Here is a 40401-nt window from a genome sequence, read left to right on the forward strand (position 1 = left end):
GCCGGCGATCTCGGCGAGCGCGGCCGTGACGTCGTGCAGTCCCGGGCCGCCGGCGGCGGCGAGGAGGTGCGCGTCGCACACGTCGTTGACGGTGAAGCCGGAGTCCGGCGGCGACTGCACGTTGTCGCCGCCGGCGAAGAGGCCGGTGCCGGTCTGGGTGGCCCGGAGGGCACGCAGGTGGGTGAGCGCGGCGGCGACGGCCGCGCCGCTGCCGTGCAGGGCCGAGTCCGGGGAGCGGTAGGCCGCGATCAGGGTCTTCGCCCGCCGTGCCAGACCACGGTGCGGCACACCGGCGGGTTCCTCGTCGGGGCGGGCCGTCAGCGGGACGGCCTGCCGGTCGGCGGCGCGGGCCGCCGACCGGACGAACTCGTGGTCGGACTCGGCGTCGAGCGGGCTGGGCACGGTCAGTCCTTCAGTCCGGCGTTGATGTCGGCGTTCATGACGTACTTCTGGAACACCAGGAAGATGACGATCAGCGGGACCATGGAGATGACCGAACCGCCGAGCAGCACCGACCAGTTGATGTTCTGTGCCCCGACCAGGCTCTGGATGCCGATCTGCACGGTGAACTTCTCGGGGTCGTTGAGCATCAGCAGCGGCCAGATGTAGTCGTTCCACCGCCACTGGAACGACAGGATGGCGAGCGTCAGCGCGATGGGCCGGGAGAGCGGCACCATGATCCTCAGGAAGATCGACAGTTCCTTCGCGCCGTCGATCCGGGCGGCCTCGATGAGTTCGTCGGGGACCGTCAGGAAGAACTGGCGGAACATGAAGCACCCGGTCGCGGTGAGCAGAGCCGGGAGGATGATGCCGGCGAGCGAGTTGTAGAAACCGAGGTCGCGGACGACCAGGAACAGCGGGGCGAGCATGACCTCGGCCGGCAGCATCGTGGTGGCCAGGATGCAGAGGAAGAAGGCCTTGAGCCATCGGTTGTCGTACTTGGCCAGCGCGTAGCCGGTGCAGCAGCTGACTCCCACGGTGAGGATCGTCGCGATCAGACACACAAGGGTGGTGTTGATGAAGTACTGGGCGAAGTTGGCGCTTGCCCACGCCGCCTTGTAGCCGGACACGGTGGGGTGTTCCGGGAACACCGTCAGCGGAAGGGAGAACAGGTCTCCCGCCGGCTTGAAGGAGCTGAGGACGAACCACAGCACCGGAATCCCGTAGAGGCCTGCCAGGAACCACAGCAGAGTCGTCGGGGCGATCGCGCGCCGAAGCCCGCCGGTCGCCGATCCACGGCGCCGCTTCTTGGGGACGGCCCGTACGGAGTCGGCGTCGGTCTTGCGCGGCATGTCTGTGGTTGTCATCGGTTCTCCACCCGCCGGTTGACCATCATCTGGATGATCGCGACGCCCATCAGGATGAGCATGAGCACGAACGACGCGGCGCTCGCGTAGCCGATCTGGCCCGATTTGAAGCCGGTCTGGTAGATGTACTGGACGAGCAGGTTGTTCGACGTTCCGGGTCCGCCGTTGTTGAGGGAGGCGAACACCGCGTATTCCTTCATCGCGTGGATCGTGTTGAGCAGGATGACGATGAAGGAGGTCGGCGCGATGCTCGGCAGGGTGATGCTGATGAACTGCCGCCACGGACCGGCGCCGTCGAGCGAGGCCGCCTCGTAGTACGACGTCGGTACGTTCTTGATCGCCGCGATGAACAGCAGCATCGAGAAGCCCGTCCAGGCCCAGGACGCCGCCACCACGACCACCAGCAGCGACAGGTCCTCGTTCGACTGCCACGGAACGGCGCTGCCGCCGAGCTTCTCGATGAAGTAGTTGACCAGTCCGAAGTTCTCACCGAACAGCCAGCGCCACAGGACACCCACGATGATGGGCGACAGCAGCCACGGGATGAAGAAGAAGAGGCGGGCGACCGACGCGCCCTTGGCGTGCTTGCTCACCAGCACGTTGGCGATGACCAGCGACAGCACGAAGTTCAGCGGGACGAAGAGCACGGTGTACAGCAGCGTGCGGGTCGTCGCGTCGTAGAAGGTCGAGTCCCCGAGCAGTTTCTGGTAGTTGTCCAGTCCGACGAACTGGAACGACCCGATCCCCGTGTAGTTCGTGAAGGAGTAGACGAGCCCGATCACCGCCGGCCAGATGAAGAACAGCGCGAAGAGCACGACATTGGCCGCGATCAGGACGAGCGGCGCGAGGGTGTACTTACTGCGGCTCTTGCTGCGGCTCTTGGGCGGGCTCACGGACACGTCCGAGGCTCGTTTTGTCATCTTACTGACTCCGTGCTGGGGATTGGGTTGCGGTGGGCTCACGCCATGAGCCCGGCGTCATACGGGCGTCCAGGTGCGGGCGGCGGCGTGGTCGAGACCGCCGCCCGCACCTGAGCCTGAGGTCAGCCGCCGACCTGCTGGTTGTAACCGTCCACGATCTTCTGCAGGGCCTCGTCGGCCGTCTGCTCGCCGTTGACCGCCTTGCCGATCTCAGCCTTGGTCGGGTCGTCGGTGAGGCTCTTGCCCTTCAGCACCCAGCCCGTCTGCGCGGAGTTGAAGTAGCCGGAGATCGGGGCGTAGAGCGGGATCGACTCGTTGTAGAGCTTGAACGCCGCCTGCGCCGCCTCGGACTTGAAGGGGTACGTCGGGTTCAGGCCGCTCTCGACCGGCAGGAAGCCGGACGCCTCGCACAGCGCCTTGTAGTTGGCCGGCTCGTACAGCCAGGACAGGAAGTCCTTCGCTGCCTTGGCCGCGTCGGCGTTGTTGTTGAAGCCCACCGTCATGCCACCGCTGTTGACGTCGCTGGCCTGCACCGGCTCGGCGGGGGTCGGGACGCTCGCCCAGTCGAACTTCGTGATGCTCTCCGCGAAGGCGGGCACCTGCCACACGCCGGACCAGTAGGCGACGACGTCACCGCTCTGGAACATGGCCGACGGGTCGGCGCCGCTGGTCCACACCGACTTCGGGATGGTCTTGTCGTCGTTCCAGCCGACGAAGGTGTTCACGGCCTTCTTGGTCGCCGCGTCCACCGAGAACTTGCCGGAGGAGTCCGCGTGGACGCCCTCCCCGCCGAACTCGTAGATCATGGCGCGCAGCCGGGACGCCGACTGGTCGAACGTCAGGGAGTACTTGGCCTTGGTCTTCTCGCGGACCTCGTCCGCCGCCTTGATGAAGTCGGTCCAGGTCCAGGTCTTCGAGGGGTCGGTCGGGTAGGAGACGCCGGCCTTGTCGAAGAGCGACTTGTTGATGAACATGCCGGACGCGGTGACGTCCGAGGGGATGGACAGCACCTTCCCGGACGAGTCCTTCGCGACGAAGTTGGCGTTGATCTTGTTGGTCGCGTTGTCGGCGATCGACTTGAGGTCGATCAGCTTGCTCGACCAGATCGGGTCCAGCGCCGGCACGGCCGCCACGTCGGGCAGCGAGTTCGCCTGCGCGGAGTTGCGCAGCTTCGTCGTGTAGCCGTCGTAGGGGATGTTGACGAGCTTGACCTTGACGCCGGTTTCCTTCTCGTACGCCGCCACCGACTTCTTCCAGCCCGCGTCCTGACCCGGGACCGTGGAGATCCAGAACGTCAGCGACTTGGACGTACCGCCCGAGTCGGAGCCCCCGCCACAGGCGGAGAGCAGCATGGCGCCTGCCGACGCGGCGGCAGCGAGGGGAACCAGGCGGCGCATACCGCCGCGGCCGAGTCGGCTGGAGTGCCGCACACCCACAGTGGTCATCTTCGATCCCTTTTTTTCGGTAGGGGGCAGAGCACGGCGCCGACCGAGGCGGCACGGGTGCAGTTTGCAGGAAGGTCGCTCTCCGGGGGGCGCAGCCTCGCCCGGCCGCGTCGTCCACGCGGGGCGGGATCCCCGGCCTGCTGGCCGTCACCGCACGGGCACGCCCTCGTGCGGTTGCCGTACGTCGAAGTAACGGCGGGAGGCTCACCCCAAGTCGGCGTCCCGGCCGACTTAGAAAGCGCTTGTCCGGACATTGGCAGACCGAGTCCGAAACCGTCAATCCTTCGTCCGGGCCGTACGGGTCACGGTTTGGACTCCTCTCGCGACGGCGAGCCGTGCGGCCCCCACCACGGTGCCGAGATCACCGACCTGGCTGCTGACCACCTCGGTGGGCCAGCTCAGCCGCTCCAGCTCGGCCCGCACACCCGGCAGGAGCTGCGGAAACGCGCCGGTGCTGCCGCCCAGGACGAGCAGTCCGGGGTCCAGTACGGCGGTCACGGCGGCGGCCAGCCGGCCCACGTCCACGGCGTGCCGGTCGACGATCGCGCGAGCCGTCTCACTGCCCTGGCCGGCGAGCGAAAACAGCCGTTCGGCGGTACGAGGGCATGAAACGTCGGATTCCGGCCAGACTTCGGCGGCCCGGCGCAGCAGGGAGCGGGCGCCGATGTACTCCTCCAGGGCCTCGTGGCGGGGCTCCAGGTCGTCGTCCCAGGGATAGGGCAGCCGGGCCAGCTCTCCGGCCGCTCCGTTGGCTCCGGCGAGCACCTGGCCGCCCACGACGATGCCGAGACCGATACCGACGCCGATCCGCAGATAGCCGAAGGTGTGCCTGCCGCGCGCCGCACCCTCGTGCAGTTCGGCGAGCGCGGCGCAGTTGACGTTGTTCTCCAGGTGGACGGGCACGCCTGGCGGCAGCGCGACGGCCACCGCGTCGTAGACGGGTCCTGCCTTGGCGGTCGCCGGGCGTTCGGTGCCCTCCTCGGCGCGCGCGGTGACATCGCCGACGGCCACCACGATCGCGCGCAGCGGAGCGTCGGCGGGCAGCGCGCACAGTGCCTCGCGCACCACGTCGGCGGCCTCCTCGCGGGCGCCGGTGGCCTCGGCGAGCAGGGTGCCGTCCAGGGCGCAGCCACGCACCCTGGTCAGGGCGGGGCCGAGGTCGACGGCGAGTACGGAGCCCGCCGCGGGGCCAAGTGCGTACACGGCGGCGGAGCGGCCGGTGCCGCCGGAGGCGATGCCCGAGTGGGCGGCGAGTCCGGCGCCCTCCAGCTCCGCCACGGCGGAGGACACGGTCGGCTTCGACAGGCGTGCCAGACTCGCGAGCTGCGGCCGGGTGGCCGTGCCCGCCCCGGCCAGTACGGCGAACACCGCGCTCGCGCTCTCGGTCAGGCGGGGGGCCTTCGCCACATCGTGTTCCACAGTCTCCCCAAGGTCGAGGGCCGCGCTCCCCCGGCGGCTCGATGTCGTGACCTCGATGTCGTGGGATGCGGCGACGGGACGCCCTGGTACCGCGGTTTCCCGCCGCGTTCCGGCCCGGTGGGGACGCCGTCGCGGTCGAGTGCGCGCTACCTCTTGACACGCACTGTACTTCGTTAGTTAACTTCCTAACGAATGTCACGGTACTCGCCTGCCGTGTCCGTCCAGAGGCCCGTCCCGGGGCTTCCATAGTTCTTCTGCACATCAGGTTTTCCCTGTTCCAGGCACGGTTCGCCCACCGTCGCAGCCACAAGCGCGACGACGAAAGAGGATCCGTGCAGGACTCTCCCTTCCCGCGCCCACTCGTCGTGGGCATCGACGTGGGCGGTACCAAGACCCAGCTCCGCGCCGACACGGGGAGCGCCACCGTCGTCGATCATGTGCGTTCGAGCAGTGGCTGGCGGCCACACGACCCCGTGGCCGCCGTCGACTGGCTGTGCGCCCTGATCGACGAGGCGCTGCCCGCGGGCACCCTTCCCTCCTCCGTGGCCGTGGGCGGTCATGCCTGCGAGACGCCCCGGCAGTGCGAGGGGATCCGCTCCGTGCTCCAGGAACGTCTGGGTGTGCCGTGCCTGGTGGTCGGCGACGCCGAACTCCTGGTCCCGGCGGCGGGACTGGACAAGGGGGTCGGCCTGGTCGCCGGCACCGGCTCGGTCGCCGTCGGGCGGCGTCCGGACGGCACGCTCGTCCAGGTCGGCGGCTGGGGTGCCGCGCTCGGCGACGAGGGCGGCGCCGCCGGTCTCGTGCGCGAGGCGGCACGCGCCGTCTGGGCCGCCCACGACCGGGGCGAGGCACCCGACGCACTCGCCGAGGGTCTCGTCTCCGCTTTCGGTGTCGCCGAAGTGCCCGCGCTGGGCGCGGCGTTGGAGAGCGCCACGGACGTCTCGGCCGAGTGGGGCCGGCACGCTCCGGTGCTGTTCGAGGCCGCCGCGAAGGGCTCCCTGATCGCCGACGAGGTGATCGCCGAGGGCGGCAGGTCACTGGCCTCGCTCGTGGTGCTGCTCGCCGGACGCGGGGTCCCGGTGGACGACGTGGTGGTGTCGGGCGGTACTGTGCTCGCCCAACCCGCCCTGCACGACGCGTTGTTGGCTTCCCTTGCCATACTCCTCCCCGGCGCCCGGCTGCGGCCGTTGCGGGTGGCGCCGGTGACGGGTGCCGTGACGCTGGCCCGTTCACTCGTATGACACGCTCCGGTCACTGAGCCAACCCCGGCCGGACATCGCTCGACCGTAGATCTTCACCCGTACGACTCACCCTCATCACAGGCCACTTGGGGCCGGCACGTCCGACGTGCTCGCCCCGGGTTCCCGTCGAGGTCCGGTCGTCGCCGCACCACCCTCCCTCCTGGCCGTACGGCCGAAGCACTCCAGAGAGGCACGCGCATGCCGTCCACAGACGGACTCCACTCCACCGCGTCGTCGGGCCGGTCCGCCCTGAACCGGCGGAGCGTCCTCAAGACCTCCCTGGCCGCCTCGGCCGGTCTGGTCGTCGCCCCGACCGTACTCACCTGGGCGAGCGTCGAAGAGGCGAGCGCCGCGACCGGCAGCGCCTCCGTCGAGGCGAGGTCCGCGACGACCGCCGTCGCGTTCGTCGACTCCTACACGACCAACATCGTCGCGAACCAGACGCCCGAGACCAACGCGGTGCTCCGGATCCTCGGCGGCTTCGCCAAGGTGTGGAAGACCGGCGCCGCCTGGAACACCGGCACGCCGCTGCAGGCCGACGTGCTGCGCGCCAACGTGCGCTACTGCATCCGCATCACCCACGCCCGCACCGAGGCGCAGGCCAGGGAGGCCTTCGTCTACGACCGTCAGCACCAGAGCTACGCGATCATCGCCGCGCTCGGCCCGCTGGCCGACCTGTACAAGGCGGGCGCCAAGGCGGTCACCTCGATCACGGCGGCGCCGGACACCACGCCCGCGACCACGATCAGCGACGCCGTCCCGGCCGGCGCCCCGGCCGGCTCCGCGATCGGCGCGGGCTCGTACACCTCGGACCTCGGTCAGGTGGCGAAGCTGGTCGACACCGTGCGCGGCCCGTTCGCCTCCGGCAACCCGGCCAAGTTCGCCTTCCAGTACCCGCGCCCGTGGCGCATGAACGAGCGCAGCGAGGTCGTCCCCACCGGCGCGACCGACGCGCTCGGCTTCCCGGTGTACGAGTCCGACGTGGTCGTCGTCACCCAGCTGCTGCGGCAGCGCGGCACCAACCCGGCGGAGGACGGCGGCTTCCCCAGCGGCCACACCAACGCCTTCCACCTGGCGGCGCTGGCGTTCGCGTACGCGGTCCCGGAGCGCTTCCAGGAGATCGTCACCCGCGCCTTCGAGCTGAGCCACACCCGGATCATGTCGGGCATGCACTCCCCCGTGGACGTCCTGGGCGGCCGGATCATGGCCACCGCCCTGGCCGCCGCCGCCCTCGCCGACCCGGCGAACGCCACCCTCAAGGCCGCGGCGCGCGCCCAGGCCCTCGCCTACTTCCAGGCGCAGACCGGCACCACGGCGGACACCCTGAACGCGTACGCCCACTCGGGCACCGACGCGTACTCCGACCGGGACGCCAACGCGTGCACGATCGAGCCGAAGCTGACGTACATACTCAACCGCAAGGGCCGCGACCAGGCGCTGACCGTGCCCAAGGGCGCGGAGGTGCTGCTGGAGACGCGTCAGCCGTACCTGGACGCGGAGCAGCGGCGCGCGGTGCTGCGCTCGACCGCGCTGCCCGCCGGGTACGTCCTGCTGGACGGCGACGAGCAGTGGGGCCGGCTCAACCTGTTCGCCGCGGCGGACGGTTACGGCTCCTTCGAGTCCGACGTGACCGTGTCGCTGGACGCGGCGGCGGGCGGTTTCGGTGCGGCCGACACCTGGCGCCACGACATCGACGGCCGGGGCGGGCTGACCAAGAAGGGCACCGGCACGCTCACCCTGACCGGGCACAACAGCTACACGGGCGGCACCGTCCTCAAGGAGGGCACGCTGGTCTCCTCCTCCGCCCACGGCCTCGGCCACGGCGACGTCCAGGTCCAGGGCGGCACGCTGCGGGTGACCGAGCCGGTCCAGCTGCACGGCACGTACTCCCAGAAGTCGGCGACGCTCGCGGTGACCCTGCGCGCGGGCCGCCGCAAGGAGGTCGTGACGGTGACGCGCCGGGTGAACCTGGAGAAGGGCAGCGTCCTGTCGCTGACCCTCGACTCCGAGAAGCAGCCGGCCGTCGGCAGCGTCGTCTCGGTGATCGAAGCCCCGGTGGTGCGCGGGCAGTTCGACCGTATCGAGGTCGACTCGGACAAGGTCCGCGCGGTGCCGGTCTACACGTCCGAGGGTCTGTCGGTACGACTCCTGAAGCGGTAATGCACGCCGCGGGGCGGGAGCTGGTGCGAGAGTAGGGCCATGGCCCGGCTCCGGATCACTCCCGCCACCGCGCGGTCGGCGTCGCCGCGGTGCGGACGATGACGCGCGACCGGCACACGCTTCTCGCCCCCGGGACTCCCCCGGCGGAGGTGCTCCCGGGTGCCGCTCCCGCCCCGCCCGCGGCGCCGACTCGCCGCGCCCTGCTCCTCGCCCGGCTGAGACGCCACCGGCGCGTCCTGGTCCCGCTCGCCGTGGCCGTCCTGCTCCTCCAGCTGGCCGTCGCGATGATCACCACGGCGGTCGAGCAGACGCCCACCATCGACGAGCCCGTGTACGTCGGCACGGCGGCCGTCTACCTCCACGAGCACAGCCTGCGCCTCAACCCCGAACACCCGCCGCTGGGCAAACTGATCGTCGCCACCGGGGTGTTCGCGGCCGACCCGCACTTCGACCGGCACTACACCGGCAACCAGGGCCAGGTGGGCCGCCATCTGCTCTACGAGTCCGGCAACGACCCCTGGCGCCTGATGCTGTGGGCGCGGCTCCCGGTGATCGTGCTGACGCTGCTGTTCGGCCTGGTGGTGTTCGCCTTCGGCACCGAACTCGCCGGTGCGCGGGGCGGGTTGGGGGCACTCGCCCTGTACGCCTTCTCCCCGGACGTGATCGCGCACGGCTCGCTGGCCACGCTCGACGTCCCGGCGGCCGGGTTCGTCCTGACGTCGGTGTGGCTGCTGTGGCGGGCCCGGCGACGGCCCCGCCTGTACCTCCCGCTCGCCGGGGTCGCGCTCGGGGCGGCCGTGGCGACGAAGATGAACACCCTGGCCGCGCTCCCGGTACTGCTCCTGCTGGCGGGCCTGTCGGTGTGGCACGCCCGGCGGACCCCTGCTCCGGAGGCCCGCCGCAAACTGCTCCTGCGGGCTGTCGCGGGCGCGGCTGCGGTGGCGCTGGTCGCGGTGGCCGTCGTATGGGCGTCGTACCTCGTCGTCGACCCCCGGCTGCGCTGGGCGCCGACGGCCGGCCAGGTCCCGGCGGTGCACGGACTGCGCGGACATCTGATCGGTCTGCTGCCCTTCCCCGAGGCCTACCGCGACGGTCTGCGCATGCAGTTCGGCCTGGAGAACGCGCACTGGGAGGGCTTCCTCTTCGGGCGGCACTACGAGGGTTCACTCTGGTACTACCTGCCGGCCGCGCTCCTGGTGAAGACACCGCTGGGCATGCTCGCGCTGTGGGCGGCGGGCACGGTCGCATTCGTGACGGTCCATCAACTCCGTCCGGTGGCACCCTACTTGCTGCTTCCCACGGCCGTACTGCTGGCCGCCGCGATGGAGGGCGAGCGGAACTTCGGGGTGCGGTACGCCGTCTTCGTGCCGATGTTCGGGGCGCTGGCGGCGATCGGTGTGCTCGCGCTGCGGCGGCGGTGGGTGCCGTTCGTCGCGGCGGGGCTGTTGGCGTTCGTGATGGTCAGTTCGCTGCGGACCTTCCCCTTCTATCTGCCGTACAGCAACGAGGCGTTCGGCGGTACGGCGAGGACGCACGAGCGGCTGCACGACTCCAACGTCGACTGGGGCCAGGACCTCGGCAGGCTCGCGGACCGGCTGCGGGACCGGTACGCGGGACAGCGGGTCTGGCTCGTCTACAAGGGCAGCGGGGTGCCGTCGTACTACGGGATCCGCTCCGCCGATCCGCGCCGGCAGCCCGAACGGAGGGTGCACGGACTGCTGGTGGTGTCGGACTCCTCGATCGCGAAGGCGAAGGGCGAGCTGGCTCGGCTGATCCACAGCAGCCACGAGGTCGACGAGGTCGGGCACTCGATCACGATCTTCCGCAGGTGAACGGTGAGCTATGTTGACTCGCTGTGGGAGACGAACGAGGCACATCGGTGCCATCGCCGCAGCAGGCACGCGCCCAGGCGTCCGCGATCACCTCGGGGAAGACCGCCCCCGAGGCCGAGGCGGCGCCGGCCTCCCGGCTGCGGGAACTGTTCGACGGACCCCGGCTCTCCCCCGGGCAGCGGCGCATCGCGCAGTACCTGATCGAGCACATCACCGAGGCCGCGTTCCTGTCGATCACCGACCTCGCGGACCGGGTCGGCGTGAGCCAGCCGTCCGTGACCCGGTTCGCGGCGGCCGTCGGCTTCAGCGGCTACCCCGCGCTGCGCGAGCGGCTCCAGGCCATCGCGCTCAGCACCCTCGCCAGCGCGCCGGGCACGGCGGAGGAGAACCGCAGCAACGAACTCCAGGAAGCCGTGGACGCCGAGATCGCCAACCTGGAGAACCTGCGGCGGGACTTCGCCGACCCCGACCGGGTGATCGAGGTCGGCCGCAGCCTGTCGCGCTCGACCCCGCTGACCGTGCTCGGGCTGCGCATCTCCGGGTCGCTGGCCGAGTACTTCGCCTACGCCGCCCGCCGTATCCACCCCGACGTACGACTGGTGACCCAGGGCGGCAGCGTCGCCTACGACGCGCTCCTGCAGTCGCGGGAGGCCGGGGGCACCTGGGCGCTGGCCTTCTCGATGCCCCGGCACGCGCAGGAGACGCTCACGGCGGTGCGGGTGGCCCGGCGGGCGGGGCTGCGGGTGGCCCTGATCACCGACCTGGCGCTGGGCCCGCTGGCCGACGAGGCCGACGTCACCTTCGCCACCGGCACCGGCTCACGGCTGGTGTTCGACTCCTACGCCGGGCCCGTGGTGCTGTCCGCCGCGCTGCTCCAGGCCATGACGGACGCCGATCCGGAGCGGACCCAGGGGCGCCTGGAGGAGTACGAGCAGAGCGCCGATCTGCACCAGTTCTTCCTACGGGACTGAGCCCGAGACGGGCGGTATGGGTGTTCATCCCGTTTTGTGGATGAATTTTTTCATACTTCTTGCAAAGCAGACGGCATATATAAATACTGCTCACGGACCCGCTGCCGCCGTCTCCTACCCGCGTCGGCGCCTCGGGTGTCCGGACGGGTGTCGCCTGCGCGAACGCCCGTTGCGGCCCCGGCCATCCCCTAGGCCGGGGCCGCTGAACACCGTCGCCACCCCGTCGACGCCGTACTCCCGGAAGCGAAGCCCATGCCTCTGACCTCCACGATCGCCACACGGACCGGCCCGGACTGGCCGTGTCAGGTCAAGATCCCCGGCAGCTACGACTGGGAACGCTCGGCGGTCAGATGGCTGCGCGAGCTGGTGCCGACGCGCTACGCGGGCTACCCGACGCTGATCCGCCACCCCGTCCTGCTGGCCCGCCACGCGCACATCCAGGTGCAGCACGAGATCCGGGTCGCCCGCACCGCCCTCCAGACGGCCCGCGCCGACCTGCCGGGCCTCGGCCTGAGCGAGTCGGTCATCGAGCACACGATCAAGATGTACGCCGCCGAGGTGCTCCAGCTCCAGCACATCGCCCGCAGCATCCGCGCGGTCACCCAGGCCCTGGTCGACACCCACGCCGCCCGCTGAGGGCGAACGAGGACGGCCCCCGAGGGCGCTCCGCTCAGGACGCCGTACGGGACTCCAGATCCTTGCGCGTGTCGTCGCCGTAGACACCGTTCTCGTCGCCCCGGATGCCGTACCAGAGCTGGAAGCGGGCCACGGCCTCGGTCAGGGCGGTGTCGTAACTGCCGCTGGTGGCGCCGTCCTTGTAGACGTCCGGGATACGCAGCAGCCGCTCCTGCAGATCGGTCACCTCGGGACCGCTGTCCCCTTCCCGGAGGGTGCCGGGCCCGTCCGGGTCGGCAGCGGCCGGCGCCGACTGGCTGGGCACGGCCGTGGGAGTCGCGGAGGGCAGCGGCCGGGCCTCCTCCCCCTGGGCATTGCCCGGCAGCAGCAGGGCGGACCCGAACCCGACCAGCGCGGCGGCCCCGACGGCGACCACGACGGCCGCCCGCCGCAGATTCGGCCCGAACCCGAACCCGCCGACGGCCGCTTGCGCACGCTCCCGCTCCTCGGCACGCCGGCGCGTCCGTCTCGGGACGACGGGCGGCAACTCCTGCGTCGCGTCCTCGGCCCCGGGCACCGGCCGGGGCAGGACCACGTCCTCGTACCCCTCGGGCATCCCGGCCATCGCCTCGTCGTGCTCCCGCATGAGCTGCGCCAGCGCCTCGGTACGACGCCGACGCAGCACACGCGTCGGCTCCAGGGTCCGGCGGCGTTCCGGCCGGCCCGGTGCGGGCGGTGTCGACACTCTGCTCCCCTTCCCTGCGAACGGCTGCACGGAGCCGAGGGCGGCTGGGCCGTCGGCTTCGTGGAGAGATACGGGGTGGGGGGCGGGTGGGTTCAGTGCGGCGGGGGTGGTTGTGGGGAGGGGGCGCGGGGACGGGTTGCGGAGAGGGGTTACGAAGAGGGGGGTACGGCGCCGCCGGGTTCGGTGCAGTGGGCCGCGCTCTTGGGGAACGTGGCGTGGGGCGTCGTACGCGGGCCGGGCTCGACGATGTGGCCCACGGGGTCCGGGGCCGGGTGCAGGAGCCCCGGGGTCAGCGGGACGGGCGGAGCTTGCGGGAAGGGCCGTGGCGGTCGGTGCTCTCCTTGGCGCCTCGTTCCACGAAGTGGCCCAGGTGGTCCGGGGTCGGGCGCAGCAGGCCGTCGCGGACCGCGAGGGCAGTCGCCTCGGCTCGGGAGGCGGCGCCTGTTTTGCGGAGCAGGTGTTCGATGTGGCTGTGCACCGTGCGCGGGGACAGGAACAGGGCCTGGGCGATGGCCTGGTTGGTCTGGCCGGTGGCGGCCCGGGTGAGTACCTCCAGCTCGCGCGGGCTCAGCCCGTACGGCAGTTCGGTCGGGGTTTCGTGGACCAGGACCGCCACCGCCGGGCCTGTCAGTCCCGGGGACGTGGTGTGGCGGTGCAGTGAGACGCGGTACCACGTGCCGTCGAGCGGCCACAGCAGTCGCAGGCGCCGGCCGCCCGTCTCGGCGAAGGCGCGCAGCAGCGGGCGGAATTCCTCGTCCGCCGCGACCCGGGCCCGCTCCCGGCCCGGCAGGTCGAGGCTGCCGCCGTCGGCGACCAGGCTCGCCGCGCCCTCGGGCGGCAGTCCGTGCAGGTCGCCGGTGTGTGCCGTCGGGTCGACCAGCGCGCCGAGAGCGGGGATCACGGAGGCGAGGAGGCGGCGGGCCTCGGTGTCGTAGGCGTCGGGGTGGCGGGTGGAGAGGGTGATGAGGCCGACGAGGCGCCCGTCGTGCCGGAGCGCCCCGGTGATCGCGTCGCGCAGACCGGCCGGGCGGACCCGCTCCGCGTAGAACCAGCCGTGCCGAAAGCGCTGGCCGGGGTCGTCGCCGGCGTCCTCGGAGATGGAGGGCGGCACGTCCTGGCGTACGACGTTGCGGTACCAAGGCGTGCCGACGAACTCGGCGGCCAGCGCCTGGGAGTTCTCGGCGGTGTAGCCGATACCGGCGATCTGGACGTGTGCGCCGGTCAGCGGGTCGATGGAGAGCAGGGTCGCCACGTCCAGCGGCAGCGCGCGGGCGAGTTCGTCCAGGGCCTGGGCGCAGGCCGAGACGGTGTCGCGCTCGCGCGTGAGCATGCCGATGCGGGTGGCCGCCGCGATCTGGTGGTGGCTGAGCATGCGTGCCTCCGGGGGCTGCCCGGGAGTCGTCCAGGAGTCGTCCAGGAGCGAAGTCGTTTGGCCCCTAACGCTAGGGGTGCGGCCCGTGTCGGGCAAGACGTTCACCGGGAAGTAACCGGATTGGTCCCGGACCGACCGCCGGGGTGGGGCGAGCGGGACGGGGTCGGTGTTCGACGGCCGATGTTCGACGGTCGGTATTTGTTTCGACGGTCGGTATTTGTACGGATGGTGCCGCGGCGCCCCGGGGTCTTTTCTGTTCGGCACGGCCGGTCCTCACCGCCGGCAGCGTCGCAAGCCCCTCGCAGCCCGTCCCCGACGGGCACGTCCCCCGGGAGAGCACCGCCATGATCACAACCCCGTTCGCCGACTCGGCGGCCTCGCGCAGACAGTTCCTCGCCTGGTCCGGCGCGGCCGTCGCCGCCCTCGCCGCCGCCGGCTGTTCGGCACCCGGCAGCGACACGGCGTCGTCGGGGCAGCAGGCCGCCGACGCCTCCCGCGAACCCCTGACGAAGATCGGTCTGGACTACCCGTTCACCCAACTCCCGCTCTACGCCACGCTGGTGAAGCTCTCCACCGCCGCCGCCAAGAAGCACGGCGTGTCCCTGCTGACGACCAGCGACGGCAGCAGCGCCGACACCCAGGCCACCAACCTCAACACCTGGGTCGCCCGCAAGACCCCCGCGATCGTGTCGTTCCCGATGGTGTTCGAGGCCGCCGAAGCGATCGCCAAGGCCGCGCTGGACGCGGGCCTGATCTGGGTGACGTACGGCGGCACGCTGGAGAACCAGAGCGCCGACATCCGGTTCAGTTTCCGGGAGGGCGGCACGCTGCTCGGCGAGGCGGCGGCCAAGTGGGCGCTGGAGAACCTGGGCGGCAAGGGCAAGATCGCCTTCCTCACCGACAGCACGATCGAACTGGGCCGCGAACGCACCAAGGGCATGATCGACGCCTTCACCAAGCTCGCGCCGGGCGTCGACGTGGTCGCCCAGGAGCAGGCCATCGACCCGGACACGGGCCTGAGCAAGACCAAGGCCGTGCTGGCCAAGCACCCCGACCTCAACCTGCTGCTCGGGGTCACGGATGCCTCGGCGTACGGCGGGTACAAGGCGCTGGAGCAGACGGGGCGGGCGAAGGACGACGCGAAGACGTTCGTCGGCGGCCAGGACGGCGCGGCGCCCTCGCTCCTCGCGATCAAGGCGGGCACCTTCTACCGCGCCTCGGCCGCACTCGCCCCGCAGGACATCGCGAACGCCATCGTCGACGTCCCGCTCGCGGTCGCCGCGGGCAAGGCGAACCCGGGCGTGGAGGTACCGATCGCGCTGGTCGGCCCCCGCGACACGGCGAAGATCGACGCGCTGCTCGCCCAGAACGGCTAGGCGGCCGTCATGACCGAGGCAAGCCTCCGGATCCGCGGGCTGACCAAGTCGTTCGGCGGGGTCCTGGCACTGGACGGCGTGGACCTGACCGTGCCGATGGGACAGGTCCACGCCTTGCTCGGCCACAACGGCGCCGGCAAGTCGACCCTCATCAAGTGCCTCGGCGGCGCGTACCCGCCGGACTCCGGCACGATCGAGGTGGGCGGAAGATCCTACGAACGCTTGAGCCCCCGCGAGTCCATCACGGCGGGCGTGGCGATCATCTTCCAGACGCTGAGCGTGGTCGACGCGCTCACCGTCTCCGAGAACATCTTCCTAGGCCAGGAGTGGACCCGGTACGGCCGGATCGACCGCCGCGCCCAGGAGAAGGTCGCCGCAGGCCTCCTCGAACGGGTCGCGGCGACCTGCTCACCCCGCGACCGGGTCGGTGAACTCCCCATGGGCCAGCGCCAGTTGGTGGAGATCGCCAAGGCCCTCAGCCGCAGCGCCTCGGTCCTGGTCCTCGACGAACCGACGGCCGCGCTGTCGACGGCGGAGAGCGACGCCCTCGCGGAACGCGTCGAGGACCTGCGCACCCAGGGCCTGGCCATCGTCTACGTCACCCACCTGCTGGCGGAAGTGGAACGCCTCGCGGACGCGGTGACCGTGCTGCGCGACGGCCGGATCGCCCACCAGTCGGTGGGGGCGGGCCAGCGGCGGCGCGACCTGGTCGCCGCGATCGCCGGCCGCACGGCGGACGGCGAGACGGAAGCCGGGGGCGGGCCTGTCGGAGACAGGCGTGCCACGAACCTGCCCGACGCGGACCGCCCTGCTGGAGACCGGCCTGACGGGAACAGGCCGGTCGGGGACAGGCCGGTCGAGGATGGGCCGGTCGGAGCCGCCTCCCCCGGCGCCACCGACACCACACCCCGCGTCACGACCTCCCCCGCCACTCCAGTGGCGCGGGGTGTGGGCTCCCCCGGCGGCGGCCTGGTCCTGGAGGGACTGCGCGGACCCGGGTTCGGGCCCGTCACCCTCGCCGTGGCCGGCGGCGAACGCGTCGGCCTGTACGGACTGATCGGCTCCGGTCGTACGCGCATCCTGGAGACCCTGTACGGCAGGCGCCGCGCGTCCGGCGGCACCGTGCGCGTCGGCGACCGTACCGTCGCCGCCGCCCGCCCCGGCGACGCGCTGGCCGCCGGGATCGCCCTGGTCCCGGCCGACCGGCGCCGACAGGGGCTGTTCCCGACACTCAGCGCCCACGACAACGCACTGCTCCCGGCGGTACGCCCACTGTCCCGCTACGGCGTACGCGCACTCGGCGCCGAACGGCGCGTGTTCGAGGCGCTGGCCGGCGCGGTGGGTCTGCGTCCGGCGCGGCCCCGGCTGCCGGCGGCCTCCTTCTCCGGCGGCAACCAGCAGAAACTGGTCCTCGGCCGGTGGATCAACCACACCCGTGACCTGCGCGTACTGCTCCTCGACGAGCCGACCCAGGGCGTCGACGTGGGCGCCCGCCAGGAGATCTACCGCGTCGTACGCTCCCTGGCCGCAGACCGGGGCACAGCAGTGCTGTTCGCCTCCAGCGACCCGGAGGAGATCGTCACCCTGGCCGACCGGTGCCTGGTCGTCGCCGGGGGCCGGGTCGTGGGCGAGCTGTCGGGAGCCGAACTGACGGAGGAGGCACTGCTGTCGGCGGTGCACGAGGCCTCCGAAACCTCTGCCTCGTGCGAAACCTCTGCTCCCACCGAAACCTCGGACCTGTCCAAAGCCTCTGCCCCCTCCGGCGCCGCCGACGTCTCCGAAACCCCACCCGCACACGAACCGTCCGCCCCCGCCGAAGGAGCAGTATGACCACCGCCGACTCCGTCCTCGTGCGCCCGCGCGCCCTCGCCGCGGGCGGTCTCGGTACCGTGCGACGCCATCCGCTGATCGTCGTACTGGCCGTGATGGTGCTGGTGTTCCAGGTGTCGACGGGGAGTTTCCTCGACCCGGCCAACCTGCGCGGAATCGCCACCGACGCGGCCACGCTGGCCATCGTCGCCGTCCCGCTGGCCCTGCTGGTGATCAGCGGGTATCTGGATCTGTCCGTCGGTTCGACGCTCGCCCTGGGCGGCCTGGTCGCCGGATGGCTGGCCGGGCAGGGGCAGTCGCCGGTGGTCGCCGTGCTGGGCGGCCTGGCGGCCGGAGCGGCGGTCGGTGCCGTGAACGGGGTGCTGTGCTGCTATTTCGGCCTCTCGGCGTTCATCGTCACGCTGGGCATGCTGACCGCCGTACGCGGACTGGCGCAGCAGCTGTTCCCGTTGCCGCTGAGCGGGTTCGGGTCCGGGTTCGCCTGGCTGGGCGGCTCGCGGATCGCCGGGATCGCGGCGCCGGTGGTCATCGCCGGGGTGGTACTGGTCGCGGGCGCCCTGTTCCTGGCGTTCACACCGGCGGGACGGCATGTCTTCGCGATCGGCGTGAACCGCGAGGCCGCGTATCTGTCGGGCATCAGCATCCGCCGTACGCCGTTCGCACTGTTCGTCGTCACCGGAGTGGCCGCCGCGCTCGCCGGCGCGATCAAGGCATCGGTACTGGACAGCACGGTCGCGGGGACGTCGGGGGCGGGGTTCGAGCTGACGGTCCTGACCGCCGTACTGCTGGGCGGCGTCGCTCTGACGGGCGGTTCCGGCTCGGTTCTGGGAGTACTGCTCGGCGTGCTGTTCCTCGGCAGCCTGCAGAACGGGCTGACACTGCTGGACGTGCCGACCTTCTGGCAGCAGATGGCGCAGGGTTCCGCTCTGGTGGCGGGGGCTGCGCTGGCGCACTTCGCTCCGCGGGCGGGGCGGTGAAGTCGGCTTGCGGGCTGTCGGCTGTGAACTCGATCAACACGGTTGCGGCCGACACCTCCATCAACACCGCCGCGACTGTGAACCCGATCAACATCGCCGCGACCGACACCGCCATCAACACCCCAGCGGCTGTGAACGCCGTCAACACCATCGCGGCCGTGAATGCCGCCGGCGCCAGCGCTGCCGTGAACCCGGTCAACACCACCACGCCCACCAACACCCCCAACACTGTGAACCCTGCGAAAGAGGTCCTCGCGTGAGCGACAACGGCAACAGCCACGGCAGCGGCAGCGGCAGCGGCAGCCACGACGACTCCCCCACCCTCATCCTGACCGGCGGTCAAGTTCTCACCGTCGACGGTGACTTCTCCGTCGCGGAAGGTGTCGCCGTGCGTGGGCGGGACATCGTTGCCGTCGGGAGTGACGCCGAGGTGCGGGCTCTCGCCGGGCCGGATACCCGGGTGGTCGAGTTGAACGGGCGTACCGTTCTGCCCGGTATCAACGACTCGCATCTGCACGGCGCCGCGTACGGGATGACCAAGCCGCCCTTCGCCATCGACGTCGGTCATCCGGCGGTTCGGTCGATCGCCGACATCGTCGCGACCGTCGGGCGGGCGGTGCGGGACGCGCGGGCCGGGGAGTGGGTGGTCGGGCTGGGCTGGGATCCCGGGTATCTGGCCGAGTGTCTCGACGATCCTCGGCGGTTTCCGCATCGGCGGGATCTGGACGCCGTCGCGCCGGAGCACCCCGTCTGTCTGACCGACTTCTCCTCGCACATGACCTGGGTCAACAGTGCGGCGCTGCGTGCCTGCGGGATCGACGCGGAGAGTGCGGCGCCCGGTGGTGGTGTCATCGACCTCGGGCCCGACGGGCAGCCCACCGGCATCCTGCGCGAGGCCGCCCAGGGGCTCGTGCAGGCCGGGCTGCCCTCCCCCACCGTCGCCGAGCGGCGCCTCGCCATCCAGGGGGTGGTGCGTGAGCTGCACTCGCGCGGGATCACCAGTTACACCGAGCCGGGGCTCGGGCCCGGCGGCACCGGGACCCTCTTCGGCGGGCTGAGCACCGACAACTGGACGGCGTACGCCGAACTCGCCGCCGAGGGTGAACTCGCCGCCCGGATCAGCGTTTTGCTCCTCCCCGCGCCCATGGGCGGTTCCGCCGACGACGTCCGCAAGGGGCTGGCCGTACTGCGCCGGCCCGAGTCCGCCGACCCCCGGCTCCTCAACGCCATCGGCGTCAAGATCTTCGCCGACGGGGTGCCGCCGAACCGTACGGCCTGGATGAACGACCCCTATCCCGAGGGCGGTCACGGCGCCCTGTGCGTGCACGGGGCCACGCCCGCGCTTCAGGTGGACGAGCTGCGCGAGATGATCCGGGTCGCGCACGAGGCCGGATTCCAGCTCGGGGTGCACGTCACGGGTGACCGGGCCATCGACACCGTCGTCGATGCCTTCGTCGCCGCCGATGCCGCAACGCCTCGCCCCGACGCCCGGCACTACGTCATCCACGGTGACTTCGTCGGGGCGGAGAGTCTGGCGAAGCTGGCGGCGCACGGGTACGGGGTCAATATGAACCCCGGCATCAAGTGGACCATCTCCGACCTGATGGACGAGGTCGTGGGGCCGGTGCGGTCGGCGTACCAGTGGCCGGTGCGGTCGGCTGTCGAGGCGGGAGTGCGGGTGTGCGCGAGTTCCGACGCGCCGATCACCGTGCCGGACTGGCGTCAGGGGGTGGCCGCGATGCTGCTGCGTGAGTCCAAGGCGAGTGGGCGGGCCAGTGGGCCCGAGCAGTGCGTGACGCTGGCCTCGGCGTTGCGGGCGTATACGGCGACGCCGGCTTGGCAGGACTTCGCGGAGGGGTGGAAGGGGTCGGTCGAGGTGGGGAAGGTGGCGGATCTCTGCGTGCTGGATCGGGGGTTGCTCGGGCTTGATCCGCATCGAATCACTGAGGTCGAGGTGGATCTGACCGTGTTTGACGGGAGAGTGGTGTTCGAACGAGGTTGAGAGTATCTGCGGGCCTGCGGGGGCTTGTCGCGCAGTTCCCCGCGCCCCTAGAGACGGTCTCCTGCCTCGACCAGCGCGTTGAACAGGGACTGTTGGGTCGGGTCCTCGTGTGCCGTGTCTTCCGGGTGCCACTGGACCGACATGAACCAGCCCTGGGCGTCCGGAATTTCGAGTGCCTCGATCGTGCCGTCCGCTGCCGTGGCCGTCGCCACCAAACCCGTGCCCGGACGGTCGACGCGCTGGTGGTGATAGCAGGACGCCTCCACCTTCTCCCCGTCAACCACCCGGGCCAGCAAAGAGCCCTGACTGATCGTCACCGGGTGCACGACATGCCGGTGTTCGCGTTCCGGGCCGCCCATGTCCTGGTGGAGAGTGCCGCCCAGGGCCACGTTCACGACCTGGAGGCCCCGGCAGATCGCGAGGAGGGGGAGGCCCGACTCCATTGCGGTGCGGGCCACTTGGAGGTCGAAGGTGTCCTGGAGGTCGTCGACGTCGTACACCGTGTCGTGGGTGTCGGGGGCGCCGTAGCGGTGTGGGGCCAGGTCTCCGCCGCCGGGGAGGAGGACGCCGTCGAAGCGGGCCAGGCGGGCGGCGACCTCGGGGTCGGTGCAGGCAGCGGGATGGATGGTCGCCGGTTCGCCGCCTGCCCGCCAGACGGCCTCGATGAGCGCACGGGCGTTGACCTCGGCGGCGTAGCGCAGTGCGGACGTCGAGGCGGCGAAGCGGGCCGGGATGGCGATGAGCGGTCTTGGTCGTGTCGTCACAGCTGGATCCAGGTCGTCTTGAGTTCGGTGTACTTCTCCAGGGCGTGCGCGGACTTGTCGCGGCCGTTGCCGGACTGCTTCATGCCGCCGAAGGGGACGGTCAGGTCGCCCTCCTCGTAGCAGTTGACCCAGACCGTGCCGGCCTTCAGAGCCCGCGAGACCTGGTGGGCGGTGGTCAGGTTCGAGGTCCACAGGCCGGCGGCGAGGCCGTACTCGGTGGCGTTGGCCAGCCGTACCGCCTCGTCGACGTCGTCGAAGGTGAGGACGGACAGGACCGGGCCGAAGATCTCCTCACGGGCGAGGCGCGAGTCGGCGCTGACCTGGTCGAAGACTGTCGGCTCCAGGTACGTGCCGCCGGTTCGCTCCAGGACTCGCGTACCGCCCGTGCGCAGGCGGGCGCCTTCCTCCGTGCCTGTGCCGATGTGGTCGAGTACGCGGTCCAGGTGGGCCTCCCTGACCAGCGCGCCCATCTCCGTGGCGGGGTCGAGGGGGTCGCCGACGCGCAGTTCGCGTGCTCGGCGGACGATCGCGTCGGTGACCTGTTCGGCGACGGAGGAGTGGACCAGGAGCCTGGAGGGGGCCGTGCACATCTCGCCCTGGTTGAAGAAGATGCCCCAGGCCGCGGTGGCGGCGGCCTTCTCCAGGTCGGGGGCGTCGGGGAGGATGATGTTGGGCGACTTGCCGCCCAACTCCAGCCAGACGCGCTTGAGGTTGGAGTCGGCGGAGTAGTGGAGGAAGTGGCGGCCGACGGCGGTGGAGCCGGTGAACGCCAGTACGTCGACGTCGGGGTGGAGGCCTAGTGCACGGCCGGCGCCCGGTCCGTCGCCGGTGACGACGTTGAGGACGCCCGGTGGCAGTCCGGCCTCGGTACCGAGTCGGCCGAGCGCCGACGCCGAGAGGGGGGAGTTCTCCGACGGCTTCAGGACGACCGTGCAGCCGGCGGCGAGCGCCGGGGCGACCTTCCAACTCGCCAGCGTCAGCGGGAAGTTCCAGGGGACGACCGCTCCTACGACGCCTGCCGGTTCGCGGGTGACCAGGGCGAGCGCGTCGGGGGCGGTGTGCGGGGACTCGTCGGTGAGTTTGTCGGCCAACTGGCCGTAGAAGCGGAAGGTGTTGATGGCGGCGCGCAGTTCGATGTCGTGCGCGTCCGTGATCGGCTTGCCCATCTCCAATGTCACGGTGAGGGCGAGCGACTCCCGCTGTTCTTCCAGGAGTTCGGCCAGTCGGAGCAGAATCCGGCCCCGCTCGGCGGGTGCCAGGCGTGGCCACGGGCCGGTGTCGAAGGCCCTGCGGGCGGCGGCTACAGCGGCGTTCACCTCGGCGGGTCCGCCGTCGGCGACCTCGGTCAGTACCTGGCCGTCGCGCGGTGAGACGACCGCGAAGGTGGCGCCGCCGCCGGGTTCGTCCCGGCCGTCGATGTGGTGCGCGCCGTACACCACCGGCGCCTTGGCTCGGCTGAGCCACTCGTCGTGGGTGACAGGCGACATGCGGGCCTCCAGAACTGGTGGATATGCGAGGGGGGTTGAGGGGACGTGCCTCCGGAGCGGCCGATGCCGCTCCGGAGGTGGGCGGGCGGACTGACAGCCGGATCAGGCGTCGGCGGCCGGTACGCGCGGGCGGGTCAGTCGCGCGGTGATCAGCCCGGCGGCCATGACCGCCGGGACGGTCAGCTCCAGCCACAGGGCGGTGCCGCTGTCGCCGCCGATGAGGGTGGTGAAGTTGTCGAGGATCAGCCACACCGCGCCCGCGACGGCGACCGTGGCCAGGGCGGGGGCGATCAGGGTGTTCCACACGCGTGTGTCGAGGCGTTCGCGGCGGAAGAAGACGATCACGGAGACCGAGGTCAGCAGGTAGAGGAGCATCATGCCGAGTACGGCGACCCCGCTGAACCAGGAGAAGAGCGTCAGCACCGGGTCCTTGCCCGCGAGGGCGAACGGGACGACCAGGGCCACCGCGACGGCCGTCTGCACGCAGCCCGCCATCCACGGCGAACGGCGGCTGTTCAGCGTACAGAGGCGACCGGGCAGCAGTCCGTCGCGGCCGAGCGAGAAGAGGTAGCGGTTGGCCGAGTTGTGGAAGGTGAGGAGGCCGGCGAAGAGGGAGGTGGCCAGCAGGATCGGCAGGACGTCGTTGACCCAGTCGCCGAACTGGGTGGCGATCGGGGCGAAGACGAACGCCGTCGAGTCGCCGCTCTCCAGCGCCTTGCCCGCCTCCGCGACGGCGTTCGAGGCGCCGTGTGCGGAGACCAGCATCCAGGAGGTCAGGGCGAAGAAGCCGACGACCACGACGATCGCGAGGTAGGTGGCCCGGGGGACGGTCTTCTTGGGTTCGCGCGCCTCCTCGCCGTAGATCGCGGTGGCCTCGAAACCGAACATGGACGCGAGGGCGAACATCACGGCCACGCCGGGTGCACCCTGGGTCACGGCGCTCGGCGAGAAGGTCTCCGAGATGCCGAGGCCCTCCGGGCCGCCGCCCTTGAAGAGGGTGACCAGGCTGAAGACGAGCAGGATGCTGAACTCGGCGAGGACGAAGACGGCCAGCAGTTTGGCGCCCATGTCGATGCCGGTGGCGCCGAGCAGCTGCACGATCGCCATGGTGGCCAGCGACCACACCCACCACGGCAGGTCGAGCCCGGTGTGGGCGCTGACCAGGCCGTTGACGATGGCGCCGTACAGCCCGTACATGGCGGCCTGGATGGCGCAGTACGCGAAGAGGGCGACGCCCGCGCTGCCCGCGCCGGCGGTCCGCCCGAGGCCTTTGCCGATGTACGTGTAGAAGGCGCCCGCGTCGACGACGTGGCGGCCCATGGTGACGAAGCCGACGGCGAAGAGCAGGGTCACGACGCCGACCAGGACGTACGCACCGGCGGTGCCGGGGCCGTTGCCGATGGCGACGGAGATGGGGACCGACCCGGCGATACCCGTGAGCGGCGCCTGGGCGGACAGGACGAGGAAGAGGATGCCCAGGACGCCGAGGGCGTTGGGCTTGAGCTTGCCTGCGGTGGATGCGTCCCGCGCGGTCTGCTCTGCTGAGACCGTCTGACTGTCCACTCGGATCACCTGCCAGGGGAAGAGGGAGAATCGTTTCAGGCCAAACGAGTTGCCTCATGGTGGGGTGGAACTATCCGTTTGGCAAGGGGTCCGGCGGGGTGATTCCGGTACCGACGGGTTTTCTTACACACCCGTAATCGACGGCCGTGATCGACGGCCGTGATCGACGGCCGAGATCAGCGACGGCTCGGGCCTCGCGGCTCAGGCCTCACCGTTGCGGTCGCGGTCGGCGGCCAGGAGCCGCAGGACCTTGCGCAGCTCTTCGAGGGCGTCCTCGATGATCTCGCGCTCGCCGAAGACGAGCTGGTGCAGGACCAGTCCCTCCAGCGTGGCGAAGACCATGCGGGACAGTCCCTCGTCGACCGGCCCGGGCAGCAGCTGGGCCAGCTCGCGACGGGTCGCCTCGAAGTACTCGTCGTCGTAGAGGGCCCGCAGGTGCTGCAGCAGCTCGGGCCTGCGGCGGGACTCCAGCAGCAGTTCGTACTGGAAGGCCTGGAGGTCGGGGCCGCTCGCGACCATCTCCGTCAGGCCGGCCGAGAAGTCGGCCACCCTGCCGGTGCCCGTTTCGAGGTCGCTGCTGGTCAGGGAGGAGTGGATGGCGTGGGCGAGGGCTTCCTCGATGAGCGCGTCGCGCGAGCCGAAGTGGTGCACGACGAGCCCGTGGGTGACCCCCGCCTCCTCGGCGACCGCCCGGTACGTGAGCTTGCGGAGCCCGCCGCGGGCCACCACGCGTACGGCGGCGTTCAGCAGGGCCTCGCGGCCGGCTCCGTAGGTCACGCGCTTGCGGGGGCGGCGCGGGGCGGCGGGCTCGGTCATGCTCGTGACCCTACCTGTGACCATGGTCAACACCCTGATGCCCGTTGACCGACGTCAACACCGTGGCGCCCGTTGACGGGCGTCAACGCCGTGGCGCCCGGATGCCGCGGAACTCCCAGTCGCCGCCGAGCGCGGTCGACAGGACCTCCTCGGACTCGGTGGGCTGGGCGCCGACGTCGGTACGGATCGGGGTCGGTCCGGTGACGATGTGGTTGGTCAGCCGGCCGAGGCCCTCGACCTCCACCTCGACGATGTCGCCGGGCTGGACGGGCCGCGAGTTGGCGGGCGTACCGGAGAGGAGGACGTCGCCCGGGTAGAGGGTGATCGTGCGGGCGATGTCGGCGACGAGGTAGTGCATGTCCCACTCCATCTCGTCGGTCGAACCGTCCTGTACGACCTCGCCGTTGACGTACGTGCGCAGGTACTTGCCGTGGAAGTCCCAGTCGGTGACGAGCCCCGGGCCGAGCGGGCAGAGGGTGTCGGAGCCCTTGACCCGGAGCATCGAACCGGCGTCGGTGTCGCGGAAGTCGTGCAGGCCGTAGTCGTTGGCGACGGTGTAACCGGCGATGTACTCCCCCGCCTCGGCCTGCGAGATGTTCCGCGCGGTCTTCCCGATGACGATGGCGACCTCGCCCTCGTAGTTGAGCCACTTGCAGCCCTCGGGGCGGACGATGGCGCCCTTGTGGGAGTTGAGGGCGGAGGTCGGCTTGTGGAAGTAGGTCGGGGTGGAGGTGAGTTGGATCTGGAACTCGTCCACCCGGCTGCGGTGGTTGAGGTGCACGGCGACGACCTTGGAGGGCACGACGGGAGGCAGGTGCTGGGCCTCCTCGATCTTGACGCGGCGGCCGTCCCCGGCGACGAGTTCATCGCCCTCGACAGTGACCTGGACGGTGGCGCCGTCCAGCAGAATGCGACGGTATTCGGGCATGTCAGGGCTCCTGTACGGGGGTTCGGGGGGCGGTCCAGCCGGCGGCGGGTCGGTCGAACCAGAGGTGGACCTGGCCGGTGCCGACGGAGTTCTCGTACTCGCCGTACTGGCGGGCGGGTGCGGTGCAGGCCTGTTCGCCGAGGGCGCCGGCCATCATCAGGTAGTGGAAGAACTTCGCCTCGGGCTTGTACTTCCAGAACTCCGGCATGGTGTCGAGGACCTGGTCGTGGCGCCCCTCCTTGAACCAGCCGATGCGCTCCTCGTCGGCCGCCCGGGCCTCCGGCGTGAAGATGTGCGCCGGGTCGCTGGCCTCGTGGTCGCGGATCTGGCGCAGCGGCCAGAAGGTGTGCGAGAGGGCACCGGACGCGATGACGATGACCCGTCGCCCCGGGGTGGCGGCGATACCGTCGGCCAGCGCCCGCCCGAGCCGCAGATGGTCCTCCATGTCACCGGTCTGGCAGACCCCGATGGTCACCCACCGCTTGTCGGGCAGCCCCTCACCGAGGAACTTCCAGAGGTTGATGGTGGCGTAGTAGACGGGCAGGTAGTCGTCGTCGATCGGGGTGATCCAGGTGCCGTGCTTGTCGGCGAACTGGGCGATGTTGTTGGCGAGTTCAGGGTCACCGGGATAGTCGTACGGCATCCTGCACATACCGCGCGGCAGCTCCTCGGAGGTGAAGAGACCGGCCCGGCGCTGCTGACCGCTGACGACGAACTCGACGGTCGTGGCCCAGTGCGAGTCGAGGACGACGACGGTGTCGTAGTCGTCGCGCTCGAAGACCTCCTTGCGGAGCTGATGGAGGCCGGTGACGAGGGTGATCTCCTTGCCGTCGTTCAGTTCGAGCCGGTCGGCCTCCGGCAGCACGATGGTGGGGACGTGCGCGAGCAGTCCCGCTCCGACGATCTCACCCATGGTTGTTCCATCCGTTCGGCGCGGTGACGGTGTTCTTGAGGTCGCAGTAGAAATCGAAGCTCCAAGTGCCGCCTTCGCGGCCGACCCCGGAGAGGCGGGAGCCGCCGAAGGGTGCCTGGAGGTCGCGCACGAAGAAGCAGTTGACCCAGATCGTGCCCGCGACGAGCCGCCCGGTCACGCGTTCGGCGCGCTCGGGGTCGCCGGTGGCGAGGGTGGCGGCGAGCCCGAACCGGGTGTCGTTGGCGAGCCGTACGGCCTCCTCCTCGTCGGCGAAGGTCTGGAGGGTGAGGACGGGCCCGAAGACCTCCTCCTGCACGACCTCCGAGTCCTGGGCGACATCGGTGAGGAGGGTGGGCGCGTAGTACTGCTCCCCTTCCACCGACCGGTGCCCGCCGATCACGGCCCGGGCGCCGGCGGCGAGCGCCCGCTGCACGAACCCGTCGATCTTCTCCAGCTGCCGGGAATGGATGTTGGGCCCGAGGTCGGTGGCCTCCTCGCGCGGATCGCCCTGGGTCAACCGCGTTGCCTTGTCGACGAATCGCCGGGTGAACTCCTCCGCGATCGACTCCTCGACGAGGATGCGGGTCGCGGCGAGACAGACCTGCCCGGCGTTGTCGTACTGCTCCACCGCGAGGTCGACGGCCAGTTCCAGATCGGCGTCCGCGAACACCAACAGCGGTGATTTTCCCCCGAGTTCGAGGCTGAGCGGGGTGAGGTTGGCGGCGGCGGAGGCGGCGATGTGCTTGGCGGTCGGTACGGACCCGGTGAAGCTGATCCGGCGTACGTCCGGGTGCGAGGTGAGCGCGTCGCCGATCTCGGAGCCGTAGCCCTGGACGACGTTCAGGACACCGGCGGGCAGCCCCGCCTCGGCGGCGATGTCGGCCAGCAGGGAAGCGGTGAGCGGCGACCACTCGGCCGGCTTGAGGATCACCGTGTTCCCGGCGGCGAGCGCGGGGGCGACCTTCCAAGTGGCCAGCATCAGGGGCGCGTTCCAGGGCGTGATCAGCACGCTCGGCCCGGCCGGGTCCCAGCTGACGTGGTTGCTGTGCCCGCGCGTCTCGAAGTCCTCGTGGTCCAGCTTCAGCAACCAGTCCGCGAAGAAACGGAAGTTGTGCGCGACCCGGGGCATGACACCCCGGCGGTGCGAGCGGAGGAGGGCGCCGTTGTCGTTGGTCTCGACGATGGCCAGCTCTTCGATCCGCTTCTCGACACCGTCGGCGATGGCGTGGAGGATGCGGGCGCGTTCAGTGCGAGAGGTCGCGGCCCAGGCAGGGAAGGCCGCTTTGGCGGCGGCGACGGCTGCGGCGGCTTCGACGGGCCCACCGCGAGCGATCTCCCCGAGGGCACGGCCATCGATGGGCGAGTTGTCGGTGAAGGTGTCAGCGGACGCAACGCGTTGCCCGCCAATCCAATGCCGGGTGTCGACGGAAACACCGGCGACGACAGTCTTTTCGGACACGAGAACGGCTCCAATCAAAGGAAGTTGGGCTGGACCGACCTGGTTCTTTAGGGGCGCGGGGAACTGCGCGACAAGCCACGACGCACCCGCACCCGCCCACTACCTCACCCGGCAGACGCTCCGGACGTCCCCGACTCCAGAAGCCGCCCGCCATCCCACACCACGCCAACCTGCCGGTAATACGCAGCAATAGGCTCACGAATCTCCAGCCGAGCCAGCTCCTCGGTAGGCGCTGAGAACAACTCCAACTCCGCCTCCCCGACCCACGCCTGCCCACCCTCGAACGAAGCCGCCCCGGACTCGATCAACTCATCGAGAGCCAACCCCTTACCGCTCTCGATCGACGGCAACCACCGGTGATGCGCCATGGGATGCCCGTTCACGAACCCGTTCGTGGAGGAAGGCTCCCGAAGAGTCACCACCGCCTGAGCCAACCGCCGGTCAGCAGCAGCCAGCGTCGCGCCGAACCGCGCCCCCGCCTCGATCCGAGGAGCAGGCCCATAAGGATGCGGCCGGGTCTGGTGAATGGACCCGAACTTCTTCGGATACCCCTGGTGCAGCCCACGCGCGATCGCGAAGTCCTTGTCGACCCAGATGTAGACGCACCGCGAGTACGTCTCCCCCCGGTACTTGCACCGGACGACCGCGAACGCCTCCTTGTACTGCCCCCGCACGGGATCCAGCAGCTCGTCCCCGGCCGACGAGCACGACTGCCAGTCGGCCCAGATCAGGGCGACGGCACCCGGGTCCTCGTCCGCCAACTCCAGCGGCTCGGGCAGCAGTTCACGTACCCGTGCCGGATCGGTGCGGTACTCGACGGTCAGCAGGTCGCCCGAGTAGCGCCAGGGCGGTGACGGGATGAGCGACGAGGCACCGCTCGCCGTCTTGGGGTGGAAGAACCCACGGGGACTGGTCACTTGACGGCTCCTTGGACTGAGAGGGCGGGCTGCTTGAGCAGTTCGGCGCGGTAGCGGGCGGCCTTCGAGGCGACGGCGTGCCCGCCCAGGGCGACGACCCCGACGAGTCGGTCGCCGACGTGGTAGCCGACGAGGACGTCCCCGTCCGGGTCGCCGTCGAGAATCCGGACGTCGTCGCGGCCGAGCACCGGCGCCCCGAAGGACTGCAGCCGGAAGTCGTGCTGGTCGCTCCAGAAGGTGGGCAGCGGCGCGAAAGGTGCCAACGCCAACTCCCCGCCCCCATCGGCGAGATGAGCGGCCAGCACCTTCGCCGCGTGCTTGGCGGTGTCCGTCGGGATCGACCAGTGCTCGACGCGGCGGGGTACGCCGTCGTAGCGGGCGTTGGGGAAGCGGGCCACGTCGCCGACCGCGACGACCTCGGGGCGTCCGCCGACCCTGAGCCACTCATCGGTGCGGACGCCGTCGGCGAGGTCGACGCCGTTGCCGTCCAGCCACTCGACGTTGGCGGTGGAACCGACCGACTCCACGACGATGTCGGCGGGCAGGACCGTGCCGTCGTCGAGGACGACCCCGGTGACCCGGTCGTCGCCCTCGAAGCCCGCGACCCCGGTGCCGAGCGCGAAGCGCACCCCGCGTTCCTCGTGCCGTCGCAGCAGCGCGTGGGCGAGCAGCGGACCGAGGGGCCCCACCATGGGCAGGGGCAGCGGATCGACGACGGTGACCTCGGTGACGCCGAGGCCGACGGCCGTGGCGGCGACCTCGCAGCCGATGAAGCCCGCGCCGACCACGACGACCCTGGCGCCGGGCCGGGTCAGCTCGTCACGCAGGCCCTGCGCGTCGGCGAGGGTGCGTACGGTGTGGCGGCCGGCCTGCGGGCCGGGGCAGCGCAGGCGCCGGGGGCGCATTCCGGTGGCGACGACCAGACCGTCGTACGAGAGGGTCGTGCCGTCGTCGAGGTCGACGGCACGCTCCGCCAGACGGGCCGCGACGGCCTTCGTGCCGAGGCGCCACTCGACGTCCGCCGTCGAGGCCTTCGGGGTGAAGGCGAGGGAGTCGAAGGGGGCCTTGCCCGCCAGTACCTCTTTGGAGAGGGGAGGGCGGTTGTAGGGCATGTGCGGCTCGTCGCCGACGACCGTGACGGCCCCGGTCCAGCCGGCCGCGCGCAACTGCTCGGCGGCGCGCAGTCCGGCCATGGAGGCGCCCACGACGACCACGCGCCGTCCGTCGGGCACCTGCGTCCCGTCGGGCATGTCAGTCCTCGATCCGGATGGCCTGCAGCGGGCAGACGTCGGCGGCCTCCTCGACCTCGTCGCGCAGCGCGTCGTCCGCGTCGGCGACGTACAGCAGATGGCCGTCGTCGTCCATCGAGAAGACGTCGGGGGCGGCGAAGACGCACTGGCCGTGGTCCTGGCACTTGTTCATGTCGACGACGACCTTCATGGCCGGTCCTCCTGGTGGTGAGGGCGTCGGAACGGGGGTGAGGTGAGAACGGGAGGGGAAGAGGGGCCCGACCGGTGTCGGACCGGGCCCCGGCCAAAGGGGGCGGGGACCCCGCTGGGGACCCACTCCCTGACTCGTTTGGCTTCAAACAAGATAGGAAGTGGCTGGAGCCTGGTCAATAGCTATCCGGATGGATAAATTCTTCCCCCCACCCTCTTGCGGGACGGACCACTCCTCCATACCGTTTGGCCTCAAACAACCAGCCCGGGATGTCTGCCCGAGGAGACAACGGTGAGCGAAATCGACCTTTCAGAAGTCCGCCGGCACAGCGAGCGGCTCGCCGCCGAGGGGATCGACGTGGTCCGGGTGGTCTATCCCGACCTCATCGGCACCGACCGCGCCCGCGACGTCCTGCTCGACGAACTGCCGCGCGCCTGTGAGCACGGGCTCGCCTTCTGCCGGGCCGTCTACCACACCAGCCCGCAGGGCGACGTGGTCCCGGTCAGCGGCGGCCTGGACGCCGGACTGCCCGACATCTGTGTACGGCCGGACCTGTCGACCCTCGTCGCCCTGCCCTGGGAGCCCGGCGTCGCGGTCTGTCTCGGGGACGTCCTCGACCCGGCGACCGGCTCACCGGCGCCCGAGTCACCCCGCGACCTGCTGCGCGCGGTGCTCGACCGGTGCGCCGAGCACGGGCTGCGGCCGGTGGTCGGGCCCGAGCTGGAGTACTTCCTGTGCGATCCCGCGCCGGGCGACGCGAGCGGCTGGCGGCGCTACAACCAAGACCCCGGCGTCGTCTACACGGCCGGTCTGCGCGCCGACCCCGACAACCATCTCCTGCGCACACTGCGTCACGTACGCGATCTGAAGATCGGTGTGCTCAGCGGGAACCACGAGTTCGACGGCGGCCAGTTCGAGATCAACCTGCTGCACTCGGAGGCGATGTCGGCGGCCGACCGGGCCTTCCGCTTCAAGGCCGCGATCAAGGAGCTGGCCCGCAAGGAGGGCCGCCTCGCCACCTTCATGGCGAAGCCCTTCAACGACGCGGGCGGTTCCGGCTTCCATCTCCACCTGTCCTGCGACTCGGACCCCGACGCGGACGGCGGCTCGCGCAATCTCTTCGACGATCCCTCGGCGCCGTACGGGCTGTCCGCGACGGCACGGCACGCGGCGGCGGGTCTCCTCGCCCACGCGCCCGCCCTCGCCGCGCTGCTCAACCCGACCGTGAACTCGTACAAACGCTTCGGGCCCGACACCCTCGCGCCCTGGCTGATCGACTGGGGGCTCGACAACCGCAGCGCCATGGTCCGGGTGCCGCCGGAGCGCGGGTCCGGGGCCCGGCTGGAGCTGCGGCTCGGGGACGCCAGCGCGAATCCGTATCTCGCGATCGCCGGTGCCGTGGCCGCCGCGCTGCTCGGCGTGCTGGCCGGGGAGGAGCCGGCGGCGCCGCTGGAGGGCTACGGCTACGACACCGACCGCTCCGCCGTCCTGCCGATGAGTCTGCCCGCCGCCCTGGACGCCCTGGAGGCCGACACCGCGCTGACCGAGGTGCTCGGCAAGGACTTCGTCGACTCCTTCCTCGCCTACAAGCGCAACGAGGTCGAACGCTTCCAACGGCACGTCACCGACTGGGAGTTCACCGAGTACGCCTACCACCTCTGACCGCCGATCCAGCTGCTGCTCTCTGCACGACCTCCTGGAGCCTTCGATGACCGAGACCCTCCCCTCCGCCGCCGTCCAAGAGCCACTCCCCCTGGACGCCGTCGACCTCGCCGACCTCGACAACTTCACCGACGGGGTGACCCCTTGGCGGATGTTCCACACCCTGCGCCACGAGGACCCGGTGCACTGGCAGCCCGAGGAGGCGCCCAACTCCGGTTTCTGGGCGGTGACCCGGCACGCGGACATCGCACGCGTCGACCGGGACGCGGAGACCTTCACCTCCACCAAGTTCGTCAACCTCGAAGAGGTCGACGAGGACCAGATCAAGAAACGGGCCTCCATCCTGGAGCTGGACGGGGTGCGTCACCGCGCTCTGCGGAGCGTGATCCAGCGGCAGTTCGGCGCGGGCGTCATCAACAGCTACACCGACTTCCTGCGCGGGCTCACCGCCCAGACCCTGGACGCGGCGCTCGCCAAGGGGAGCTTCGACTTCGTCAAGGAGGTGTCCGCCGACTTCCCCATCAATGTCCTGGCCCGGCTGCTGGACGTACCACCGGAGGACAACCAGCAGCTCATCGACTGGGGCAACCGGATCATCGGCAACACCGATCCCGACTACGCCGACGTGCTGCTGCACAGCGCGGAGAGCGAGAAGTACCGCGACCTGCCCTTCCGTTCGCCCGCCTCGCTCGAAGTCTTCGAGTACGGGCGGGAGTTGGCCCGGCAGCGGCGCGGCGGCGCGGGTACGGACCTGGTCTCCAAGCTCGTCAACACCACCCCGCGCGACGGAGTCCCGCTGTCGGCGCAGGACTTCGACAACTACTTCCTGCTCCTTGTCGTCGCCGGCAACGAGACCACCCGGCACACCATCACCCACTCCATGCTGGCCCTCCTCCAGCACCCCGAGCAGCTCGCCCGCCTCAAGGACGACCCGTCGCTGATCCCGGGCGCGGTCGAGGAGTTCCTGCGCTGGGCCTCCCCCGTCTACCACTTCCGGCGCACCGCGACCCGTGAGGTGGAACTGGGCGGCAAGCGGATCAAGGAGGGCGACAAGGTCGTCATGTGGTACGCCTCCGGCAACCGTGACGAGGCCGTCTTCGGCAACCCGTACGACTTCGACGTCGCCCGCACGGACAACGACCACGTCACCTTCGGCAAGGGCAGCCCGCATCTGTGCCTGGGCAATCTGCTGGCCCGCACCGAGGTCCGGATCATGTTCGAGGAGCTGCTTCCGCGCCTCGCCGACATCCGGCTGGCCGGGGACGTCCCCCGGGTGCGCTCGAACTTCGTCAACGGGATCAAGAAGCTGCCGGTCGAGGTCACCCTCGCGTGAGGCACCCGGGTGATCTCCGAGGCACTCAGTTCCCCGTGCGCAGCGCACTGAGTGCCATCGGCCCCGCCCGGGTGCTAGTTTCCCGTCCATGACCAAACCGCCGATGCGGGACGCCCTGGTCGCGGCGGCCTTCCAGCTGTTCCTGGAGCGGGGCTACGAGCAGACCACCGTGGACGAGATCGTGGCGCTGGCCGGGGTCGGGCGGCGGTCGTTCTTCCGCTACTTCCCCTCCAAGGAGGACGTGGTCTTCCCCGACCACGAGCGGTGCCTCGCCGACATGACGGCCTATCTCGCCGAGAGCCCCGAGGACACGGAACCGGTCGAACGGGTGTGCGCCGCCGCCCGCATGGTGCTCCTGATGTACGCCGAGAACCCGGCCTTCTCCGTCCAGCGCTACCGCCTCACCAAGAAGGTCCCCGGACTGCGCGCCTCCGAGCTGTCGGTGGTCTGGCGGTACGAGCGCGCCCTCGCCGCGTTTCTGCGCGGCCGTTTCGCCGGGCGGACCGACGGGATGCTCCGGGCCGACGTGATCGCGGCGGCCGTCGTCGCGGCCCACAACAACGCGCTGCGCTCCTGGCTGCGCTCGGACGGCCAGGGCGACGCGACCACGGCCGTCGACCACGCCCTGGACTATGTGAAGGCCGCGTTCGGCACCCCGCCTCCGGGCCCCGGCGGGAACGAGCCCCGGCAGGAGACCGAGGACGTGGTGGTCCTCGTCTCGCGGCGCGGGGCGCCCATGTGGCGGGTCGTCCAGGAGATCGAATCCGCGCTCACAAATCAGCCGGAGAATTGAGGGTACGCAGTGCCTTTACGCGTGACACTGAGTGCCATACGCTGAGGTCGTGCACGGTGGCACGGCGAACCGCGCACTTCGGATTCAGGCCGAGCGCAGGGAGATGACACCGTGTACCACTCACTAGGCGCCACTCGTCCGATGGCCGTCGGTTCCGCCACGGGCCTGCTCGACGCCCCGGCCGACACAAGCACCAACACCCTGGTCTTCCAGCGCTGCGGCTGGTGCGGTACGGCGATGTACCACCGGCTGCTCTGCCCGGTCTGCGCGGGCAGCGATCTGCGTACGGAGCGCAGCGAGGGCTCGGGCACGGTCCGGCACGCCACGGTGGTCAACCGGAACACCCCGGGCGCGCGCAATGTGTCGCTCGTCGAGATGGCCGAGGGCTTCGTCGTGCGCGGCCGGGTGATGGGTCCGGCCGCCGGTATCCACAGCGGGGACCGGGTCAGGCTGGCCACCGCGAAGGACCCGGTGCGCGGCGAGCCGGTGTTCCAGCTCCTCGACGAGCCGTACCGCGCCTGGCTCTGACGGTCCGACGCCCCAACGACCGCACTGACACTGATTTTTGACGGTCCCTCAACTACCTTTCCTCCTTCTCCACTTCCCCACAGGCAACCCACAGGTCCCTGATCCCGTCCTCCGGGGCGAGAGGGGCCGTCGGGAAACCCAGGGCTCCTGAGCAAGGCCAGGAGGAGGAGACCATTGCTACGTGCCCGGCGAATATGGGTCACCGCTGCGGCGGTACTCGCGGTGGTGGGGGCATCGCCAGGATGGGCGCAGGCGGAGCCGTCGCCCCGGCCGGAGGCGGCGGCCCAACAGCTGCCCTCGGGCTGGAAGTTCAGCGGTGAGGGGGCGGACCGGCAGCTCGTCTGGCGCTCGGACAGACCGGTCCCGATGGGTGACGCGCGCGTCGAGTTCTACGCGGGCGACCGGCTGCTCGGCCGCCCCGACGCCGCGCAGGACGGCCGGACGTTCCGGCTCCCGCTCGAAGACGCCCTGAACGCGCGGGGACTTCAGGGCACCAGGGGGCTCGACGACCTCCAAGTGCGCGCAGGCGGACGCCGGTTGGACGCGGCCGGAGTCGCCGCCGTCCCGGACGGGCGGCGCGCGGCGGTCGCCCCGCCCGCACCGGCGCCGGCCAACCCCGTCGACCCCGGCAAGCCGGGCTCGTACCGTACGGTCTCGGGCGAGTACACGCTCGACTCGGTGAAGCTGCCCGGGTTTGCCGTGCCGGTGGAGATGAAGGCCGTGGTGGTCGCGCCGACCGGCGCCACCGGCCGCAGGCCGCTCGCCCTGTTCCTGCACGGCCGCCACTCGACCTGCTACAAGCCCGGCACCGACGAGATCAGCGGCGAGTGGCCCTGCCCGGCCGGTGAGAAGCAGATCCCGAGCTACCGGGGCTATCTGCGCGACCAGAAGCTCCTGGCCTCGCAGGGCTATGTGACGGTGTCGATCTCCGCGAACGGCATCAACGCCCAGGACGCGAACGCCGAGGACGCCGGGGCACAGGCCCGCTCCTCCCTCGTCCGGCAGCATCTCGCCCACTGGGCCGACTGGGCGGCGAACCGGCCCTCGGCCCCGGCGGTCGTCCGGAACGCGCCGGTCGCCGACCTCTCGCGGGTGCTGCTGGTCGGCCACTCGCGCGGCGGCGAGGGCGTGAACCGCGCCGCGATGGACAGCCTGAGCCGCCCGCCCGCCGACCAGGACGGGTACGGCGGCCCGGTGCGCTGGAACATCCGGGGTACGGTCCTGATCGGCCCGACGATCTTCGGGCAGAACCCGGCGGCCGATGTGCCGTCGGTGACGATCCTGCCGGGCTGCGACGGCGATGTGTCCGATCTCCAGGGCGAGTTGGCCGTGGACGGCACCCGTGGCATCAGCCGTGGCGCGGCGCTGCACAGCGCGGTGTACGTGATCGGCGCCAACCACAACTACTTCAACACCGAGTGGACGCCGGGGCAGGCGCAGGCCCCGGCGGACGACGACTTCTGGACCGACCCGGACAGCAAGGACCCGGTGTGCGACGTCGGCACCAGGACCCGGCTGACCGCCGACCAGCAGCACAAGGCGGGCGCCACCTACATCGCGGCGGCGGCCCGGCTGTTCGTCGCGGGCGACGACCGGGTACGTCCGCTGCTCGACGGCTCCGGCCGCCGGGCCCCGTCGGCCGACCCGGCCCGGGTCCTCACGCACGCCGTGGGCGCGAACCGTTCCGCCGGCATCCTGCCGGACGACGCGGTGACCGTGCAGGGCGGCGGCGGACGGCTCTGCTCGGCGGTGGACGACCGGCCCTCGGTCAGGTGTCTGGCCGCGGAGGGCGGCGGGCAGTCGCCGCACTTCGCGGGCTGGGTGACCAGCCCGGAGGTCGGTCGCCGGGCGATCACCTTCAAGTGGTCGCAGCCGGGTGCCGCCGTCGAGGTGCGTCCCGAGCGGCCGGTGTCCCTGCGCGGCGCCAAGGCGCTCGCCCTGCGGGTCGTCGTGCCGCCGAACACCACCGGGACACAGCTGGACGTGTCGGTCACCGACACCGCGGGCAAGCGCGCCACCCTCGGCCGGGTCCGCGTGGACGGGCTGCCCGGGAGCAACCGGACGGCCTCGTACTGGGCGCGGGAGGTCCGCGTACCGCTGTCGGCCGCCGTCTCCGCCGGGGTCGACCTGCGCAAGGTGCGCAGCGTGGAGCTGACGCCGCGCAGCCGCTCGGGGCAGGCCTGGCTGATCGACACCTGGGCCTGGCGCCCGGGCACGCCCGCCGTACGCCCGGCCGCGCTGCCGCGCGTCGACATCGGCCGGCTGACCGTCAAGGAGGGCGACTCGGGCACCCGCACCTACCAGGTACCGGTCCGGGTCGCCGGACCGGGCGCCGCGAGCGGCACGGTTCGGGTGTACGCGCAGAATCCCGGTTCGGAGACGGTGACGAACCGGCTGGTGACGGTGCGCCCCGGGCAGCAGAGCATCGACGTGCCGGTGACGGTGAAGGGTGACACCCAATACGGCTACGACGCCTGGCAGTTCGTGTTCGTGAAGGCGGTACGGGGCGCGGTCGTCGGCTCGTACGTCGGCGGGGTGACCGCCCTGAACGACGATCCCCGGCCCACGGTGACCTTCGCGCCGGTCGCGGACCGGGTCACCGAGGGACAGCCGCTGACCTGGCGTGCGACGCTGTCGGCGACGTCCGGCACCGAGATGAACGCCATCCTGGAGGTGGTGCCGGTGACCGGCGGGACCGAGCTGTCCACGACGGACGTCGATCCGGCGTGGCTGGCGGAGATCTCCGGCGAGTCACCGCTGCCGGAGCGGCCGTTGTCCAAGATCGAGGGCCTCTATCTGTGGACGACGATCCCGGCGGGCGAGTCGAGCGTGGACCTGAGCATCCCGACGGTCGCGGACACGGTGGCCGAGCCGGCGGAGTCGGTACGCGTACGCGTGACGGACTTCGACGACGAGACCGGGGAGCCGATTCCGGGCCCCGAGTTCACGGGGACGGTGCTGGACGCCTCGCAGGGGTGAGTCCGTAGCGTCCGTGGCGTACGAGTGACTGGTGGGCCCGCTGTCCCTTCGGGGAGCGGGCCCACCTTTTCCTGCTCAGGCCGCAGCGGACGTCGGGGGCCGGTCGATCAGTTCGATGAGGTTGCCGTACGGGTCGGCGACGAACGCCATCCGGGCGCCCGGGCGCGGCGCGGGACGCGGTGTCATGCATTCCAGGGCGCCCTTCGCCACCAACCGGGCGTAGGCGAGGTCGAGTTCGGCGGGAGTGTCCACGCTGAGGCAGAGGTGCCCGAGGCCGAGCGTGTGCGCGGCCTCCAAGGGGCTGTCGGCGGCGAGACCGGGTACGGCGCCCGGGCGGTGCAGCAACTCGACGCGGTAGCCGCTGGCATGACGGAGCATCACCCCACGCAGATCGGTGCCGGGGACGGCGAAGGCGTGCTCCTCGGTGAGGTCCAGTGCCTCGCGGTACCAGGCGGTGGCGGCCTCCAAGTCCGGTACGGAGATGCCTACATGGTCGAAGCGCGGGGTCACTTCCGGGCCGATTCGGGACGTGGCTCGGGACGCGCCTCGGGCCGGCGATCAAGGAGGGTGGCGGCGTACGCGGTGGTCGACTCGCGAGGGGTCATGTACGTGTGGAACAGGCCCTCGGGGTCGTAGGTGGCCCTGATCTCCTCCAGGCGGGCCGAGTTGGCCGGGCTGAGTCCGTGGTCGTGGCGGTCGGCGAGGTTGTTGTCGGAGAACTGCAGGCCCTTCGACAGGTGCTGGATCGCGGCCAGTTGGCCGTGCGCCCACTGCTCGTGGGCGAGGTCCTCGGCGGGGTCGGTCCAGCCCGCGTTGGGCGAGAGATAGACCTTGGCCTGGCTGGACCAGCAGGCGTTCGCCCGTTCCGGGAAGCCGCCCCAGAGCATCCACAGGACATGGCTGGTGGTGTCCGGGATCGAGTCGAACAGGGGGCGGGAGGCGTCGAGGATGCGCTCGACGGGGCCGTCGGTCCAGATGCCGTCGAGGGCCCAGCGCATGCCGGGCGGGGTGAGGCGGTCAGCGGCGTCGTACAGCTCGGGCATGGTCGTGTCGACGGCCACGACGGACCGTACGGCTCGGTCCCGGAAGGGCGCGTCCTCCAGCGGGGCCAGCAGTTCGTCGTCCTTGCCGCAGAACGCGGTCGCCGTGAGGGAGACGGTCCTGCGGTCGAGCCCCGGAGTGCTGTGCTTTTCCGGGGGCAGGCCCCCAGACCCCCACCCGACCTTCGCCGAGAACTCCACGGCGGGGTCGAGGTCGTCCAGCTTGTCGTAGGCCCAGGTCAGCACCTCGTCGCGCAGGTCGAGGGGATAGCTGTGCACCGTGCGGCGGATGCGGCGCGGGTGGTCGTGCAGGGCGAGGTGGAAGCGGGTGACGACGCCGAAGAAGCCGGGGCCGCTCCCCCGTGCCGCCCACAGCAGGTCGGGGTGCGTGGCGTCGGTCGCGCGGTGGACGAGCGTACCGTCGGCGAGGACGACGTCGACGGCCTCGATGCCGAGGCAGGCGGGGCCGAGCCTGCGGGAGTCCCAGCCGTAGCCGCCGCCGACGAGGAAGCCGCCGAGGCCGACGGTCGGCGCGTGTCCGGTGGGGAAGAACAGGCCGTGCGGTGCGAGGAGTTGGAGCAGTTCCGGCCCCTTGGCGGCGGGCTGCGCGGTGGCCGTCCGCCGCTCCGGGTCCACGGTGATGTCCCGCAGCCGGGACAGGTCGAGCAGCATGCCGCCGTCCCGCACGCCGTTGCCGACCCAGCTGTGGCCGCCGGAGCGGATGCCGACCGTCAGTCCCTCGCGGCGGGCGAGCCGTACGGCGGCGACCACGTCCCGCTCGTCCTCGGCGAGGACGACGACGTCGGGGTGGCGTGCGGGTTTGCGTTCGTTCCAGACGGCGTCGAGGCGGGCCCGTTCGTACCGTTCGTCGCCGCGCCGGACGAGGCGGGCAGGGGGCAGCTCTGGCATGCCGGTCTCCTCATGCGGGGGTCGACTCGGACACTACTGTCGACACTTTCCGCCTTCAAGGGGCCCGGCAATGAAATACCTGCCATCTCTGCCGACACTAGTTCGGCGCGGAGACCGACAGGCTTCCGTTACGCCTGCGTGAGGGTGATACGGATTCCCACCGTGCCCGTCCGCCCTCGTCGGAGGCGGCTGCCCAGCAGGGTGAGGCGGCCCATCAGGCCGTACTTGCGGGCGAGGAGCCCCCGGTAGACGTCGGTCGCGGGCTGGTCGAGGATCTCGGCGGTGCCGGGGACCGAGTCGCCGGACGGGTTGCCGCGGACGTCGCAGGGGCCGACGAGTACGTCGGCCCGGTTGCGGATCCGCTTCACCTTCCAGGAGTCGGTCACCGACCAGACGCCGAGCGCGTCCCCGTCCCGCACCACCCAGACCGGGGTGGCGACGGACGTGCCGTTCTTGCGATAGCTGGTGATCAGCAGATATTTGCCCGCGGCGAGCCGGTCCAGGGCGCTGGTGTCATCCATGGCCGGGAGTCTAGGTCGTGTCCGCAATGTCAGGGGAGCCAGAGTCGTAGGCAGGCGATGGTGACCAGGGCTTGGTAGTGGCGGGCGCGTTTGTCGTAGCGGGTGGCGAGGGCTTTGTTGTGCTTGAGCTTGTTGAA

Annotated in this window: 35 protein-coding genes and 1 pseudogene (1 of these 36 only partly in view); 15 read left to right on the forward strand and 21 right to left on the reverse strand. The window is 71.0% G+C overall.

Annotated elements, in window-relative coordinates:
* The 5 genes from CW359_RS25475 to CW359_RS25495 form a co-directional block, all read right to left on the reverse strand.
* Nucleotides 1-402, reverse strand: partial view of a hypothetical protein gene (locus CW359_RS25475; protein WP_105972443.1) — the beginning only. 1350 nt of this gene lie to the left of the window's left edge; the window shows 402 of its 1752 coding nt (coding positions 1-402); the start codon lies at nt 400-402; the stop codon falls past the left edge of the window.
* A 2-nt stretch (nt 403-404) separates the two neighbouring features.
* Nucleotides 405-1307, reverse strand: coding sequence for a carbohydrate ABC transporter permease (locus CW359_RS25480; protein WP_105972444.1), 903 nt, complete (start codon nt 1305-1307; stop codon nt 405-407).
* Entirely contained in the window at nt 1304-2227 is a 924-nt protein-coding gene (locus CW359_RS25485) for a carbohydrate ABC transporter permease (RefSeq protein ID WP_105972445.1), read from the reverse strand. Before CW359_RS25485 ends, CW359_RS25480 begins: the two co-directional genes overlap by 4 nt.
* A 122-nt stretch (nt 2228-2349) precedes the next feature.
* Nucleotides 2350-3672: an extracellular solute-binding protein gene (locus tag CW359_RS25490; protein WP_105972446.1), complete on the reverse strand. Its 1323-nt coding sequence runs from the start codon at nt 3670-3672 to the stop codon at nt 2350-2352.
* 276 nt (nt 3673-3948) lie between these two features.
* A complete protein-coding gene (locus tag CW359_RS25495; RefSeq protein WP_232838593.1) occupies nt 3949-5079 on the reverse strand; it encodes an ROK family transcriptional regulator in 1131 nt (376 codons plus the stop codon).
* A 344-nt stretch (nt 5080-5423) separates the two neighbouring features.
* Here CW359_RS25495 and CW359_RS25500 point away from each other — a divergent pair, with 344 nt between their 5' ends.
* The 5 genes from CW359_RS25500 (at nt 5424) to CW359_RS25520 (ending at nt 11931) form a co-directional block, all read left to right on the forward strand.
* Complete coding sequence (locus CW359_RS25500; protein WP_105972448.1) at nt 5424-6332, forward strand: N-acetylglucosamine kinase; 909 nt, start codon at nt 5424-5426, stop codon at nt 6330-6332.
* Nucleotides 6333-6530: 198 nt separating this feature from the next.
* A complete protein-coding gene (locus CW359_RS25505) occupies nt 6531-8492 on the forward strand; it encodes a phosphatase PAP2 family protein (RefSeq protein WP_105972449.1) in 1962 nt (653 codons plus the stop codon).
* A gap of 98 nt (nt 8493-8590) precedes the next feature.
* Nucleotides 8591-10324, forward strand: a complete 1734-nt coding sequence (locus tag CW359_RS25510) for an ArnT family glycosyltransferase (protein WP_105972450.1) — start codon at nt 8591-8593, stop codon at nt 10322-10324.
* 47 nt (nt 10325-10371) lie between these two features.
* Nucleotides 10372-11295 (forward strand): MurR/RpiR family transcriptional regulator, encoded by a 924-nt coding sequence (locus CW359_RS25515; protein WP_105972451.1) that lies wholly within the window; start codon nt 10372-10374, stop codon nt 11293-11295.
* Nucleotides 11296-11547: 252 nt separating this feature from the next.
* On the forward strand, nt 11548-11931 hold the full coding sequence (locus CW359_RS25520; protein ID WP_105972452.1) for a hypothetical protein: 384 nt from the start codon (nt 11548-11550) through the stop codon (nt 11929-11931).
* 34 nt (nt 11932-11965) lie between these two features.
* On the opposite strand, the gene CW359_RS25525 is transcribed toward CW359_RS25520, so the two are convergent.
* Nucleotides 11966-12655, reverse strand: coding sequence for a peptidoglycan-binding domain-containing protein (locus tag CW359_RS25525; RefSeq protein WP_198655379.1), 690 nt, complete (start codon nt 12653-12655; stop codon nt 11966-11968).
* Between the two features lie 289 nt (nt 12656-12944).
* Nucleotides 12945-14027 (reverse strand): helix-turn-helix transcriptional regulator, encoded by a 1083-nt coding sequence (locus CW359_RS25530; protein ID WP_105972453.1) that lies wholly within the window; start codon nt 14025-14027, stop codon nt 12945-12947.
* Nucleotides 14028-14371: 344 nt separating this feature from the next.
* On the opposite strand from CW359_RS25530, the gene CW359_RS25535 reads away from it, so the two are divergent.
* Genes CW359_RS25535 through CW359_RS25555 form a run of 5 tightly spaced genes read left to right on the forward strand, consistent with a single transcriptional unit; the run spans nt 14372 to nt 20212 of the window.
* Nucleotides 14372-15403 carry a sugar ABC transporter substrate-binding protein gene (locus CW359_RS25535; RefSeq protein ID WP_105972454.1) on the forward strand — a complete coding sequence of 344 codons (1032 nt, stop codon included), beginning with the start codon at nt 14372-14374 and terminating at the stop codon, nt 15401-15403.
* 9 nt (nt 15404-15412) lie between these two features.
* Nucleotides 15413-17233, forward strand: coding sequence for a sugar ABC transporter ATP-binding protein (locus CW359_RS25540; RefSeq protein ID WP_105972455.1), 1821 nt, complete (start codon nt 15413-15415; stop codon nt 17231-17233).
* Nucleotides 17230-18210, forward strand: coding sequence for an ABC transporter permease (locus CW359_RS25545; protein WP_105972456.1), 981 nt, complete (start codon nt 17230-17232; stop codon nt 18208-18210). The genes CW359_RS25540 and CW359_RS25545 overlap by 4 nt, the downstream gene beginning before the upstream one ends.
* A 23-nt stretch (nt 18211-18233) precedes the next feature.
* On the forward strand, nt 18234-18470 hold the full coding sequence (locus CW359_RS25550; RefSeq protein ID WP_105972457.1) for a hypothetical protein: 237 nt from the start codon (nt 18234-18236) through the stop codon (nt 18468-18470).
* Nucleotides 18467-20212 (forward strand): amidohydrolase, encoded by a 1746-nt coding sequence (locus CW359_RS25555; RefSeq protein WP_105972458.1) that lies wholly within the window; start codon nt 18467-18469, stop codon nt 20210-20212. The genes CW359_RS25550 and CW359_RS25555 overlap by 4 nt, the downstream gene beginning before the upstream one ends.
* Nucleotides 20213-20259: 47 nt before the next feature.
* Here CW359_RS25555 and CW359_RS25560 read toward each other — a convergent pair whose 3' ends face one another.
* From CW359_RS25560 to CW359_RS25605, 10 genes are all read right to left on the reverse strand, one after another.
* Nucleotides 20260-20976 (reverse strand): gamma-glutamyl-gamma-aminobutyrate hydrolase family protein, encoded by a 717-nt coding sequence (locus CW359_RS25560; RefSeq protein ID WP_105972459.1) that lies wholly within the window; start codon nt 20974-20976, stop codon nt 20260-20262.
* Nucleotides 20973-22463 (reverse strand): aldehyde dehydrogenase, encoded by a 1491-nt coding sequence (locus CW359_RS25565; protein WP_105972460.1) that lies wholly within the window; start codon nt 22461-22463, stop codon nt 20973-20975. The genes CW359_RS25560 and CW359_RS25565 overlap by 4 nt, the downstream gene beginning before the upstream one ends.
* A gap of 102 nt (nt 22464-22565) precedes the next feature.
* Nucleotides 22566-24026 carry an APC family permease gene (locus CW359_RS25570; RefSeq protein ID WP_105972461.1) on the reverse strand — a complete coding sequence of 487 codons (1461 nt, stop codon included), beginning with the start codon at nt 24024-24026 and terminating at the stop codon, nt 22566-22568.
* 201 nt (nt 24027-24227) lie between these two features.
* Nucleotides 24228-24842 (reverse strand): TetR/AcrR family transcriptional regulator, encoded by a 615-nt coding sequence (locus tag CW359_RS25575; RefSeq protein ID WP_105972462.1) that lies wholly within the window; start codon nt 24840-24842, stop codon nt 24228-24230.
* An 82-nt stretch (nt 24843-24924) separates the two neighbouring features.
* Nucleotides 24925-25770, reverse strand: coding sequence for a fumarylacetoacetate hydrolase family protein (locus tag CW359_RS25580; RefSeq protein ID WP_105972463.1), 846 nt, complete (start codon nt 25768-25770; stop codon nt 24925-24927).
* A gap of 1 nt (nt 25771) precedes the next feature.
* Nucleotides 25772-26683, reverse strand: coding sequence for a 3,4-dihydroxyphenylacetate 2,3-dioxygenase (locus CW359_RS25585; RefSeq protein WP_105972464.1), 912 nt, complete (start codon nt 26681-26683; stop codon nt 25772-25774).
* Nucleotides 26676-28142 carry an aldehyde dehydrogenase gene (locus CW359_RS25590; protein WP_105972465.1) on the reverse strand — a complete coding sequence of 489 codons (1467 nt, stop codon included), beginning with the start codon at nt 28140-28142 and terminating at the stop codon, nt 26676-26678. Before CW359_RS25590 ends, CW359_RS25585 begins: the two co-directional genes overlap by 8 nt.
* A gap of 104 nt (nt 28143-28246) precedes the next feature.
* Nucleotides 28247-29059: an acetoacetate decarboxylase family protein gene (locus CW359_RS25595; protein ID WP_105972466.1), complete on the reverse strand. Its 813-nt coding sequence runs from the start codon at nt 29057-29059 to the stop codon at nt 28247-28249.
* Nucleotides 29056-30309 (reverse strand): NAD(P)/FAD-dependent oxidoreductase, encoded by a 1254-nt coding sequence (locus CW359_RS25600; protein WP_198655380.1) that lies wholly within the window; start codon nt 30307-30309, stop codon nt 29056-29058. The genes CW359_RS25595 and CW359_RS25600 overlap by 4 nt, the downstream gene beginning before the upstream one ends.
* A 1-nt stretch (nt 30310) precedes the next feature.
* A complete protein-coding gene (locus CW359_RS25605) occupies nt 30311-30499 on the reverse strand; it encodes a ferredoxin (RefSeq protein ID WP_105972467.1) in 189 nt (62 codons plus the stop codon).
* 291 nt (nt 30500-30790) lie between these two features.
* On the opposite strand from CW359_RS25605, the gene CW359_RS25610 reads away from it, so the two are divergent.
* From CW359_RS25610 to CW359_RS25630, 5 genes are all read left to right on the forward strand, one after another.
* Entirely contained in the window at nt 30791-32161 is a 1371-nt protein-coding gene (locus CW359_RS25610) for a glutamine synthetase family protein (RefSeq protein WP_105972468.1), read from the forward strand.
* Nucleotides 32162-32207: 46 nt separating this feature from the next.
* Nucleotides 32208-33494, forward strand: coding sequence for a cytochrome P450 (locus tag CW359_RS25615; protein ID WP_105972469.1), 1287 nt, complete (start codon nt 32208-32210; stop codon nt 33492-33494).
* Nucleotides 33495-33597: 103 nt separating this feature from the next.
* Nucleotides 33598-34287: a TetR family transcriptional regulator gene (locus CW359_RS25620; protein ID WP_198655384.1), complete on the forward strand. Its 690-nt coding sequence runs from the start codon at nt 33598-33600 to the stop codon at nt 34285-34287.
* 141 nt (nt 34288-34428) lie between these two features.
* Nucleotides 34429-34815 carry a Zn-ribbon domain-containing OB-fold protein gene (locus CW359_RS25625; RefSeq protein WP_105972471.1) on the forward strand — a complete coding sequence of 129 codons (387 nt, stop codon included), beginning with the start codon at nt 34429-34431 and terminating at the stop codon, nt 34813-34815.
* Between the two features lie 174 nt (nt 34816-34989).
* The gene (locus CW359_RS25630) at nt 34990-37794 is read left to right on the forward strand and encodes a hypothetical protein (RefSeq protein WP_105972472.1); all 2805 of its coding nucleotides are present in this window, start codon (nt 34990-34992) and stop codon (nt 37792-37794) included.
* A 75-nt stretch (nt 37795-37869) separates the two neighbouring features.
* On the opposite strand, the gene CW359_RS25635 is transcribed toward CW359_RS25630, so the two are convergent.
* From CW359_RS25635 to CW359_RS25650, 4 genes and pseudogenes are all read right to left on the reverse strand, one after another.
* Nucleotides 37870-38304, reverse strand: a complete 435-nt coding sequence (locus tag CW359_RS25635; protein WP_105972473.1) for a VOC family protein — start codon at nt 38302-38304, stop codon at nt 37870-37872.
* Entirely contained in the window at nt 38301-39743 is a 1443-nt protein-coding gene (locus CW359_RS25640) for an FAD-binding oxidoreductase (RefSeq protein ID WP_105972474.1), read from the reverse strand. Before CW359_RS25640 ends, CW359_RS25635 begins: the two co-directional genes overlap by 4 nt.
* A 128-nt stretch (nt 39744-39871) precedes the next feature.
* A complete protein-coding gene (locus CW359_RS25645; RefSeq protein WP_105972475.1) occupies nt 39872-40264 on the reverse strand; it encodes a PPOX class F420-dependent oxidoreductase in 393 nt (130 codons plus the stop codon).
* A gap of 29 nt (nt 40265-40293) precedes the next feature.
* Nucleotides 40294-40401 (reverse strand): annotated as a pseudogene (locus tag CW359_RS25650) (IS5/IS1182 family transposase); the annotation flags it as partial.

The organism is Streptomyces geranii (assembly GCF_002954775.1).
GTDB lineage: Bacteria > Actinomycetota > Actinomycetes > Streptomycetales > Streptomycetaceae > Streptomyces > Streptomyces geranii.

Bases quoted from the DNA above. Each gene is read 5' to 3' on its own strand.
- CW359_RS25490 (WP_105972446.1), bottom strand. From the start codon at position 3,672: ATGACCACTGTGGGTGTGCGGCACTCCAGCCGACTCGGCCGCGGCGGT.
- CW359_RS25540 (WP_105972455.1), top strand. From the start codon at position 15,413: ATGACCGAGGCAAGCCTCCGGATCCGCGGGCTGACCAAGTCGTTCGGC.
- CW359_RS25545 (WP_105972456.1), top strand. From the start codon at position 17,230: ATGACCACCGCCGACTCCGTCCTCGTGCGCCCGCGCGCCCTCGCCGCG.
- CW359_RS25505 (WP_105972449.1), top strand. From the start codon at position 6,531: ATGCCGTCCACAGACGGACTCCACTCCACCGCGTCGTCGGGCCGGTCC.
- CW359_RS25530 (WP_105972453.1), bottom strand. From the start codon at position 14,027: ATGCTCAGCCACCACCAGATCGCGGCGGCCACCCGCATCGGCATGCTC.
- CW359_RS25640 (WP_105972474.1), bottom strand. From the start codon at position 39,743: ATGCCAGAGCTGCCCCCTGCCCGCCTCGTCCGGCGCGGCGACGAACGG.
- CW359_RS25565 (WP_105972460.1), bottom strand. From the start codon at position 22,463: ATGTCGCCTGTCACCCACGACGAGTGGCTCAGCCGAGCCAAGGCGCCG.
- CW359_RS25605 (WP_105972467.1), bottom strand. From the start codon at position 30,499: ATGAAGGTCGTCGTCGACATGAACAAGTGCCAGGACCACGGCCAGTGC.
- CW359_RS25510 (WP_105972450.1), top strand. From the start codon at position 8,591: ATGACGCGCGACCGGCACACGCTTCTCGCCCCCGGGACTCCCCCGGCG.
- CW359_RS25615 (WP_105972469.1), top strand. From the start codon at position 32,208: ATGACCGAGACCCTCCCCTCCGCCGCCGTCCAAGAGCCACTCCCCCTG.
- CW359_RS25625 (WP_105972471.1), top strand. From the start codon at position 34,429: ATGGCCGTCGGTTCCGCCACGGGCCTGCTCGACGCCCCGGCCGACACA.
- CW359_RS25580 (WP_105972463.1), bottom strand. From the start codon at position 25,770: ATGCCCGAATACCGTCGCATTCTGCTGGACGGCGCCACCGTCCAGGTC.
- CW359_RS25620 (WP_198655384.1), top strand. From the start codon at position 33,598: ATGCGGGACGCCCTGGTCGCGGCGGCCTTCCAGCTGTTCCTGGAGCGG.
- CW359_RS25645 (WP_105972475.1), bottom strand. From the start codon at position 40,264: ATGGATGACACCAGCGCCCTGGACCGGCTCGCCGCGGGCAAATATCTG.
- CW359_RS25575 (WP_105972462.1), bottom strand. From the start codon at position 24,842: ATGACCGAGCCCGCCGCCCCGCGCCGCCCCCGCAAGCGCGTGACCTAC.
- CW359_RS25485 (WP_105972445.1), bottom strand. From the start codon at position 2,227: ATGACAAAACGAGCCTCGGACGTGTCCGTGAGCCCGCCCAAGAGCCGC.
- CW359_RS25535 (WP_105972454.1), top strand. From the start codon at position 14,372: ATGATCACAACCCCGTTCGCCGACTCGGCGGCCTCGCGCAGACAGTTC.
- CW359_RS25585 (WP_105972464.1), bottom strand. From the start codon at position 26,683: ATGGGTGAGATCGTCGGAGCGGGACTGCTCGCGCACGTCCCCACCATC.
- CW359_RS25600 (WP_198655380.1), bottom strand. From the start codon at position 30,309: ATGCCCGACGGGACGCAGGTGCCCGACGGACGGCGCGTGGTCGTCGTG.
- CW359_RS25480 (WP_105972444.1), bottom strand. From the start codon at position 1,307: ATGACAACCACAGACATGCCGCGCAAGACCGACGCCGACTCCGTACGG.
- CW359_RS25520 (WP_105972452.1), top strand. From the start codon at position 11,548: ATGCCTCTGACCTCCACGATCGCCACACGGACCGGCCCGGACTGGCCG.